The sequence below is a fragment of the Flavobacterium magnesitis genome (genome assembly GCF_041729735.1).
Taxonomy (GTDB): domain Bacteria; phylum Bacteroidota; class Bacteroidia; order Flavobacteriales; family Flavobacteriaceae; genus Flavobacterium; species Flavobacterium magnesitis.
The window spans coordinates 1-57,671 of the sequence record NZ_JBCFQK010000019.1; the positions used below are offsets into that span (position 1 = coordinate 1).

The following is a 57,671-nucleotide window of genomic DNA, read 5'->3' on the forward strand; positions in this document are numbered from 1 at the left end:
ACATGAAAGATTGAAACGGATAGCGGGAAAGAGCTCCATGAAAAAAAAAGACTAAAACAGCAATAAAATATCGTTTTAGTCTCTTTATATAATATATCAACACTTAGTTAATCGAATCGGATGGCTTTGACTGGGGTAATTTTAGTAATAATATAGGATGGAATCAACAAAACCAGAAAGCAAACCCCCACCGTTAATACATTTAACAGTACTATATAAACAACATTAATATATACCGGCGCCTGATTTACATAGTAATTCTCTGGATTGAGTTCGATAATTCCAAAATACTTTTGAATTAAAAGAATACTAATACCGATTAAATTACCCCAAAACAATCCTCTCAAAATTAAATAAGAGGCATTATACAAGAACATCTTTCTAATTGACCAGTTATTTGCACCAATGGCTTTTAAGATTCCAATCATTTGAGTTCGTTCCAAAATTAAAACCAACAAGGCGACTACCATATTTATAGTAGCAACCAATATCATTACAATAAGTATAACCACAATATTGAAATCAAACAATTGAAGCCATTCAAAAATATAACTGTATTTTTCTACTATTGTTTTAGAATCTAAAGTAGAACCCGTGTGCTCGTAAACTTTCTCCCCTACTGTATTGATATTATCAAAATCATCTACAAAAACCTCAAAAGCCCCTACCTGATCAGCACTCCATTTATTGATTCGCTGAATGTGTCGAATATCACCCAATACAAATGTGGCATCAAATTCCTGAAAACCCGAATTAAAAATGCCAACAATTTTAAATCTTCTAATATTAGGCAACTTATTTTGACCTTCTTTAATAAAGAAAGTATTAAAATCATCCCCTACTTTTAATTTTAGTCGATTAGCTAAATATTGAGAAATGATAACTTCAGGATTAAGTTGCTCCGACAAATTAGGCAATCGTCCCGAAACCAAATACTCTTTTATATTCACCCAACTATAATCAGTACCCACTCCTTTAAAAACTATTCCCTCAAAAGCATCAGCCGTTCTAATAATCCCTGCCTTACTAGCAATAGCCTGTACATGAATGACTTCAGGAACAGAACTGAATTTAGGGTAAAAATCCTGTTTTTTAGAAACCGGAATCAAAGTGGTTTCCGATTGATTATTGTCAAAATTAGCAATTATGATATGACCATTGAAAGCTGATATCTTTTCTCGAATTTTTTGTTGCAAACCAATACCCGTTGCAACCGAAACAATCATCATGATCATACCGATAGCAATTGCAGAGATTGCAATTTTTATAATTGGCGCCGAAATACTGCTTTTATTATCTTTTGCAGTAATCAGTCTTTTGGCTATAAAATATTCTAAGTTCAAATTTATAGGGTATCAAATGATGTTAAACATTATTCTATCTGGACAAAATGACTAAAGAGGCAATTTCTTTTTCATCTCTTCTACTATATTAAAAGCTGCCGGACAAATAGGCACATTCTTTAAAGTAATATCGGTTATTTGCTGAAACTTTTTTCTGTCGGTATGCGGAAATTCTCTACAAGCCTTTGGACGAACATCATATATAAAACAAGTATTATCCGTATCTAAAAAAGTACAGGGTACATTTTGTAAAACATAATCCTGATCTTCATCAATTCGAAGATATTGCTCAATAAACTGCTGTGGTTTTTGTCTCAAATGTTTCGAAATACGCTCAATGTCGGCTAGCGTAAATAATGGCCCCGTAGTTTTACAACAATTAGCACAATCCAAGCAATCCGTTTTCTTGAATTCAGCATCGTGTAAATCCTGCATTATATAATCTAAATTCTTTGGCGGTTTCTTTTTCAGCTTATCAAAATACTTTTTATTTTCGATATGCTTATCTTTGGCCAGTTTCCCTATTTCGCTTAAAGATGGTTTCAAATTTAAAATTTAAAGTTGAACAACAAAAGTAACCTTTAAACTCCAAACAATAAACAAAAAATTATGAAAGACCTTTTTGGCAAAGCAATACTTGATTTTCAAACTAACAATGCACCAGAGAATTTAATTACTGAAACTTCAATTTCTGAAGAAGATAAAATGTCTGTCGCTTATCTATTTCGTGATTTTAATGAAATGCCCAAACTAGAGCAAAAGGCTTTATCACTTTCTAAAGGCAAAATTCTTGATGTGGGTTGTGGCGCAGGAAGCCATAGTTTGTATTTACAAAACAAGAGGAATTTAGATGTTACAGCTATCGACATTTCGAAAAACGCTATCAAAGCTTGTCAATTAAGAGGTTTAGCTTCCGCAAAAGTGACTAATATTCTCGATTTAGATGCTTATGAAAAGTTCGATACCATTTTATTATTAATGAACGGTACAGGAATATTTGGCAAATTAAAAGAAACGACAAAATATTTACAAAAACTAAAAAGCTTACTTCTACCAAATGGTCAGATTCTTATTGATTCATCCGACATCATTTATATGTTTGACGAAGATGAAGACGGAGCTTACGTAATTCCTGCGAATGGCTATTATGGAGAATTAGAATTTTCACTTTCATATAAAGGCGAAAAAGAAGATTATTTCCCATGGCTTTATCTTGACTATAACACTTTGCAAAATGCGGCTTTCGCCAATGGATTACAATGTGAATTAATTTTAGAAGGTGAACATTATGATTACTTAGCAAAACTTTCCATATAAAAAACAAACCCGACAAGTTTAAAACTGTCGGGTTTATATTTTAAGGAATATTTAAATATTTATGCGTTTGTAAAGAAACTCTCCATTTAGGATGACTCATAACATAATCAACAATAAGCGGAGTCATTTCTTCTTTTTTACTCCACTCTGGCTGAAGAAACAATATTGCATTATCATTCACTAATTCCGCTTGCTCTTCGGCAAAAATAAAATCATGTTTGTTGTGAATTATCACTTTTAATTCGTGTGCATTATCATAAACAGTTTGAGTTGGTAATTTATTTTTCTTTGGCGACAAACAAATCCAGTCCCAGGTTCCCGAAAGCGGATAAGCTCCCGAAGTTTCAATATGAACTTTTCTATTTTTTTCTTTTAACTTTTGCGTTAACAAAGTCATGTCCCAAGTCAATGGCTCCCCTCCTGTCACTACTACTGTATCAGCATATTTACTGGCATTTTCGACAATTACATCCAATGCAGTTGGCGGATGCAATTCAGCATTCCAACTTTCTTTTACATCACACCAATGACAACCCACATCGCAACCACCAATTCTAATAAAATAAGCCGCTGTTCCAGTATGAAATCCTTCCCCTTGAATAGTATAAAATTCTTCCATTAAAGGCAACATCGCACCTTTGTTCACTTCTAATTGAATTTCTTTTGATAGCATTTTTATAATTTAGGGTGCAAAGATAACTAATTTGTAAAAGAGATTCTTCAATTATCTTGAATGCTTAACAAAACTCCATAAAAAAAGCCAGTATTTCTACTGGCTTTGTAAATTTAAAGAATCAATTACTGAAGTGTTTTCAATGATTGAATTGCGTATTCATTTTCAGGATCTATAGCTAGCGTTTTATTAAAAAACTCAATTGCTTTAGGCTTATCAAAATTTGCATATCCTGCAGCCATTGAACTGTAAGCTTCAATTAATTTAGCTTTTACAGTTGGTTTAGCTAATTCTTCTGGACCTTTTGCCGTAACATGATCAATATATTCTTGGTAATATTTAATCATAGCTTGATCATCCTCTAATAAACTATTTGTTCTGGCACGAGAAACATAAGCATCAACAGTTTCAGGTGAAGCTACTAATACATTTCCATAAGCGATATCTGCTTTTTTCAAAGCAATTGTATCTCTCTCAGCAACAGGTTTTCCTGCATTATCAAAATATATTGCATTACCTAAATAGTAATTATCAATTAAAAACGATCTGCTTTCTTTATATGAAGTAGCTATTTCTAGAATTGCAGCTGCTTCTTTAAACATTTTTTTCTCATAGTACTCTTTCCCCAAATCCCCTAATCCGTCTGCTACAGAAGGCTCAAGTTCAACTCCTTTTTTAATATAATCAATTCCTTTAGCATACAAAGTAGAATCTACAGCAGTCGCATCAGCATTAGTTCCTTTTTTAATGTTAGCCTGACCTAAGTACAAGTAATCTAAAGAAATCACTTTATTCTCAGGAGCATTTATAAACTGCTCTAAAGAAGAGATCGCTTCATCAATATTTCCATTTTCATAAGCTGCATAGCCTAAATATCTCAAGATTCTTGGATTAACTTTATCCAACTCTTTCATTTTATTAGCTTCAATTTCTAAAGCTTTGTAATCTTTAGCAAGAATTAAGAAATCTGCATGACGCATACGAGAAGCCAATGAATAATCTGTCAAAGTCATGTATTTTTCATAATAAGACAAAGCTTCTTTCATATATTCTTCCTGACGTCCAGGAACATTCAATGCCCAGTAGTAATATGTTTCTGCTAATTCTCTGTAAACAGGACCATAATTTGGACTCAAAGCAATTACTTCATTGTATGCAGCTACAGCTTCTTTATATGCTTTTGCTCCTTTTAATAAAACTCCTAATTGCACTTTTGCTCTAATTAGACTATTATCTGCCTGAAAAGCATTACGGTAAGCTGAGAAAGCTTCGTTTTGATTTTTATCTCCATAATAAGCATCACCAAAAGCTAAAAGAACTTGTGGTTCACTTCCGTTTTTCTCTTTTGCAAGTTCTAAAGTTGCAAGAGCTGATTTGTAATCTGGATTAGAATTATTCATATAAGCTTTAGCTATATAAACATATTCTTCATAATCTTTTTTACGCATTTCTTTTTTTGCAGACTCAAATTTTGCTTTTGCTGCAGTTACATCTTTTTTCTCTAAATCAATTTGACCTAATCCAATATAATTAAAATGAGCCTCATCTTTAGCTTTCAAACCTTCATTATAGGTAATACTTGCCGAATCAATTACAGATTGATTCAAATATATATTTCCTAAAAGAAAAAAAGCTTTGCCCTCAGAAGGATTAGATTTTATTATAGATTTTAAAGATGTTTTAGCTTTTTGATATTGCTCGGCATCAATTTGTTTCTTTACTTCATTAATATCCTGCGCATGTAACACAGAAGCAGAAGCAAAAAGTGCAACACTTAAAATTTTAAAATTGTTCATTGTAACTTTATTTAATTTATTCATTTTCATTTTTCTTTACTCGTTATTATTTCAATCTGCTTTTTATCAAAATCTTTCTACCAGGGATAACCGCAGGCAACATTCCTGATTTTAAAACGATTCTTTGCCCAATTTCTCCAGCTAAAAACGAAGCAAAGCCCATTCCTAATCCTGAATATCCCTGACAATTAACAATAAACAAATCACGTGCCAAAGGATAAGTACCTTCGGCTAGATTGTTTTGAGTAGGCGCAAAATAAGAATTTTTATTTAAACCTTGCACACTTAAGACGTTAATATTAGTTAAATAATCCTTAATATCAACTGTAGGCTGTAATAACCAGTTTACACCAATAACACCAATCATTCCATCATTTTCAGCAACAAACTTAACTACTTCCTCATTAGATTTAAAAGAATAAACTCCCTCTGTAGGAATTTCATTTACTCCAGCAAGAGTAATAAAATAGCGCACTGTACTCGAATTTGGATTATCAAATACCAAACCTTTTATCTTAGTTTTTAAATCCCCTTTCAAAAAAGCAACTACATCTTTCATTGCAATTAAAGTATCCAAATCTTTTTTATTCGAAATCAAAGCAATCGCATCAGTTGCAAATTTGGTTGTTTTAGGCTTGATCTTCATTTGTTCGAAAAACTTAGCTTCATTCTCGCTTAAAGGTCTTGTCAAAATAGCAATACCAGAAGTATCTTTAAGGAATTTTTGCACTAACTCCTTTTCGGATTTAGCCTGAAGTGTAATTTGAGCATCATATTCACTTTCAAAAACAGCTATTTGATCCTCTAGTAAAGGCTTTACAGTCTCATCAACTAATAAATCAACCTTGCCTTTAAGAATAGATTCTTTATCAGCTTTAGATTCAGATTGTTTACACGAAACAAAAATACCGATTGCAAAAAATAAAAAAACAGAAAGGAATAACATTAATTTTTTCATAACTACTCTTTATTATCATTAATAACTCTCCAACAGCGAATGAAAGCATACACCATCAAAAGTACTCCAAAAGCAATTCTATAATTCATTGGCATACGAATTGGAAAATTCTTCATAAACAAAACAATTAATCCCAAAACAAAGTATAGCATGAAAAACAAAATGGCTATAACGAGAAGAAATCGCTCTTTAAGCGATTTCTTCTTCATATTTGTAATAAATCTCTTTAGCATTAATCTCCTGATGTTATACTAATTGGTAAAGAATAAAGAACCCTAACTGGTTTTCCATTTTGAATTCCAGGATTCCATTTTGGAGATTTCTGTAATACTCTTATCGCTTCTTTCCCTGTTCCATAACCAATATCTCTTAATACTTTGATATCCGTTAACGAACCATCCTTTTCAACAACAAAAGTAACATAAACCTTTCCTTTCAAACCTTCTTCATCTGGTGTACGGTAATTTTTACCCACAAAAGAGTAAAATTTATCCATACCACCTGGAAACTCAGGTTTTACTTCGATACCCGCAGTATTATAAATCTCATCACCAGTCTCTTCAACTACTTGACTCGTTTTAGGACCAGTTCCGGCAGGAGCTACACTCAAAACAGCATCTGGATCCCCTTTAATAGTTTGATTACCGATTTTTTTATCTTTCAAATCTACAATCTTAGGCGGCTCTTCAACCACTTCTTCTGCTTTAGCCACAACAGGCTTAACAAATTTCACCTGATCTACTTTCGGAGGTGGTGGTGGAGGTGGTGGCGCATTCAATTTAGGTGGCTCAACTTTCTTTGGAGGTAACTTTACATCAGTAAGCTTAACTTCTTTAATTGACAAATCCTCTTCCTCATCTTGCGATTTTGGAATCATACTGATAATAAGAGGAGCACTAAGGGCTAAACTAAAAAACAAAGCACCAATAATAAGGGCTTTAGTAGAAGTTTTGCCGCTAGATTTTCTTAAATCATAAGCTCCATAAAGTTTATTACGCCCCTCGAAAACGATATCAACCCATGAATTTTTTAATATATCTAATTTCATTTTTCTTAATTATTAGGTTATTAAGAAAACAAGATTGCTCTTATTTTCCTTCTAACAATTTTTGTTCCTCAGGCAAAAAATCATTACTGATTGTATAAATAGGAATAGAAGAAATTGCCATTTCATCTAAAATATCAACTACATTTTTGTAAGTAGATTTTTTAGTAGGCTTAATGATAACAATCATTCCTTGATCTGGTCTTCCTTTTGCTGTAGAATACGCTAAAACTTCTTTTTTTCTTTTTAACAACTCTTTACGTATCCCATCTTTACCATAAGCAATAACTTTTGGAATCATAGGAGTATTGATAATTCCCATGTAATAATACATCTTATCATTTTCTCCTAACATCACAGTCATTGTACGATTCTCATCAACTTTCATGTCTTTTGAATCTTCCTTAGGTTTTTTATCTGGCAACCCTAAACTCATCGATTGGGGTTTTGACAACGAAGTAGTAAGCATAAAGAAGGTAATCAGTAAGAAAGCTAAATCCACCATGGCAGTTAAATCTACCTTCGAGTTTTGCTTTTTACTTCTTACTTTGCCGCCTTTACCACCACCACTGTCGCCGGTATTTAATTCAGCCATTTTAGTGTATTTTTATTTATTAAAAATCTTTTCCTCTTAATCCAGTTATCAAGCTAAAAGTATTTACATTTTGATCTTGCAAAAGATCCATTACTTTTCTAATAACAGGATATTGCTCTTTAGCATCACCTTTTATTGCTACCTGCAACTCTTTATCATTCACTTCAATATTCGCTTTACGAGCATTGTAAACCCACTCTTTCAATTGATTATTTAATGAATCCATTGGTATACCAGTTTGATTAGCCTTTACACGATCGGAAGATTTCATGTCGATTATTTGCTTTAAACTTCCTATTGGCACACCAAAATCAGTCATTAAAGCAAACTTATCTTTATCTTCTTCTGAGAAAGTTACACCATATTTTTCAGACATCAATTCAAGCGTTTTTTTACGAACGTCTTTTCCTTTAAGATCAAAAAACACTCTATCCTCACCATCAACATTACCTATTGTCAAGGTTGCCAAATCAGAATCAGGCAACTTTGTTTGTACTGTTGACGCTGGTGTATCAACAGGCATTACTTCAGGAATCTTAGCTGTTGAAGTCATAACAAAGAAAGTAAGCAAAAGGAATGCAACATCACACATGGCGGTCATATCTGTAGACCCCGGATTTTTATTTATTTTTATTTTAGCCATTCTTTTTGTTTTTTAATTTGATATTATAAAATACCAAAATAATTATTGCTTCAAACTTCCTCTGAATCTTCTGTAAGTATTTACAATTGAAACAGCAGCCTCATCAATTGAGTAAGTCAAATCATCAATTTTAGAAGTAAAGAAATTATAAGATATAATTGCTACAGCAGAAGTTCCAATACCAGTTGCAGTATTAATAAGTGCCTCAGAAATACCACTTGCAAGAGCTGCTTGATCAGGAGTACCAGCAGAAGCTAATGCACCAAATGCTTTAATCATACCAGATACTGTTCCTAACAAACCGATAAGGGTACCTAAAGATACTAAAGAAGAAATGATAGTCATATTTTTTTGCAACATTGGCATTTCAAGTGACGTAGCCTCTTCGATTTCTTTATGAATAGTTTCAGAAGCTTCTTCACTATTGAATCCTTCTTTCTTAACGTCTTGATATTTAATTAATGCTGATTTAATTGCATTTGCAACTGAACCTTGTTGTTTATCACAAGCAGCAATAGCTTCTTCAATACGTCCTTCTTTAATACTTGTTTGTACATTCAACATAAAAACATCCAAATTTGCTTTTCCAGCAGCTTTAGTAATTACAAAATATCTCTCAATAGAAAAAACAAGAACCATCAATAACATTCCTAATAATACAGGTACAATTGCACCTCCATGATATACTTGTCCTAAAGCATTAATTGGATGACCAGTTTCTGGATTTCCTCCCTCAAAGTTAGCAGGTGAACCCATTACAAATTTCCAAATCACAACTCCTACACCTACACACAATAAAATAATGATTCCTGAAATCATTCCTCCTCCTTTTGAACTGCTTTCTTTTTTAACGTTTGCCATTTTTTTTTAAATTTTAATAGTTTTAAATAATTTAATATAGTTATAATTAACTTGTAGTCCCGCAAATTTATATGTTTAGTTCAAATAAAAAAATTTTTTTTCGTTATATTCAAATTAATCAATTGTAAACTGATGTTTAAAAAACATTAAGATTGTTTTTTTATCAATATCATCATAAAAAATCAAAGATATTGATAAAAAAATTTATTAATTTGTGATTTTATACAGCAATATTTCAACATCTGATTCTTTTGGATAAAAAATACTTTTTTTTAACATTTAACAAAAAAAAAGGCTTAAAATTACAGTAAATATTAAATAACTAACCTTAAACAGCATTAATAATATAATTACATAACCTCAAAATAACCGTAGTTATTATGAATAAAAGCGAAAAATTTACCCAACACATCATTCAAGGATACCAATCCAAAGGTGAAAGCATATTATTAGGTGGAGCTATTTTAGACGGAGAAACTTTAAATAATGCCCATGTAAAAATACCTTTAAAGACATTAAATAGACACGGATTGATTGCTGGAGCAACTGGAACAGGAAAAACTAAGACCATTCAAGTCTTGTCTGAGCAATTATCTTCCTTTGGAATTCCCGTTTTAATGATGGATATTAAAGGAGATTTTAGTGGTATTGCTAAAGAAGGAGAAGAAAAATCATTCATAACCGAAAGACACAACAAAATCAATATCCCATATCAAACGACTAGTTTTCCAGTAGAACTCTTAAGCTTATCTGAACAAAGTGGTGTTCGTTTGCGAGCAACAGTTTCTGAATTTGGTCCTGTTTTATTCTCTCGAATCCTGGATTTAAACGATACTCAAGCAGGTGTTGTCTCCATTATATTTAAATATTGTGACGACAAGAATATGCCATTACTCGACCTGAAAGATTTCAAAAAAGTGATTAATTACATCACCGAGGAAGGCAAAAAAGAAATCACAGCCAGTTATGGCAAAATATCGACTTCGACAACAGGAATTATTCTGAGAAAAATTATCGAATTAGAACAACAAGGAGCAGAACTCTTTTTTGGAGAATTATCATTTGATATTGATGATTTAATGCGAATTGATGAAAACGGAAAAGGTTACGTAAACATTCTTCGTTTGACAGATATTCAAGATAAACCTAAATTATTCTCTACTTTCATGCTTAGTTTACTTGCTGAAATTTATCAGCAAATGCCTGAAAAAGGAGATGCAGACCAACCAGAATTAGTTATTTTTATTGATGAAGCCCATTTAATCTTCAAAGAAGCCAGTAAAGTATTATTGGAACAAATTGAAACTATCGTAAAATTAATACGCTCAAAAGGAATTGGAATTTACTTTATTACTCAAAACCCAATGGATGTTCCTAGTGGAATATTAGCCCAATTAGGTCTTAAAATTCAACACGCACTAAGAGCTTTTACTGCCAAGGACAGACAAGCCATCAAGCAAACTGCTGATAATTATCCTAGTTCCGAATTTTACAATACCAGCGAAATACTAACTAGTCTTGGAATTGGAGAAGCTTTAGTAACCGCTTTAAACGAAAAAGGAATTCCAACACCATTAGCAGCAACTATGCTACGAGCTCCAATGAGTAGAATGGACGTTTTAACTGAAAGCGAAATCCAAGAGATCAACATAAAATCTAAATTGGTAAAAAAATACAGTGAAAATATTGATCGCGAAAGTGCCTATGAAATACTGAACAAGAAAATTACTCACAGTGAAGAAGAAAATATTAAAGAAGCAGAAAAAAAAGCATCGCAAACCAGAAGTTCTAGCAAACAAGAACCGAGTACCACAGAAGTTGTAGGGAAATCGGTTTTAAAAGTACTTACCAGCGCTACCTTTATAAGAGGAGCTTTTGGAATTCTTTCTAAAATTCTAAGAAAAAAATAATTTTAGTTTTATTAAAAACAGTATAGCCTTTCTTTTTTCAAAACCATTTAATCTTTAAAAAAATATCATCCTGTTGTTTCAATTGACATTAACTTTAGTCAACAAATTTATTTTAAATCAATAATTTGCTTTTGCTAATAGATATACTTCTAAAATTTTACAAGTATAAAAATGGCTATATAAGTCACTAAAAAACAACAAATAACCAATATGGTAAAATACAAATACTGGAATTAAATAAATTATTTTCAAAAACTTGTAACTTTTTATCTAGTTCGTACGTATAACCATCTGTACACTATAAAAATTGTGACAAAAACATCATGAGACAACTTAAAATCACCAAGCAGGTTACCAATCGTGAAACTGCTTCATTAGACAAATATTTACAAGAAATTGGAAAAGTTGACCTTATTACTGCTGACGAAGAAGTAGAATTAGCGCAACGTATCAAAGCTGGAGACCAAAGAGCTCTTGAAAAATTGACGAAAGCCAATTTACGTTTCGTTGTTTCGGTAGCAAAACAATATCAAAACCAAGGATTAACGCTTCCCGATTTAATTAACGAAGGAAACTTAGGTTTAATTAAAGCGGCTCAACGTTTTGATGAAACACGTGGTTTTAAATTCATCTCGTATGCTGTTTGGTGGATTCGTCAATCGATTCTTCAGGCTTTAGCAGAACAATCTCGTATTGTACGTTTACCTTTAAATAAAATTGGTTCTATCAATAAAATCAACAAAATGTACGCTTTATTAGAACAATCTAATGAGCGCCCACCTTCTGCTGAAGAAATTGCAAAAGAACTAGATATGACAGTAAATGATGTAAAAGAGTCTATGAAAAACTCTGGTCGTCATTTATCTATGGATGCCCCTCTTGTTGAAGGAGAAGATTCTAACCTTTATGACGTTTTACGTTCAGGTGAATCTCCAAATCCAGACCGAGAATTAATCCACGAATCATTGCGTACTGAAATCGAGCGTTCATTAGAAACATTAACTCCTCGTGAGGCAGATGTTGTTCGTTTGTATTTTGGTCTTGGCGATCAACACCCAATGACTTTAGAAGAAATTGGAGAAACTTTCGACTTAACTCGTGAGCGTGTTCGTCAAATTAAAGAAAAAGCAATCCGTAGATTAAAACATACTTCTAGAAGTAAAATCTTAAAAACATACCTTGGATAAATTCCAAAAACATAAAATTCCAAATTCCGATTCTCAAGATTGGGATTTGGAATTTTTTATTTGAAATTTTGTCTCAAAAAAAATAGAATTTGAATTAAATGAAAAAGAATACACTTATTGCCCCATCAGTATTAGCTGCTGATTTTGCTAATCTGGAACGCGACATCAAAATGATTAATGCTAGTGAGGCAGACTGGTTTCACATTGACATCATGGATGGCGTTTTTGTTCCTAACATTTCTTTTGGAATGCCAGTTTTAGAAGCAATTAAAAGACACGCTACAAAAACTATCGACGTACACTTGATGATTGTTGACCCAGACAGATACATTAGCACTTTCAAAAAACTAGGAGCTGATGTACTTACAGTTCACCTTGAAGCAACTACTCATTTACATAGAACCTTACAAGCCATCAAAGCCGAAGGAATGAAAGCAGGAGTAGCTTTGAATCCACATACCAATGTTGATTTATTAGAAGATGTAATCAATGACATTGACCTGGTTTGTATCATGAGTGTAAATCCTGGTTTTGGAGGACAATCTTTCATTGAAAATACTTACGATAAAATCAGAAAACTAAAAGCTTTAATTAATAAAAAAGGAGCTTCAACACTTATCGAAATTGACGGTGGTGTTACTAATAAAAATGCTGCTCAACTAGTAGAAGCAGGTGCTGACGTTCTTGTAGCAGGAAGTTACGTTTTTGGCGCTACCGATCCAATTGCAACAGTAGCCGATTTAAAGAAAATCACCACATTATAAAAAACTAAAAAAGTCCCTTAATTGGGACTTTCTTATTTTTAAACCTTTTCTTCAAAATTAATCATCTTTACGATAATTTTAAATAATTCAGGATGCTGCTTTTTAAAAACATTTGGTGTCTCAAAAAAATGCTCTAGAATTACAGCTAAAAATTCGAATTGGTTTTGATAAGCATACAATCTAAAATAACCTTTGGAACGCAATTCATTATTCAGAAATTCATCTTTATAATATTGCATACTTTTATTAAACTCATCATAAAAAATAACTGCACTAGGGTCATTACTCTTCAAACAATGAAAATGCAGTGCATGAGCAAATTCATGCAATCCTAAATTAATATTATCATTGGAAGTCTCATGTCCTAAAATATAATCTTCCCATGAAAAAACAACTGATTTCATTCTGGGATTAAATTCTCCTTTATGATACGCATCATTTGAAGACGAATAATAACTGGACGGGTAAATAACTATTCTTAAAAATAATTCAACTAGATATTTCCTCAACCCGAAAGTTAACATTACATAAGTTCCAGCAATAAGTATTTTCATGAATTCGGTAATTTCTATATCCTTACCCACAAACTCATATTTACTTATAAATTCTTTTACTCTATGTTCAAAATACTTTTTCTTTTTTAAACTAAGCCGATTGTAAAAAGGGAAATGATTTTCTAAAATCACTTTTTGCTCGTCATTCAACTTTTTCAACAAAGGATAAATATGCAAAAACAACGGTTTTTTAAAGATTAAAACATAAGCAGGTTCAATAATCCTAAACACAATCAACAGAAGAGCAAGTATTCCAAAAACAAGAAGCACAAAAAATTGAAATAGTATATCGAACTCCATTAAATTGATTTTATAATTGGACACAATTTAAAATAAAAAGCCTCAAAAACAACCAATCTTACTTGATTATTTTGAAGCTTTAAAATTGTGACCGCGGAGGGGTTCGAACCCCCAACCCTCAGAGCCGAAATCTGATATTCTATCCAGTTGAACTACGCAGTCAAAAAATATAAATTTTTTAAATTCCAAATCCCAATATTGTTATTACATCCAATTGAAATTTGGAATTTTTATTTTGGAATTTAAACCAATAATTTTTTTACAATAGTAGAAACTGTTTTTCCTTCAGCAGTTCCGCCTAGTTGAGCCGAAGCTAATCCCATTACTTTTCCCATAGAAGCAATTCCAGATGCTCCAGTTTCGGCAATGATTTTAGCAATTACAGCTTCAATTTCTTCTTCACTTAATTGAGCTGGCAAGAATTTTTCAATTACAGCTACCTGAGCTAATTCAGGCCCAACTAAATCAGGACGATTTTGTTCCGTAAAAATTCTAGCGCTTTCTTTACGTGTTTTTACCAAACGTTGCAACAATTTAACCTCTTCGTCTTCTGAAATTTCTTCTTTAGAACCTGATGCCGTTTGTGCTAAAAGTAATTCTGATTTTATGGCTCTTAAAGCTTCTAATGCTACAGTATCTTTGGCTTTCATGGCTGTTTTCATTTCATCCATGATTTGTGTTGATAAACTCATTTGTGTTTTTTATTAATAAGCAATAACTGCTTTGTTTGATATTGTTTTGAATAAATCGAATTTGATAAGATAGAAATACTTTTTAAAAAGCATTTCCTTTGACTTAAACTCCGTGCGAAGGTAAAAAAAATAACCCGAAAATTAAATGCAATTTTCGGGTTATTATCTATGAAATTAAGTTCACTAATCTACATTATCATGCAAATAAGAATTATTAGAACGCAATTGTAAATCGTTATTACTATCTGTTCCTACTGAAATTCTTGAGTTAGCATTGTTAGTTTGATTGTTAGAAATATCGATACCTAATCTTTTGTAAGCAGGTTCTTTTTCGTACTCATCAATCTTAGAAACGTTATTATGAAATTTATAATTAAATTCTTTTAATTTTTTTCTTCTTTCATCGGCTCTTAAACGCAAAGTTTCTTCAATTGTCATCTCAATAGGAGAAATATCTTCAGCATTTGAAAAATCTTCTGGAGCTATTTCTACTTTTTTCATAGTAATGTTTAACTCCTCTGGAATTACTTCTTCTACCACTTTTGAAACTGGTTTTGAAGCTAATAATTCATTTTCAGCATCCATATATTCTTCAAGAGAATACTTGATAATTCCTTTGTCAGACAACTCAGTAACTGGTACAAATTGTACTGCTTGATTGACTTTTATCTCTTTGGTTTCATTTGTCAATTCAAAAAATACTTTTTCTTCTTTTTCCTGAACTGGCTCTGGTTTAAACAAAGGCATATCAAAAGAAATAGAAGTTTGTTCTTGTTTTTCGATTGCTTTTGGTTGCTCAATAATTAGTTGTTGTTTTACTTCTTCTACTTTTGGTGTCGAAAATGTAAATTCTTCTTCTTTAATTGGCGAAACTATTTCGAAAGTAACATCTATATTTTTAATAAATTCAGACATTGCCATCAATTCTTCGTTTCCCTCAACCGGAACGATTGGAGCTGGAGCAGTAGCAACCACTTCTTCTTCATCAATTAAATCAAAAACTACTCTATCTTCCGTTTTATTTACTGGATTATCGATATTTAAATCAAAACCTGCAACTGTATTATTACTTAGATTATGAACACTTCTTTGCTCATCTTCCAACGTGTGAATGATTTTTTTTGGTTCTGTATTTACAATTCCGTTTTGTTGTTCAATATCAAATCCAGTTGCAATGATAGTCACAGCAACAGCATCACCTAATGTATCATCTTCACCAACTCCCATGATGATATTAGCGTTATAACCTGCTTCACTTTGAATGTGGTCATTAATTTCACCAATTTCATCTAAGGTAATTTCGTTTGATCCAGAAACGATGAGCAACAATACGTTTTTGGCTCCTGTAATTTTATTGTCATTTAATAACGGAGAATCTAAAGCAGCAATAATAGCTTCTTTAGCTCTGTTTTCACCTGAAGCTACAGATGAACCCATGATAGCTGTTCCGCTATTTGCTAATACGGTTTTAGCATCACGTAAATCGATATTTTGAGTATAGTGATGCGTAATTACTTCGGCAATTCCTCTTGAGGCTGTTGCCAAAACTTCATCAGCTTTTGAGAATCCTGCTTTAAAACCAAGATTTCCATATACTTCTCTTAATTTGTTATTATTGATAACAATTAATGAATCGACTTGTTTACGCAATTTTTCAATTCCAATAAGCGCTTGCTCCTGACGCACTTTCCCCTCGAAAGTAAACGGCAAGGTTACAATACCTACAGTAAGAATTTCTCTTTCTTTAGATAATTGTGCGATTACAGGTGCTGCACCAGTTCCGGTACCACCACCCATTCCAGCTGTTATAAAAACCATTTTAGTATTACGATCTAACATCTTTTCGATATCAGCAATACTTTCTATGGCTGATTGTTGTCCTACATCTGGATTTGCTCCAGCACCAAGACCTTCTGTTAGATTAACCCCTAATTGAATCTTATTAGGAACTGAACTATTTTGTAATGCTTGAGAATCAGTGTTACAAACAATAAAATCAACTCCTTTGATTCCTTGCTTGAACATGTGATTAATTGCATTACTTCCTCCTCCACCTACACCTATTACTTTTATAACATTTGATTGATTTTTGGGTAAATCAAATGAAATGCTTCCAAATTCTGAGTTGCTCATCATATTATTTGGTATTTGATATTAATTTATTTTGTCTTTATTCTTCTTCTCTTACTACTCTGCGTTATCTAAAAAATCTTTAATCTTATCAACATAACGATCAAAAAATGAACGTTTAATTTTCTCTCCTGTTGATTCTTCTTTTTTAGAATAACTTTGTGATTCTAGCTGTTCTACTTCTTGTTCATATCGCTCTACAGTTTCAACAACTGGTTCGCGATAATAAACTGCTCTTTGGGCAACAACCTCTTCTTTTCTAATAGCGCTTTGTGTATTATTACAAATACTATTCATAACTAATCCCACTGCTGTTGCATATAAAGGACTAGAAAATTCTTCATCTGAATTACCTGCTAAATGCTCATTAGGATATCCAATTCTAGTATCCATTCCTGTGATGTATTCTACTAATTGTTTGATATGTTTCAATTGAGCACCACCACCAGTAAGTACAATTCCAGCAATTAATTTTTTTCTTGGATCTTCATGACCATAAGCTTTTACTTCTGTAAAAACTTGCTCAATTATTTCTACTACACGAGCATGAATAATTTTTGATAGATTTTTTAACGAAATCTCCTTTGGTTCTCTTCCTCTTAATCCTGGAATAGAAACAATCTCGTTGTCTTTATTTTCTCCTGGCCAAGCCGAACCAAATTTTACTTTCAACAATTCAGCCTGTTTTTCGATAATAGAACAGCCTTCTTTGATATCATCAGTAATTACATTTCCTCCAAAAGGGATTACTGCGGTATGACGAATAATTCCATCTTTAAAAATAGCCAAATCAGTTGTTCCTCCACCAATGTCAATTAGCGCCACTCCTGCTTCTTTTTCTTCCTGGCTCAAAACCGCATCAGAAGAAGCTAATGGTTCTAAAGTCAAACCTGATAATTCGATACCCGAACTCTGAATACAACGTCCTACGTTACGTATAGACGATGCCTGACCTACTACAACGTGAAAACTAGATTCTAGTCGTCCACCATACATTCCGATTGGCTCTTTTATTTCAGATTGTCCGTCTATTTTAAATTCCTGAGGTAAAACGTGAATAATTTCTTCCCCTGGTAACATCGCCAATTTATTAACCTGATCAATCAGTAATTGAATGTCATTTCCACCTATTACTTCTTCTGGATTACTTCTGCTGATGTAATCCGTATGTTGAATACTACGAATGTGCTGACCTGCAATCCCTACAACAACATCTTTAATTTTATAACCTGAATTTGTTTCTGCTTCATTAATTGCTTGCTGAATAGATTGAATGGTTTGTGTAATATTATTAACCACTCCTCTAGCCACACCTAGACTTTTGGATTTTCCAACACCCAAAATTTCTAACTTACCATACTCATTTTTCTTGCCTATCATGGCAACGATTTTGGTTGTCCCTATATCTAGACCTACTGCAATATTCTCTTTTTCCATTTTCTATTATTTAGTGCAAACTACTTGTTTTGTAAACCTGAGGTCAATCTTCTTATATTTATACAATGTACTATCTAAAACTGCTTTTTGAAAAAAAGCTTTATAGTTCTTAAATTTTGTTTCAAAATTCATCATACTACCAAACTCAATCTGGTAATCGTAATTCCTATTGAACATTTTTAAGCTAGCATTAGGCATAACCTGAATCGCAATGATGTTTTTTTTCAAAAAGTCATCTTCATGAATCACCCGAAACAATTGTGCTAATTTTTCTGTATTTTGAGTATTAAAATTACCCGAAACCAGAGGAACTCTAGCTGTAAAATTATCCGATAATGGCATCTTACCTCCCTTATAATCAATATAAAAAGATTCTAAATCATCAACCACTCTGGCTACAGGAGTCTTTTGCTTTACAACCGCTTTTAGAACGCCATCAATACTTACAAAAACATCTGATTCGTCAATCATCGCATTTGAATTGAGCTTTCTTTCCAGCTTATTCAAATCTAATTTATCTTTTCCAATGCCTAAGGGGTTACCCTTATTTTCTATTAACAATTTATTAACCGTTTCAGGTTTAATAAAAAGATTGTTTTCTCCTACAAAAACAACGTCGATTTTAGTTACTTTTCGTTTTTCATTTCGCTTTAAAGTGAATGAAAAAAGAAAAACCACCAGTCCTAGCATTAGGATTAATCTGATATTTGTCCAATTAAATATTTTTTTCATCTAAAGCTATTTTAATTGCTCCCACCATTTCACCTATATCGCCCGCACCAATTGTTACTACAACTGGAGCGTCACTTTTCAACATCATTGCTATTAAATCTTTTTTCGAAACTATTTTTTTATTCTCATTATCCATTTTAGACAACAACCATTCCGAAGTTACTCCTTCCATAGGTAATTCTCTAGCTGGATAAATATCCATCAACAATACTTCATCAAATTGCGAAAGACTCTTTGCAAAATCATCTGCAAAATCTTTTGTTCTACTAAACAAATGCGGTTGAAAAACAGCCAAAACTTTTTTATTTGGATACAATTCTCGCACCGCTTGGTGCACTGCATTTATTTCAGTTGGATGATGCGCATAATCATCAATATAAATTAAATTTTCAGTTCTAATTTGGTATGAAAAACGTCTTCTTATTCCTTTGAATGAAGCTAAGGCTTTTGCAATTGCATCGGTTGGGGTACCGAAATTTACAGCCATCGCAAGAGCCATTAAAGCATTCATCAAATTATGTCTTCCTGGTAAACCAAAACGAAAATCTTTTAAAATAGTAGTAGGTGTTTGCACATCAAAAACATAGCTACCATTTTCTATTCTGATATTAAAAGCATTATATACCGCTTCTTCATTAACTCCTACCGAAACTCCCGAAAGAGGCAAATCAGTAGTAATAAACAACCTTCTTTTATCTTCTACTTTATTTGCAAATTCTGTAAACGATTCTTTAATTGCATCACTTGTTCCATAAATATCCAAATGATCCGCATCCATTGAAGTCACACAAGCAATATCTGGATGCAAATGCAAAAAGGAACGATCAAATTCATCTGCTTCAACAACCGTTACGGTTTTCCCACTTCCAATTAAATTTGAATTATAATTCTCTACAATTCCTCCAATAAAAGCCGTAACATCAGCACCACTTTCATGCAAAATATGACCTAAAATACTAGATGTTGTTGTTTTTCCATGTGTTCCTGCCACTGCAAAACAAAAAGTATCCTTAGTAATTATTCCTAAAACTTCTGCTCTTTTTTTAACCTGATAATCACGTTCTAAAAAGAAATTCCATTCCGCATGTGTTTTTGGAACTGCTGGCGTAATAATAACTAAGGTATTTTCGACAAAATAATCTTTAGGAATTAAGCTAATATCATCATCAAAATGAATATCAATTCCACTTTCAATTAACTCATTCGTTAAAATTGTTGGTGTTTTGTCATAACCAGAAACTTGTTTTCCAATATACTTAAAATAGCGCGCCAAAGCACTCATACCGATACCACCGATACCAATAAAATAGACGTTATGTATTTGGTTTAAATTCATTTTTCAATTTCAATGTCAATATCAATGTCAAAATTCAAACTGACATCGCGATCGGATTAATTATTCTAATTTCGTTCTTATAAGTTCAATATTCAAAAACTTGAGTTGCATTTTCACTACCCAATTGTCGTTGAATTTTTTATTATTTTTTTTTTGTAATTGTCATTGTCTATTGCTATTGACATTGACATTGTTACTTAATCAATTTCACAATTTCGTCGGCAATTTGTTTTGTTGCTTCAGGCAAAGCGAGTTTTTTTATATTTTCGCTCAACTGTTTTTGTTTTTCTGGATCTTTCAGCAAGGCTTCAAAAACCAAACTAAATTCAGATTCCAATTCGGATTCTTTGATTAAAAGCGCTCCTTTTTTATCGACAATAGCTTTTGCATTTTTTGTCTGATGATCTTCGGCTACATTAGGCGAAGGAATAAAAATCACTGGTTTCCCCACAATACACAATTCCGACACCGAAGAAGCTCCTGCACGCGAAATAATAACATCAGCAGCAGCATAAACAAAATCCATTTTTTCAATAAAAGCTACTACCTGAACATTTTCTGAATTGTATTTTTTATACTCTTCAAAATACAATTTTCCACATTGCCAGATAATTTGAACATTTTGATCCTGAATACTTTTCAGTTCTTTTTCAATTAACTGATTCACTCTTCTGGCACCTAGACTTCCACCAAGAACCAAAAGCGTTTTTTTATTGGCATCCAAATTAAAATACGCTATTGCTTCTGCTCTTTTATCTTCAATAGCAATCAAATCCTGACGAACAGGATTTCCTGTCAAAATCGTTTTCCCTTTTGGAAAAAATCGTTCCAGATTTTCATAAGCCACACAAATAGTGTGTGCTTTTTTACTCAACAATTTATTAGTAATTCCTGGAAAAGAATTTTGCTCCTGAATTAGTGTTGGAATTCCAAGTGTATTGGCCATTTGTAACAAAGGACCACTTGCAAAACCACCAGTTCCAATAACTACATCTGGCTTAAACTCTTTTATTATTTTTCTGGATTTTTGTAAACTGTTAAACAATTTAACTGGAAACAACATATTTTGCAATGTAATTTTCCTTTGCAATCCAGCAATCCACAAACCTTTAATGGCATATCCTGCTTGCGGTACTTTTTGCATTTCCATCTTATCCTCAGCACCCACAAAAAGAAATTCTGCCTTTGGAAATCGCGATTTTAATTCATTGGCAATTGCAATTGCAGGATAGATATGTCCTCCTGTTCCTCCGCCACTTAATATGAATTTATACTGTTTCATGCTATCAATCTATTTATTTAAAACGGCATTCATCGGATTAGCCATTTTATCTTCTATCGAATAAGACTCGTTTTTTTGTTGTTCTTCGGATGCCAATTCAGCATCAATCAATCGTTGAAGTGCTTCTTCCCTTCTAGCCGCTTCTTTTTGTTCTTGTTCTATTTCTTCTTCTTTTTTGGTTACACCAATGATGATTCCCAATGCGATACAAGTCATCCAGATTGAAGTTCCTCCACTACTAATTAAAGGCAAGGTTTGTCCCGTAACAGGCAATAATTCTACTGCAACTGCCATATTAATCATAGCCTGAAAAATCATTGGAAAACCGAGTCCTATGACGACTAATTTCCCAAAAAGTGTATTCGCTTTATGCGAAGCAATTACGAATCTAAAAAGCAACAACAAATACAAAAACAACACTCCTAAACCACCAATTAATCCATATTCTTCAACGATAATAGCATAAATAAAATCGGAAGAAGATTGTGGTAAAAAGTTTTTCTGAACACTTTTCCCTGGTCCTAATCCGTATATTTTTCCTGATGCAATGGCAATTTTAGCTTTCTCTATTTGGTAATCATCTTCATCTGGTTTATCTGTACTAAAGTTTTCAATTCGACTTTCCCATGTTCTAACCCTGCTAAAAAATTTAGCATCTGGAAACGCTTTGGAAATCAAAACAAAGAAGGTTAAAAATACAATTCCTGAACCCACAATAAATCCGATGTACTTCATTGGATATTTTCCAATGAAGACCAACATTAATATCATCGAAAAAATTAATGCAGTAGTAGAAAAATTCGAAGGAAGAATAAATATCAAAGTGATAAAAACAGGCAACCAAAGCTCTTTTAACGATTCTAAGAAATCAATAGGTGCTGTTCTTGTTTTTGATAAATAACGCGCCACAAATACAAACAAAACCAAAGCCGCAAAAGCGGATGGCTGAAATGAAATCCCCACAAACGGAATTTGAAGCCATCTACTAGCATTAGCTCCGCCAATTACCGTTCCTTTTATCATTGTAATGGCTAAAACTACCCAAACTACAGGCAACAACCACTTAGATATAGAACGAAAATAATGGTAAGGTATTTTATGAACATAGTAAATAATAGCAAAACCACAGCCAATATGTGCCAAATGTTTCAACAAATACCCTAAAGTATTTCCTGTTCCATGACCCAAATAAGCCAAATTACTACTGGCACTAAAAACAGGCATAAAGGAAAACAAGGCCAATAAGGCCACAAATGACCAAATACCTTTATCTCCTTTTAATCTGCTAATTAGTTGTTTCATTTTTTTATTAAGTTATGAGATTTTGTTGTGAGTTGTCTGTTATGAATTATGAGATTTTAAACACATACACTTCTAACTTCCCGCTCCTAACTTCAAACTTTCTTTTATAAATTATGCACCGCATCTTTAAATTGGCGTCCTCTGTCTTCATAGTTTTCAAACAAATCAAAACTCGCGCAAGCTGGTGACAATAGAACAGTATCTCCTTTTTCAGTTAGACGTTGTGCCATAATAACTGCTTCACGCATACTTTGAACCTCTATCATCATATCAACTACATTTCCAAAAGCATCGATAATTTTTTTATTATCTACTCCAAGACAAATAATAGCTTTTACTTTCTCACGAACTAAAGCCATCAATTCATTATAATCATTTCCTTTATCAACACCACCTACAATCCAAACCGTTGGCGTATTCATACTATCTAATGCAAAAAAAGTAGCATTTACATTCGTTGCTTTAGAATCATTGATGTATTGTACATTTTGGATTTTCAATACTTTCTCAAGACGGTGCTCAACACCTTGAAAATTTGATAGACTTTCGCGAATTGTTGCTTTTCTAATTTGCATCAATTTAGCTACAGAAGTTGCTGCCATTGCATTTTTTAAATTATGTTTTCCTTCCAAGGCAATTGATTCTGTTTCCATTTTAAATTCCTCTTGATTGATTATTGCTTCCATTGTGTTGTTTTTTATAAAGGCTCCTTCTTCAAATGTTTTTGTCAATGAAAAAGGAATTAATTTTGCTCTTGTTTTGTTCTTTTGTAACCATTCTGAAATTGCTTCGTCATCTGCATCATAAATGAGATAATCCTCTTCAGTCTGATTCATTGTTATTCTAAATTTCGAATCAATGTAATTCTCATATTTATAATCGTATCGATCTAAATGATCCGGACTAATATTCGTTATAATTGCGATATGCGGCTTATAATTTATAATTCCATCCAACTGAAAGCTACTCAATTCCAGCACATAACTATCGTACTTATCTTCGGCAACCTGCTCGGCAAAACTTTTCCCAATGTTTCCTGCCAAACCTACATTCAATCCTGCCGATTGAAGTAAATGATAAGTCAACATTGTTGTAGTTGTCTTCCCGTTACTTCCTGTTATTCCTATTGTAATCGCTTTAGTAAAAGGAGCCGCAAATTCTATTTCAGAAATTACCGGAATCCCTTTTTCGACTAGTTTTTTTACTATCGGCGCTTTCTCTGGAATTCCCGGGCTTTTCATCACCACATCAGCATTTAAGATTAAGGATTCTGTGTGTTTTTCATCCTCCCAATCGATACCGTTTTTTATAAGAACTTCTTTGTAACTTTCTTTTATTTTTCCAAAATCAGATACAAAAACATCGCATCCTTTTTCTTTTCCTAAAATGGCTGTTCCTACTCCGCTTTCTCCTCCTCCTAAAACTACTAATCTCATACTATCTTAATTTTAAGGTAACAATAGAAAGTATCGCTAACATGATGGCCACAATCCAAAATCGGGTAACAATCTTACTTTCATGATAGCCTTTCTTTTGATAATGGTGATGTAATGGCGACATCAGGAAAATTCTTCGGCCTTCGCCAAAACGTTTCTTGGTATATTTAAAATAAGCTACTTGCAAAACCACTGAGAAATTTTCGACCAGAAAAATTCCGCACAATAAAGGAATCAATAATTCTTTTCGAACAGCTATTGCTAAAACCGCTATAATTCCTCCAATAGTTAAACTTCCTGTATCTCCCATAAATACCGATGCAGGATACGAGTTATACCATAAAAACCCAATGAGCGATCCCACAAAAGCAGCAATAAAAACCGTCATTTCTCCCGAATTAGGGATATACATTATGTTGAGATAATTAGAAAAAATGATGTTTCCCGAAACGAAAGTAAAAATGGCTAATGCCAGTACTGAAATAGCCGAAGTTCCTGCGGCGAGTCCATCAATTCCATCAGTTAAATTAGCTCCGTTTGAAACTGCTGTAATAATGAAAATTACAACTGGAATAAAGATAATCCAAGCCCATTTTTCATATCCTTCACCTGTCCAGGCTAACAATTCAGCATAATCAAACTCATTATTTTTAAAGAACGGAATTGTAGTTGCTGTTGATTTTTCTTCAATAGGAGCAGGTCTTATCACTGTTTCTGTAGTCAGTTTAAAAACATCTATTTTTCCAGTATCAGTACGAACCGTTACCTGCGGATTGAAATACAACACGCTTCCCACAATTAATCCTAATCCTACCTGACCAAAAACTTTAAAAATCCCTTTTAAACCTTCTTTGTCTTTTTTGAAAATTTTGATATAATCATCAACAAAACCAATAGTTCCCATCCATAAGGTAGTTACAATAAGTAAAACGATATAGATATTGTGCAATTTGGCAAACAAAAAAACAGGAATCAAAGTAGCAAAAATGATAATCAAACCACCCATAGTAGGCGTACCTGCTTTTTCATTTTGACCAGCCAATCCTAGTTCACGAACCGTTTCTCCTACTTGCTGCCTTTGTAAAAAACTAATGACTCTTTTTCCGTAAATTGTAGACAACAACAACGAAAGAATAAAGGCCAATGCCGATCTAAAAGTGATGTACTGAAAAACTCCTGTTCCAGAAAGATTCAATACTTTGTTGAAATAATCAAATAAATAATACAGCATATTTTTACTATTTATGAAGTTGGTCTAAAATTTCTTTTACAATTTTCATATCATCAAAATCAGTACGAATACCTTTGATTTCCTGATAGGTTTCATGTCCTTTTCCTGCAATTAAAATAATATCATTTGGCTGAGCCAATTGACAAGCAATTTTTATAGCTTGTTTTCTATCTGTAACTGCAAAAACCTTTTTATGATTTTGCGGCGGCACTCCTGCTTCCATTTCGCTAATAATAACATCCGGATCTTCATCTCTGGGATTGTCTGATGTTAAAATGGTTTTGTTACTCAAATCAGATGCAATTCCAGCCATAATTGGTCGTTTTGCCTTGTCTCTATTTCCACCGCAACCTACAATTGTAATTAATTGTTCGTTTTTAGTTCGAACTTCATTGATGGTTTTTAATACGTTTTCTAAGGCGTCCGGAGTATGTGCATAATCAACTATTGCAGTAACATTCGAATCAGAAACAATGTATTGGAATCGTCCAGAAACACTTTCTAATTCTGATAATAAACGAAGCGTTTCTAACGAATCCATACCTAATTCGATAGCCGTTCCATAAATAGCTAATAAATTGTAAGCATTAAAAACACCTATAAGTTTCACCCAAACTTCATTGCCTTCAATTTTCAGCAATAAACCTGACAATAAATTTTCTAAAATTTGTGCTTTGTAATCAGCATAAGATTTTAGTGCGTAGGTTCTTTTTTGAGCTACTGTATTTTGCAACATTACCGCACCATTCTTGTCGTCAATATTAGAAATAGCAAAGGCAGTTTTTGGTAAATTGTCAAAAAATGATTTTTTAACATCTCTATATTCTGCAAAAGTGGGATGGTAATCTAAATGATCGTGCGATAAATTAGTAAAAACACCGCCTCTAAAATGCAAGGCTTCGGTACGTTTTTGATGAATTCCATGCGAACTCACTTCCATAAAACAGTATTCTACGCCTGCATTAATCATCTCATTCAAAAAATGATTAATTGTAATGGAATCAGGTGTGGTATGCGTTGCTTTGTATTCTACTTCATCAACCAATATTTTTACAGTAGAAAGCAAACCTACTTTGAATCCTGCTTTTTTAAACAATTGATACAATAAAGAAGCAATTGTAGTTTTCCCGTTAGTCCCTGTAATTCCAACTAATTTTAATTTTTCAGAAGGATTTCCAAAATAATTAGCGGCCATAAAAGCAAGTGCTTTGTTAGTATCATTTACTTGTACATAAGTAACCTCATTAACAAATTGCTCAGGAAAAGTATCGCAAATTATGGCTTTAGCACCTAAATCGATGGCTTTTTGAATATAATCATGTCCGTCTGAAATTGAACCACGAATGGCTACAAACACATCATTAGCTACAATTTTTCTAGAATCGAAATCTAATTTACCAATAGCAATATCAGTCGAACCGTGAACAGCTTCGATTGCTACTTTATATAATATGTCTTTTAATTTAATCACAATAATTCTAATGTTATAGTTGTGTTTTTTATAATATTTTGACCTGCCTGTAGCGACTGATTTTTCACTTTTCCAATACCTTTTGTTCTAACATGCATTCCTAAATTTTCTAGCAAAGCAATGGCATCCATTCCTGGCATTCCCTTAACATTAGGAATCAATTCCTGTGATTTTTGAAGTTTTGCAAAATATTCGTTATAATTTTTCTCTTGCTTTGGAATCTTTTTATCCAGTTTTTTGATTTCGTTTGTCGAAGGAACTTCAGTGAAAATCTTTTGTGCAATTCGTTTAAAAACCGGACCTGCAACACCAGCTCCATAAAAATCACCTTTTGCTGTACTTGGTTTATGAACCACTACTATACAAGAATATTTTGGTTTATCCGCCGGAAAATACCCCACAAAAGAAGAAGCATAATGCATTGGAGTACCGTCTCTTTTTCCATAGTTTACCTGAGCCGTTCCTGTTTTACCAGCCATAGAGAAATCTTTAGAATACAATTTAGACGCTGTTCCTCTTTTGACTACATTTTTCAAAACCTCTTTTAATTTCAAAAGTGTTTCTTGCGAACAAATTCTAGGATTAATCACTTCAGGTTCCATTTTTTTGATGGTTTTGTTCCATTCTTTGATTTCAGAAACAAATTGTGGTTTTACCATCACTCCATTATTTGCAACAGCATTATAATAAGCTAAAGTTTGCATTGGCGTAACCGAAACTCCGTATCCAAAAGCCATCCATGGCAATGAAATATTAGACCAGTTTTTATCTGTAGGTTGCGGAATAAACGGTCGTCCTTCTCCTTTAAAATCCATATTCAATCGCTTATTCAATCCATAGGAATTAACACGGTTAACAAACTTAGACGGATTGTTTTTATAATTATCATACACCGCTTGAACCATCACTGTATTTGATGAAAGTTCAAATCCACGAGCCAACGAAATTTTTCCATAACCACCTACATGCGAATCTCTAACCGACTTACCTGAATATTTTATTATTCCCTCTTTTGTATCATAAACTGTACTAGTATCGGCCACTTTATCCTCCAGAATAATCATTAAATCAACTAATTTAAATGTAGAACCTGGCTCATGAGATTCTGCTACTGCGTAATTAGTAGTTTCGTAATATGTTCCATCGCTAGCTCTTCCTAAATTTGAAATCGCTTTTACTTGACCTGTATGGGATTCCATCACTACCACACAACCGTGATCGGCTTCATAATCTTGTAATTGTTTCAATAAAGCGTGATGCGCAATGTCTTGAATGTAAACATCAATAGTCGAAATAACATCATATCCATCTTGAGGATCTACTTCGTTTATATCACGAATAGGTTTCCACTGTCCTTTGGCAATTTTTTGTTTTAGAATTCTACCATCTTTCCCATTCAAATAATCTTTGTAAGCCCATTCGATTCCTTTTCCGTCCGAATGTCCTTCTTGATATTTTCGTTCGTAACCAATAGTTCTCTCGGCAATTTTTCCAATAGGATGTTCGCGGACTGTTTTTTGATCTACAATGATTCCACCTTTGTAAGGACCTAATTCAAATAAAGGAAAACTCTTTATTTTCATATAATCGGTGTAGCTCAAATCTCTGGCAACTAAATAATAACGATTATTGTTTGCTCTTGCTTTTCTCAGTTCGTTTTGATAATACCCCGCAGATTTCCCTAAAATAGTCGCTAATGAATCGGCTAAAGCATTTACATTTTGCTCAAAAGCTTCTTTTTTTGGAGCCAAAGCATCAAAACGAATAATGTATTTTGGTATCGAAGTCGCAAGCAAACTTCCATCAGAAGAATAAATATTTCCTTTATTCGCAGGGATAACAAATTCTCTAACGGTTCTTTCCTTTGCTAATTCTCTATAATAATTTCCTTCAACCCATTGGATATTGGTCAACTTAACAGCAATTGCAATTGCCATTAAAAAAATAGCAAATGCAACTAGATAAATTCGGTACGATATGTATTTATCATCTACTGCCATAATTTCTTTAGGAGACTTTTCTCTTCTACATTTTTCACTTTTATCTTCACTGGGGGCACTGTTGATGGAAAAATTTCTTTTTCTAACATTTTTTCAGAAACCGTAGACTCCATTCGCAATTTCATCAATTCGGAACGTCTGTCTACAAACTCCGAACGCATTTCTTTTACTTCAGAAGTTAATTCGGCTATTTTAAACACTTTTTGCTCGTAACGCTGTGTATTGGCAATCATAACTATGGCAAGAACAATCAAAAAAACAATAAAACGCCAATTCTTTATCGCATCATCATCGATTAAAAATCTCGCTTTTAATAGATTATAAATACTCGTTTTCATTGTTCTTAATTCTTTTCGGCAATTCTTAACTTGGCACTTCTTGCTCTATTATTAATCTTAATTTCTTCGTTATCCGGAACAATTAATTTTCCAATTGTTTTGAATGGAACTGAAAAATTTCCAAAAAAATCACGTTCTGGTTCTCCTTCAAACATTCCGTTTTTCATAAATCTTTTCACCAAACGATCTTCCAACGAATGATAAGAAATCACACTTAATCTTCCTTGTGGATTCAAAATCTCCAATGATTGTTCTAAAAATTCTTTCAAAACATCCATTTCCTGATTTACCTCAATACGAATGGCCTGATAGATTTGGGCTAATATTTTATTTCGAACTCGTTCTGGTAAATATTTCACTAAAACTTCTTTCAGCTCATCGGTAGTTTTTATTGGTCGATTTACTCTGGCTTCAATAATTGTTCTTGATAAAGCCGGAGCATTTTTTAATTCACCATAATCATAGAAAACTCTTCTCAAATTAGCGTCATCGTATTCATTAACTACCTTATAAGCATTCAGATCATTTTTTTGACTCATTCTCATATCCAATTCAGCATCAAATCGAGTTGAAAAACCTCTTTCTGGCACATCAAATTGATGAGAAGAAACCCCTAAATCGCCTAAAATCCCATCAACACTTCTTGCTCCGTGAAAGCGCAAGAATCGTTTTATATGTCTAAAATTCTCATTAATCAATACAAATCGCTCATCAGGAAGTGCATTTACTAATGCATCTTCATCCTGATCAAAAGCGAACAATTTTCCATTTGGACCTAATCGTCTTAAAATTTCTTTCGAATGACCACCACCACCAAAAGTCACATCTACATACACTCCATCAGGCTTAATATTTAAACCATCTACTGTTTCTTTAAGCAAAACTGGATTATGATATTCCATTGTTGTCGTCATTTATATTACCCATTACCTCTTCAGCCAAATCTGCAAAATCAACTCCATCATCTATTGACTGCTCATACAAATCTTTATCCCAGATTTCCACAATATTCACCGCAGATGAAAAAACAACATCCTTAGCAATACTAGCAAAATTCACCAAATCCTTAGGCACTAATAAACGCCCCAAAGTATCAATCTCAACTACCTTAACACCAGCAGTAAACTTGCGAATAAAATCGTTGTTCTTTTTTACAAATCGATTGAGTTTGTTGATTTTTTGCATCATCAAATTCCACTCTTCCATTGGATACAACTCCAAACAAGGCTGAAACAAGGAACGCTTCAAAACAAAACCGTCTTGAAGAGAGGCAGCCAATTGCTTCTTTAAAGGAGCAGGTAATAAAACCCTTCCTTTAGCATCAACTTTACACTCATATGTTCCTACAATTGTATTCAAAAGAATCGCTTTAAATGATATAGAGCAAAAATATAAAAAATTTTACCACCTTTTACCACTTTCTACCACTTTGTTGATAAGTTTACCCACTTCTACCATAAAACCCTTAATTTTTAGACTATCAGAACGTTAGCTAATTCTCTTTTATCACATCTTTCAGAATTCAATTCAAAAAAACAAGCGGGAATATGAAACATTTTTCAATAATAAAACAGCCCTTATTTTTACAAAAAAAGACTAGTCACCCACTAACACAACTAAGCTGACGGTTTATAAGCACAAGTGAAATCTGGAATATTATCCTCAAAAAAAGTTTTCAAAAACTCATTTTAACTGATTATATCCTATATTTGTCGAAATTGAAATTCGCATTCAAACGCATGGAAAAAAACTATAAAAAAGAAGGCAGATACAGCTATTACGAAGCAGGCGAAGGAATTCCTATTGTCATTTTACATGGATTAATGGGAGGCTTAAGCAACTTTGATGGCGTAGCTCGTTACTTCTCTGACAAAGGATACAAAATCATCATACCCGATTTACCAATATATACACAAAGCTTACTAAAAACTAACGTAAAAGCGTTCGCTAAATACGTAAAAGACTTTATCACTTTTAAAGGTTTTGAAAGAGTTATACTTTTAGGAAATTCATTAGGAGGACACATTGCATTGTATCATACTAAAATGTATCCTGAAAAAGTAGCAGGCCTTGTAATAACAGGAAGTTCAGGGCTTTACGAAAGCGCTATGGGCGACAGCTATCCTAAAAGAGGAGACTACGAATACATCAAGAAAAAAGCTGAAGACGTATTTTACGACCCAAAAATTGCCACGCCAGAATTGATTGACGAAGTATATGCAACGGTAAATGACCGTATCAAATTAATCAAAACTTTAACCATTGCTAAAAGTGCCATCCGTCATAATATGGCCAAAGATTTGCCAAAAATGCACGTTCAAACTTGTATTATTTGGGGAAAAAATGATAAAGTTACCCCTCCGGAAGTAGCAACAGAATTCAATAAATTATTACCCAATTCTTCTTTATACTGGATTGACCAATGTGGTCATGCAGCGATGATGGAACACCCAGACGAGTTCAATAATTTATTAGAAGACTGGCTAACAAAAACTAATTTAAAAGTTCCTACGCTGTAAAAACAGCTTTTTACATAAACAAAATATGAAAATCAATACCGCCGAATTCGTAATTAGCAACTCAGATGTAAGCAAATGTCCTAAGGATTTTTTGCCCGAATATGCTTTTATAGGCAGGTCGAATGTGGGGAAATCATCATTAATAAACATGTTGACTAACCAAAAAAAATTAGCCAAAACATCTGGAAGACCAGGAAAAACACAATTGATTAATCATTTTTTAATAAATAATAATTGGTTTCTAGTCGATTTACCTGGATATGGTTATGCTAAAGTATCAAAGAAAACCAAATCAGTTTTCCAACAATTCATTACCGATTATTTTGAAAAAAGAGAACAATTAGCCTGTGCATTTGTATTAATCGATATTCGTCATGACGCACAAGCCATTGATATTGAATTTATGAGCTACATGGGCGAAAGCGAAATTCCTTTCTGCATTATTTTTACCAAAGCAGACAAAATTAGTAGAGTAAAAATTGAGTCTCATGTTGCTGCTTACAAAAAACAAATGTTTGCTAACAACTGGGCCGAAATGCCACCTTATTTTGTAACTTCTTCTACAGAAGGAACTGGAAAAGAAGATTTATTAAGTTATATTGACGAAGTAAATCAAGAAATCTTCAAAAACAACAGCGGATTCTAAATTTCAATTTTAAAAATTCCAAATACCAACTATAAAATACAAAAATCCCAAATTCCAATTGTTAAACTTGGAATTTGGGATTTTTTTGTTAGAATTTTCAACACTTATTTCGTCAACTCTAATTTTTCTGCAAAGTATTCACAAAAATCTTTCATAGTTGCTGCCATTTTTTCGTCACCTGTTGCACGGTGAAAAGTATCCGACATCGCTACTAAAGTTTGGTGAAAGAAAATTTTCATTTCGTCTACCGGCATATCCTTTGTCCACAAATCAATACGCATGCTTTCTTTCACTTTACTATCCCAAACAGATAACATAATTGCTTTTGACTCTTCTAATTCAATTCCGCCATCTTTTGCCGTCCAATACAATTTTTCTGGAATGCGGTTTTCATCTAATTCTACTAGAAAATTAATTTCTGATTTATTTTTATCTGACATTACTTTTTAGGTTTATATTTTGATTTTTCAAAAATTTCTTTTGCACTAGTGTGCATTAATTGCGGCAAAGATACTTCATTATTTTTCATATACGAACGAACAATTTGCCATCCTATCCACGCTCCCACTCTTCCTGGCGACTCATTATCGATTTCCAAATAAAACTTAGAAAATGGTGCCGGGCTAATAAAACGAGGAATTAATTTAGGATCATCATTATACAACAACTGGTCTTCAATAAAATAACGCCACATGTAACTTTCATTTTCTTCACACCATTGCAATTGTTCTGACGTATATCCTATTTTGTCTGAATCATTATAATTAGGTAAAAGCATGTCTTTTAGATATAATTCTTTTCCAACATAAATCATCGCAGCTAAAAAACTTTTTTCTTTTGAAGGGGGAATTTGGCTTTTAGCAAAACTTTCTACCACATCAGGCAAAAGTTGTTGCGGTTCAAAATTTTGCTTAATATAATCAGGAAACTGATAGAATTTATGTTCCTTACCTAAATACATTTCGAGAGAAATAATCAATAAACTATCTGCATAAATTACTTTATTATTATAATCCATTTCAGAAATGACTGTGAAAACTTTTGGCGTTTTTGTTTTTGGAAAATAATGTTTTATGTTTTGAAAAGTAGTTTCCAATTGGGCCTTACACGAATCAAAGTTGGAAAACTTCTTTTGAACTTCAGTATACAATTCTCTCCAAAGCGGATTTTGCATTTTGTCTAACCAAACGGCATCATCATTTCCAGCTGGAAAGAAAAAAGGAAACTCTTTTTTAACTTTTGTTAAGTCCTGAGGCTCTGTTTCGAAAAATATTTTGTCGAATCGAATCACTTCTAATGCTACTGGAATTGCCTCTGCAGAATTCTCTGTTTTATTTTTAGTATTGCAAGACAAAAAAAAGAACGACAGAACTAAGAAAATTACACAAGTTTTCATTTTATTTTAATTAAATTTGCACCATTAAATCAGGATAACCAGTATGTTACCAAAATTTTGTGCAAAGATACGTTCCTGATAGCTAAAATATGAACTATTATGTCTAAAAAAACGACGATAAACGTTGATCAAGTAAACACCCAGATTGTCAATTGGTTAAAGTCTTATGCCGAAACTGCAAAAGTTAACGGTTTTGTGGTAGGAGTTTCTGGTGGTGTGGATTCGGCAGTAACCTCAACTTTATGTGCTCAAACTGGATTTCAGGTATTGTGTGTAGAAATGCCTATTCACCAACACGAAAGCCACGTAAGCCGTGCTAAAGAACACATTGAGCAACTTAAAAAACGTTTTGCAAATGTAAGTAGTGTACATACTGATTTAACACCTGTATTCGAAACTTTTAAAAGTCAAGTGCCTACTGATTTTGAAGAAAACAAACTAAATCTAACACTAGCTAATACCCGCGCTAGATTAAGAATGACTACTTTATATTATTATGCAGGAGTTCACGGACTTTTAGTTGCAGGAACAGGCAATAAAGTAGAAGATTTTGGCGTTGGTTTCTTTACTAAATATGGAGATGGAGGAGTTGATTTGAGTCCGATTGCTGATTTGATGAAATCGGATGTTTTTGCATTAGCTGAATATCTAGAAGTTCCAAATTCAATTTTAGTGGCACAACCTTCAGATGGTTTATTTGGTGACGAAAAAACAGATGAACAACAACTAGGCGCTTCTTATGACGAATTAGAATGGGCAATGCTTGAAGACGAAAACAACAATGACTCAACAAATTATACAGAAAGAGAGAAAAAAGTGTTTGAAATCTACAAAAAACTCAACACAATCAACCAACATAAGATGAATTCGATACCTGTATGTGTTATTAATCGGATTTAATACGATTTTATCCATAAAAAATAGTACAATTCCTTTTTTTTATCTAATTTTATATATACATTTCACACAAATACAACCCTAAAAAAAAAAATCATGATTAAAGTTTGTCTAGCCGATAATTTTCCGGTAGTGCATTTTGGAGTAAAATCGTACTTCAAAGACCATGCAGACATATCAATGACTGCCAATGTTGGTAGTTTTTTGATGATTCGAGATATCCTCTTAACTAAAGAAATAGACGTTTTAGTCTTGGACTTAGAATTAGAAGGACTTTCGAGTATTTTCGAAGTAAAATCGCTTTTGAAAAGTTTCCCTAAAACAAAAATTATTATTTTTAGCGGACTTTCTGAACAAATTTATGCTCCTAATGCTATTAAAGCTGGAGTTTCTGGATATGTTCATAAGAAAGAAAAATTAGAGACTTTAGGACAATCTATAATCAAAGTTCATCAAGGTAAAATTATCATGAATGAAACGGTTAAGAAAAACCTAGCTTTAATTGCTAAACAAAGTAAAAGCGAACGCTTGTACCGTAAACTTTCAAATCGTGAAGTAGAAGTTTTACGTTACTTAAGTGGAGGAAAGAAAAACCACGAGATTGCTGAAATCTTAGGTTTGAACGAAAAAACCATTAGTACTTACAAATTACGTTTGTTAACTAAATTAAATGTTACCAACTTAGTTGATTTAGTAAATAAAGCTAAAAGTTTAGAGATCGTTTAATTAAAAACGAGACATGACTCTACCGAGTTTTTTTGAAAAAGCTCGAGTAAGTTCATTATAATCTCTAATCATCATTAAAGACTCCATATTATCCTGATCAGGAGATATGGAGTTTTTTAATTCGTCTATAATTCGCCCCACTAAATACCATCTTAAGGTTAAAATAGTCTCAGACACATTTTGACTTATAGTATCTTGCTTGCTTTTTGGAAAAATATTTTGCCCTTCCCAATCGTGCATGACTAATCGTTCGTCTTCCATCAAAATATCAGTTACTTCCTGAGCATATTCTGCCGGCAAATGCATTAAATACTGTTCTAAACTGAACGTATCATTTTGAAGATAATGATTAATTAAATCGTTAAATATGGTACGGAACAAAGGATTAGCTAATTCAACTTCATCTTCTTGCAAACTCAGATAAATCCTTTGAAAAACCTTATAGGATTTCATTTCGCTAACATGTTCTATTTCGCCATCTTCATTAGTTTTCATCAAAACATCTTCAAAAAGTTCTGTTTTGTTTCCATACAAAAGCAAAATTTCAATTATTTTTCGTTCTAAACGATATAAAACATCTACTTTTTCTGTAGGCTCGCTTGGATATCCCAGTTCTCCAGGATAATCCTGTGGCGGTCCAAATCTAGGGTCTTCTGGATCTCCTCCTGAATAGCCCGTATTTTTTTGGTTTTGGTTTCTATAAACTTCAAAAGGTTTTTGTTCCTGCTTTTGCTTTTTAGCAACTTCAGCAACATCTTTTTGAATCAACTGAGCTAAAGTACTAATAAGCACTTGCTCCGAAATATCCATAATTCGGGAACATTCCTGGATATAAACTTCGCGCTGAATACGATCTGGAATTTTAGAAATACTTTGCACCATATCCCGAATCAAATCGGCTTTCTTAATAGGATCATTCTTGGCTTCATCCATTAACAACGAAGCTTTAAACTGAATAAAATCCTTAGCATTGTTTTCTAAATAAGCCACCAAATCATCATGTGATGTTTTTTTAGCAAAACTATCCGGATCTTCTCCATCAGGAAAAGTACAAACTTTCACATTCATTCCTTCCTCCAGAATCAAATCGATTCCCCGAACAGAAGCCCGAAGTCCAGCAGCATCACCATCAAAAAGAACGGTAATATTTTTAGTCAAACGATTAACAAGTCTAATTTGATCTGGAGTCAAAGCCGTTCCTGAAGAAGCCACCACATTTTCAATTCCCGCTTGGTTAAACTGAATCACATCCGTATAACCTTCAACCAAAAAACAATTATTTAATTTAGCTATAGATTGTTTGGCTTGAAAAATACCATACAAAACTTTACTCTTATGGTAAATTTCACTTTCAGGGGAATTGAGGTATTTAGCCGCTTTTTTATCATTAGTCAAAATTCGACCTCCAAAACCTAAAATCCTTCCAGACATACTCTGAATAGGAAACATCACACGGCTTTTAAATCGATCAAAAGGACGATCTTCTCTTGGAATAGTCAAACCAGTACTTTCCAAAAATTCCAGTTTATAGCCTTTGCCCAGCGCTTCTTTAGTGAAAGCATCCCAGGTTTCTGGAGAATATCCTAAACTAAATTTCTTAATCGTTTCGGTAGTAAATCCTCTTTCTTTAAAATACGAAAGTCCAATAGCCTGCCCTTCTTCGGTATTTAAAAGTGTTTTATGGAAATAATCTTTTGCAAATTCAGAGACCAAATACATACTTTCTCGTGCATCAGTATTGGCTTTTTCGGCATCTGTTAATTCCGTTTCCTCAATTTCGATATTGTATTTTTTAGCCAAATAACGAATGGCTTCCGGATACGTAAAATGCGAGTGTTCCATTAGGAAAGCCACCGCATTTCCGCCTTTTCCCGAGCTAAAATCTTTCCAAATTCCCTTGGCTGGCGATACCATAAAGGATGGAGAACGCTCATCAGAAAACGGACTCAATCCTTTAAAATTACTTCCTGCACGTTTTAATTGGACAAAATCGCCAATAACCTCCTCAACTCGAGCAGTTTCGAAAACAGTATCTATGGTCGCTTTTGAAATCAATTTTTAAGGTATAAAGTTGGAAAGCATCAAAGATACAATATCAATGGCAATTTTCAATTTCAATGACAAAAATCAATTGCAATGGCAATTTTCAATTAATTAAAATCAAATCGCAATCCTAAAGAGACATTGTTTTGCTTGACTGCATTATCTTTAAACAAAGGATTCAAATCGTATTTTAAATACAAACTAGTTGCTTTGTAACCTACATACGTACTCAAACCATAGATAAAATCATTCGTATTAAAATTCCCTTTAGTCACTTCTCTTGAAACATATTCATCAATATCATATTTAAGAATTTGTTTAGATTTTAGATTAACTCCAAAATAACCACCTACTCCTAATCTAAAACTGTCATGAGATTTAAAATAAGTCTTATCATTTATAACGGTCGGTTTTGTAAAATCAAATTCCAAATGTAAAGGCACTACCAAATTAACATTTCGAAAACGAGAATCTTTTAAATCAACTGGATTAATTACAAGATCAGTCTGATTTCCATTCACTTGAAAATTACGATTATCTGTTGGTCGCAAATTATTATACATTAATGACAAACCGTATTTAGCATGCAATAAATTATCATTTTTTAATATTCTGGTATTATAGGTCAATCCCCATTCATAAAAATGCGATCTCGCGTATTTAAAATCAGAATTTTCAACTGCCTCATCAGTAATTAAATTATTGGCTCCTACAGCAAAAACAATCTGACTTGTTGTTCGTTTTATATGACGATTTAACTTGTCATCATGACCATAATAAAATTTCATTGAAGCAAGATTAATCTCTCTACTGTTATCAAAAGAACCATTATTACTTCCTAAAATTAACGTACTTCCTTTCTTTTTCGGATCAACTTCCTCACCTATCTTTCCATCTACCTTATCCTGAACCAATTGATTCAGTTTTTCTTGTTCAACAGCAACTTTCGTTTCAATATTAACAGCATGTTCTTGTGCTTTTTTCAATTTGAGTTCTGCTGCTTTTTCTTTAGAAATTATTCCTTCTTCAATTTCTTTATCTATTGAACTTACTTCAGCTTTTAGAGTACTTTTCTCCTCATCTGTTATTCTTTTAATTTCATTACCAATTGCTTTAGCTTTGGCTTCAAATGATAATACTTTATTTTCTCTTCCTTTATTTATCCCTGTTTCAGGAACAGTATCATCAACAATTTCGAACTTTACATCCTTAAACCAAACTTGACCAGTTCCAGCTAATAAAACGCCATAAGAAATGGATGTTGCTTCAACAGGAACAAATAAAACAATTTCATATTTTTTCCAATCAGATGTTCCTTTGATAGGTCTTTTCTCCATATTATCAAAAGCAAGAACATTACTATCATAATAATCAACACGCATCCAAAGTCCTGCCCAGGATTTTACATTTTCGCTTTTAACATCAGCAGTCATTTTAACTGTTTTTCCTAAATACAAATCCGATTTAGTGGTTTTCATAAGCGTTCCAAAACCATCAATTTTACTTTTAACAGATTTAATAGTCAAGATGTTTTCATTAATGAATTCAACGTTTTTTTCAAGACTCATCTCGTATTCTGGCTGTTCAGCTTGCCAATATCCCCAATCTAAAACTTTTTTATAACTGCCTTTTTTTTGGGCATTCAGATTCGTCGCAAAAGCAAACGATATTATTACTATAAATAAAATATATTTTCGCATGATTTACATTTTTGATTGTTTATTAATTCTTATTAGTCTTTGTAATTTCTATTCACCAAAACTGTTCTTATAGTCTTAAAATTTTTATTCAATCTGTCTAATGCAGATTCTTTAAAAGACTGATTCAATTCAGTTTCAACATTTGATAGTAAAATGTTTGGGTTTACAGAAATAACTTTAGTTGTATTTCTCATTGTTTCATCAGCCGATTCAAACTTAGTATTACTGATTTCTGCTAATAATTTTTCTGCTGAAACGTATTTATTCTTAGCTAATGACTGATTATTTTCAGATAAAATCATACTATCATTCTTCTTGTATGGATCAACGATTGAAACCTCAGCTGTTTGATTTTGATTCAGATTCTTTTCTACAATTGTTGATTTTTGTGTTGCATCAATAAACTTATTATTTATTCTCACTGATTTTTTGTTAGAAAAAGAATCTTCTCCTTGAATTTTTAAATTAGTAGAATCCAAAAGTATATTTTTAACTTTAGGAGCAACTGGACTCTGAATTACTACTCCATTTTTCTGATTTTCAATTGGATTTTCTTGTAAATTAAAATAGACCGTACCAATCAACAACAAACCAACAAAACTTGCCGCCACATACAACCAGGGAAATTTAGCTTTTGGTTTTTCTGTTCCCGAAAGCATGGTATCGAGTTTTGTCCAAGCCATTTCAGAGGGTTTGATTTTACGAGAATTCAATTGTTCCCTAAATTGTTTTTCTAATTTATTCGGTTCCATTGCTATACTTTTTCAACTTATTAATTTGTCCCTTCAATACTTTTCTGGCATGCGATAACTGCGATTTAGACGTCCCTTCGCTAATTCCTAACATACCAGCAATTTCCTGATGTTTATACCCTTCGATAGCATACAAATTGAAAACTACTTTATACCCATCTGGTAAACTGTCTATCAAAAACTGAATATCAGCTACCGAAAATTGACTTTCAATAGAATCAAAACTTTCCTCATCGCGTCCAATGACGAAATCATCTTCGATATACTTCAGTTTTTTGTGAACCCTGATAAATGAAATACATTCGTTTACCATGATTCGTCTTATCCAACCTTCGAAACTTCCTTTGAATTGAAAATTCTTCAAATTGGTAAACACTTTCATAAAAGCAGTTATCATGATATCTTCGGCCTGATGAATGTCTTTTATATATTGTCGGCAAACACTTAGCATCTTGGGTGAAAACTGGCTATAAATCTTTTGTTGAGCTTGTCGATTGTTTTCGACCGCTAACCGGATTAGTTCGTTTTCCTGCTGATGTAAGTTGATTACTTTCAAAATTTTATAAAGTGTTTCTATTAGCAAGACGATTGTCGATGCAAAAAGGTTGTATGAAGAAGAAAATAATTTCAAAAATCAACGGCAATTTCTATGATAAAAAAATAATAGCCGTGAAAAATCAATACCTTATTAAATTGAAATTGATTTTTTGATATTGATATTGTCTTTGTTTATTTTTTTCTTTCGATAACATAATTCACCATCAAAGTCAAAGCGTCTTTGAATTCTGAATTAGGATAATGGTCTAAAAGATGAAGTGCTTCCTGCTGGAATTCGACCATTTTATTTTCGGCATAAATCAAGCCGTTATTATTTTTCACAAAAGCAATTACTTCTTTAACGCGTTTCTTGTCTTTGTTATGATTTTTTATTGAATTGATTAGCCAGCTTTTCTCTTTGGAAGTGCAATTATTCAAAACATGAATAAGTGGTAAAGTCATTTTTTGCTCTTTAATGTCGATTCCGGTTGGTTTTCCAATCGCATCATCAGTATAATCAAATAAATCGTCTTTTATCTGAAAAGCCATTCCGATAAGCTCTCCAAACTTACGCATATTCTCTACCTGAATCTCATCTTCAATTACTGATTTTGCGCCAAGAGCACAACAAGCAGCAATAAGAGTAGCAGTTTTTTTTCGGATGATTTCGTAGTAAATCCCTTCGGTAATATCAAGTCTTCGGGCTTTTTCAATTTGGAGTAATTCGCCTTCACTCATTTCACGAACGGCAACTGAGATAATTTTTAACAAATCGAAATCGCCATTGTCTATAGAAAGTAACAACCCTTTGGACAATAAATAATCTCCAACAAGAACTGCAATTTTATTTTTCCAAAGTGCATTAATGGAAAAAAAACCTCTTCGGCGATTACTATCATCAACCACATCATCATGCACCAAAGTAGCGGTATGAATCAGCTCAATAACCGATGCGCCACGATAGGTTCTTTCGTTTACAATTCCAGCCGAAACCATTTTGGCAGTTAGAAAAACAAACATTGGACGCATTTGTTTTCCCTTTCGATTGACAATATAATAAGTGATTCTGTTTAACAAAGCCACTTGTGAAGTCATCGATTCATAGAACTTTTTTTCGAAAAGTTCCATTTCGTTAAAAATTGGCTGCTTTATTTGAGAAGTAATATTCATTCGAGTCCAAATATACTGCTTTCCGAATAAAAAAACAGCACTTTTTTGAACTGAAAGTCGATTTTTATGCTTCTTTATTGGCTAATTGTCCACAAGCTGCATCAATGTCTTTTCCGCGGCTTCTTCTCACCTTAACAACAATTCCTGTAGCCTCAAGTGCTTTGATGTAAGCATTGATGGATTCTTCAGATGCTTGTTGGAATTCACCATCATCAATTGGGTTGTATTCTATCAAGTTGACTTTACAAGGCACGTATTTACAGAATTTGACTAACGCATCAATAGATTTTTTATCATCATTAATTCCTTTCCAAACCACATATTCATAAGAAATCTTGCTTTTGGTTTTTCGGTACCAATATTCCAATGCTTCACGCAAATCAGCCAAAGGGAAATTTTTACTAAAAGGCATAATTCTGGCTCTGATTTCATCAATTGCCGAATGCAACGAAACGGCTAATTTGAATCTTACTTCATCATCGGCCATTTTCTTAATCATTTTTGGAATTCCCGAAGTCGAAACCATAATTCGCTTTGGAGACATCCCTAATCCTTCTTCAGAAGTAATCATTTCGATTGCTTTCAAAACATTATTGTAATTCATCAATGGTTCACCCATTCCCATAAAAACAATATTCGACAACGGATGGTTATAATACAAACGGCTTTCTCTATCTATGGCAATAACCTGATCATAAATTTCAGCAGGTTCTAGATTTCGCATTCTTTTTAATCGCGCTGTAGCGCAAAAATTACAATCTAAACTACAACCTACCTGACTAGAAACACAAGCAGTAGTACGTGTTTGCGTAGGAATCAAAACCGATTCTACCACCAAGCCATCATGCAAACGAACCGCATTTTTCACCGTTCCGTCTTCCGAACGCTGCATCATATCTACTTTGATGTGATTGATAACAAAATTATTTTCGAGCATACTACGAGTCGCTTTCGCCACATTGGTCATGTCTTCAAAACTATGAGCACCTTTGCTCCAAAGCCATTCATAAACTTGGTTTCCTCGAAAAGATTTATCACCATTGGCAACAAAAAAATTGCGTAATTCTTCTTTAGATAAGGCTCGTATGTCTTTTTTCTCAATCATAGTGCAAAGTTAATTACAATTTTGAATTATAATCAATTTTTCTGACCTACAAAATTATATTTTGTAACTTTGTTTTGTAAAACAATAAGTTATGGGACTTCTAGAATTAAAACATAAAATTCAAATGCAAATTGAAAATGCCGATGAACGTTTATTGCGTATTGTTTCATCTGTTTGTGATAATTATTTGGAAGACAAAGTTCTTCCTGATAATGAAAATATTGTATCTGAACCCATTGTTGCTTACGATTCCACTGGAAAACCGCTAACATTAAAACAATATAACAAGGAAATTGACAAAGGAATTGACGATTTTAATAATGGAAGATTTATTTCGCAAGAAGATTTAGAAAACGAAGTAGATAACTGGTATAATGAATAAATTTAAAATAATTTGGTCATTAGAATCCAAATCAGATTTAAATAAAATTAAAAATAATGTTTCTAAATCTAATTTAAAAAACATTGTGATAGCTCCTAAACAAATTGTTTTCCCTGAACAATTTCAAATTGACGTATACCGAAAAGATTGTAGAAGAATAATTGAAGGTAATTACAAAATTCTATACCAATTTGAAAACAATGAAATTAGAATAATTAAAGTTTTCAATTCTCTACACGACCCTATAAAAATTTTAAAATAATGCATTTCATTTCCCAAGAATTAGAAGACTACATCGAACAGCATTCTGAAAAAGAACCCGAATTATTAGCTGCGTTAAACAAAGAAACCTATCAAAAAATTCTTTTGCCTCGAATGCTTAGCGGGCATTTTCAAGGACGTGTTTTAAGCATGTTATCTAAATTAATTCGTCCTGTAAATATTCTTGAAATTGGTACTTATACTGGTTATTCCGCTTTGTGTTTGTGTGAAGGAATGCAAGAAAACGGACAACTTCACACCATAGACATCAAAGAAGAATTAATCGATTTCCAAAGGAAACATTTTGACAAATCACCTTGGGGAAAACAAATCACACAACATCTTGGTGAAGCAGTAGATATTATTCCAACATTAGATGTGAAATTTGATTTGGTTTTTATTGATGCCGATAAAGAAAACTACATCAACTATTTTGAATTAATTGTTCCAAAAATGAATAAAGGCGGCATTATACTTTCGGATAATGTATTATGGAGCGGAAAAATTCTTGAACCACTAAATCCGAAGGATGTAAGCACTAAAATATTACTCGAATACAATAAACTCTTAAAAGAAGATCCAAGAGTAGAAACGGTATTGCTTCCTATTCGTGATGGATTAACGGTAAGCAGAGTACTTTAAGTTCAACTTAAAATCCTAAAAACACAAACCGCATATTTGAAATTAATATTGATTTCGAATATGCGGTTTGTGTTTATAAGCAGGCTTTAAAAAATTAAAGCGGGAAATATTTTATTTGTGTAAACTGGTAAATTCTATAAATAAATAATCCTGTCATCATTCCAAAAAGATAACCAGACAGAATATCCAATGGATAATGCAATCCAAGATAAATGCGACTGTATGCAAAAATTAACGGCCATAAAAACAATAAAATTGTGTATTTAAAATACGGCTTGATTAAAAGATATATAAACATTGCTGCCGCCATACTATTAGATGCATGACCTGAGAAAAAACTAAATGATTTTGAGCTTTTTACAATTCTAATAATCGAATCAATATCTGGATTATTACAAGGACGTAATCGTTGAACTCCATACTTAACCAAGTTAGTAGTTTGGTCTGTGATTAATATCAATAGAGAGATAAACAATAAAACATACAAGGTTTGTTTTCCTCCTATTTTTTTATAAATCAAATAGAGTAAAATTAAAAAAAGTGGAATCCAATTGGTTTGCTTTGTTATAAAAAGCCATAATCCATCGTAAGATTCCGAACCTAGTCCGTTTAAGTAAACCAGGAGTTGAACATCTAATGAAAGGAGTTTGTCTAACATTATCGGCTACGTTTTACTGGACCTGCAATATCTTCAATATCTTCTTTAATTTTATTTGCCTGAACTACGCTATCTCCTAAAAGATCTTCTTTTACTTTATTAATTTGCGCATTGAAACCACCCGTCATTTCTGTCAAAGATTTAGGATCAAGGCCATTTTCTTCGGCTCCTCTTTGAATTTCACTCTTTATATCATTCGTTGCATTTTTCAATTGCGCCATGGCTTTACCCATAGTGCGAGCTACTTCTGGTATTTTATCAGAACCAAAAAGCAACAACACAACAAACATTATAAAGACTAGTTCTCCTCCTCCAATACCAAACATATTCTATATTTTTTTATATGCAAATATACCAAAATTAAAAAAGTCTACTTTTAATTTTTTCATAAAATAAAAACAGAAGTAATATTTAACAATAGACTTTGCTTTTTTAAATCACACCTTAGTGTTTAGTGATTTTTTTATACTCTTTATTCTTATTAATAAGAAAATCCATTAGCCTGAATTCTTCGCTTGGTTGCATCAACTCTCTAGACTTAGAATCATTTTCACAATAAATTAAAAACAATTTAATCTCATCGTCTTCTAAATCTAATGTGTTAGAAAAGAAAGAATAATTTACCTTATGCAATGCAAATTCTGAAAAACTTGTTTCTTTATAGAAATCCGTTTTTTGAGGATTATTTTTCCTTAAAACACCTAAAACATCTTTATAAATTCGGACAAAATCCATTCCGTTTTCAATACCACCCACTGGAGGCAACGTTCTGTTTTTAGGTGATGACTTTTCGTCATCAAAATATTTCAGATCTACATACTTTTGAGAGTTTCCTTCAATAGGACTTAACTCTTTTTTAGCTCGAATAAGAACTTCAGCTAATTCATTCGTAAAAACATCCATATTTACAATCAGTTTAGGCGCAATAAAATCGCCTTCGCTAAGCACAATTTTTTTAGATTTAAATGACAAACTAGAAAAAACTAAGGTATCGTTCACTTTAGCTTCGACTTCAAATAAACCAAATTGATCTACCACAGTCCCTTCATTCGCGTTCACATTAAACACAATTACGTTTTCTACCGGAACCAAATCATTTCTAACCTGTCCTTTTAAGCTTTTTCGTGCTCCTTCTACTTGACAAAAAGAAAATTGAGCTAAAAGAAGAAAAAATAAAACGCTTACTTTAGTTTTCATATACTGTTATTTTATTATAGTTTTTAGCCAAAGTAATAATATAAAACTTTGACAAAGTTTTGTTTTTTGATTTCAATGAAGATGCAAAATCATCGTTTTCTATGCAATACAATTGAAAATCTCTAATATAATCCTTCTTGATTTTTAAAGTCTCAATATAAAAAATTTCTTCGAAAAGATACTCTAATTTCGCCATTAATTGTTCTTTTTCCGAAACAGCTAATTCTTTTCTCAATCGAGTGGTCTTTCCCGACATCCAATTTAGAGGCCGATCTAACAAACCAGATCTTGCAGTATACAATCTTCTTTCGGCTACAGTATATTTTTTTTGACCATAAGGAATAATCCCTAAGCTTTCGGCAGTAATTTTAGATTCTTCTTTGATAATTACTTCTTCAAGAGGAATACTTTCTGTTTCTAATTGAATTTCTAAAACCTTGTTGTCTAAATCAGAAGAAAATATCTTTTTACGTAATGTTATGAGGTTTACCGCAGAAAATACCAGAATATCTCCTTCCTTTAAAAAAAGAGTAAATTCTCCATCATGATTACTTGAAGTGGCTTTTTGAGTAGTTTCATTTATAATATTGACTCCTTCTACTAAAATTGAATCAACACGAATGATTCCGTGAACTTCTTTTCTATCATTATTTTGACAAAAAACAACTTGACACAGTAAAAGCAGTATTAAAAAATAAGTATTATTCGTTTTCACAAGCTATTATCTCTTTGTATTTTTGAGCTAATTCTGCAAGCAAAAACTCAATTGTTGTCTTATTTTTCATTTCTAATATTTTTGTAAATTTTTTATTATCCACCACATAATATTCAAAGCCTTTTATATAGTCTAAAGGTAATTGCAATCTAGTAATAAAATGGTCTTTATCGAACATTTTTTCTAAAAGCACCATATAAGCTTCTTTTTTCTCAACTTCTAATTCTTTTTTCAACATAGCAGTTCTTCCCGAAATTAAATTAATCAAAGGATCGAAAGCCACTGAACCGCCTGCTAGACCACCCGCACTTGCTGAAGGATCTAAATCGGTAGCTGATTTTAATTTCCTTTCGGCTGCCGTATATGATTTTTGATTAGAAGGAATAATTCCAAGGGAAACGGCATTAATATTACTGTAATTCCGAATAACAACTTCATTCAGCTCATTAAACACAGCAGCCAAATGCACTTTAAAACTTTTATTCTCAAAATCTTCAGCACACAACAACACTTCTTTCCGCTTAAACTGCATTCCCGAAAAAACTAAAACATCGCCAACATTAGCTTTAATAGCAAAATTTCCATTTTCATCTGTAAAAACCGTTTCTTCCGATTGCAAATTGATAACATATATTCCTTCCAAATTAGAAATATAAGCACTTACTTGCCCTTTCACTTCCATCGAATCATTTGATTGACCAAAGACAGTAGGAGTAAATAAAACAAAAAAAGCAATTAAAATTTTATTCATTTTCAAATATTCCAAGAAAGTAAAAATAAACTAAGCCTCTCCCAATTTGCTACTAAGAAGCTGATAAAAATTTGTTAATAAAACTCAACATTTCCCCAACTGATTTATACCTTTAAATTCTAAAAAAGAAGAAAATGAAAAATTTACTTTTAGCAAGTACTTCAACCTTACACGGAAGCGACTATCTAGACTATTTACTTCCTGAATTAAAACTACATTTTGAAAATTGCAAAACCGTATTATTCATTCCATACGCCAGACCCAGCGGAATTTCTCATGAAGAATACACTCAAAAAACAGCTTTGGCTTTCGCCAAGATAAATATTACCATAAAAGGAATTCATGAATTTGAAGATCCAGCATTAGCCGTTCAAAATGCAGAAGGAATTTTCACTGGCGGAGGAAACACTTTTTTATTAGTGAGTCAATTGTACTATTACAAAATCATGATTACACTAAAAGAAACTCTTGAAAAAGGAACTCCCTATCTAGGAACTAGCGCAGGAAGCAACATTGCAGGACTCAGCATGCAAACCACAAACGACATGCCTATAGTTTATCCTCCCAGTTTTCAAACTCTGGGATTGATTCCGTTTAATTTAAATGTACATTTTCTGGATATCAATTCTCAGTCTAAACACATGGGAGAATCTCGCGAAACCAGAATTAATGAATTCCTGCAATTCAACAATTTCCCTGTTTTAGGATTAAAAGAAGGGAGTTGGCTCAAAATAAAAAAAGGAAAAACAATTTTAAAAGGGAACTTATCCGCTAAATTATTTAGAAAAAATCAGACTCCATTAGAAATAGCAACAGAAACAGAATTGAGTTATATTCAATAAAATGCAATTAAATTCCAAATTTAAAAACTCCAAATTCCAATTATCTGGATTTTCTAAACCAGCCTAAAACAAAAAAACCGAAACAGTTAAGTTTCGGTTTCAAAGAGCGAAAGACGAGGCTCGAACTCGCGACAACCAGCTTGGAAGGCTGGAGCTCTACCAACTGAGCTACTTTCGCATTATTATTTTTTAGAACTCTGGCAAACTAAATTTGCTCTTAGAGCGAAAGACGAGGCTCGAACTCGCGACAACCAGCTTGGAAGGCTGGAGCTCTACCAACTGAGCTACTTTCGCATAACGGCTGCAAATATAAAGAATAAGTTAAGTTTAAAACAAATTTTTTAAGTAGAATTTTTATTTAAAACTCAAATTAATTTCTAACTTTTTTAAAACTAAATTGTTACAGCTTTATTTTTTTAAAAGTAAATTATTCAAAAACCTTACTTTTATAATTCTTTACTCTTGTAGTTTCAATTAAATCAACTTTGAAGAACGCTTGTAGGTTTCTGAAGGATAATAAATAAACAAACAAGACTTATCTTTTATAGTACTAATTAGCGCGTCAGTAATTTCAACTGGAACAGCTGGACAACCAAGGCTTCTTCCTAATCGTTTATTGTTTTTTATAAAAGAATCCGAAACATAATTAGCTCCATGAACCACTACTGCTCTATTACGTGCATTATCATTAATTCCAGGTTCTAAACCGTCTAATCTTAATGATTTACCATGTTTTCCATTATAAATTTCTCCTGTGCTGTAAAATCCTAAACTACTTTTGTAAGATTCAGCCGCATTAGAAAAATTATTAGCATATTCCTGTCCTGTATTTCTACCGTGAGCAACAAGAGAATGCAACAAAATAGTTTCAGTATCCAAGTCAATTACCCAAAGTCTTTTGGTATTTGCTGATAAACTAAAATCAATTAATGTTAATATATTTTTACTTACTAAGCCTTTGGCTTTCAATTTATAAAAACCTTCCAAGGCCTCTTTAAAACTTTCTATTTTAGGTAAATTAAAATTAGATGAATGCAAATTATTATATACTTCCTCTACACTTGAATCTTCATTGGTTTTCAACACATTAGTTTTTAAAACTACGGTTTTCGAACTAGCTTTAGAAAAAAACACATTCGAAGACATTAATAAAAAAGCTAACACCAAAAAGAACACATACTTCTTATAAATCATTGACTATTATTTAATTAGATTACAAATAATTGGTTGCCAAAAATATATAAAAAAGACGCTAAAAAAAATTCAGAACACCATTATAAGATGTTTTTAACTAGTTAGTAGTTTTTTAATTACAAAAAGTAGCTGTTAAAAAATTGTTAATCTCGCTAATTTTGTTAATTTTGCTTGACTTATTATTTCTTCATGGCGGTATTTCGATTATCTATATATTGTTTTTTCACGCTATTAAACCTATGTGTTTTTGCTCAAAAAAAAGTTCTTTTAGCAAAGCCTAAAGAAGGGAATATTACCATTGACGGAAAAATTGAAGAAGAAGAATGGCATAAAAATACCGAAGTAGCTTCTGATTTTGTAATGTTTATTCCAGACAATGGTAAAATAATTAGTGAAAAGAAAAAAACCGACGTAAAAATACTTTACGACAATGAAGCTATTTATATTTCGGCAACATTAAATGACAATGAACCTGAAAAAATTCAAAGAGAATTAACCCAAAGAGACGTTTTTGGCGTAGCAGACCATTTTGCAGTTTACATTAATGGTTTTAATGACGGACAACAAGATTATCGTTTTTTTGTAAGTGCCGCGGGCACACAAATGGATTGCTTAGCTACTGAAGAATCCGAAGATTACACATGGGATGCTATCTGGAAGAGCAGTGTGAAAATAACCTCAACTGGATGGACGGTAGAAATGAAAATTCCGTATGCTGCCATCCGTTTTCCAAAAAACAAGAAACAAAACTGGGGAATTAATTTCATGCGAGAAATTAAAAGAAAAAATCAAAAATACACCTGGAATTTTGTTGATGCTAAAATTGGCGCTGTTTTAACCCAATCAGGAGAATTAAAAGGAATAGAAAACATCAATACTCCCACTCGCCTTTTCTTTATTCCATATACCTCAGCTTATTATCAAAAAGATCATTACAATACCGACAAAACTTTTAAAGCGGGATTGGATATCAAATACGGAATTAATGATGCTTTTACTTTAGATGCGATTTTAGTTCCTGATTTTGGGCAAACTAAATTTGACAACGCCATATTAAACTTAGAACCATTTGAGCAAGAACTGAATGAAAATCGCCCTTTTTTTACCGAAGGAACGAACTTATTTAATATCGGGAATCTTTTCTATTCCAGAAGAATTGGCGGCAATCCTATTGTTGACAGCGGAACATTGGAAGGCAATTTAAATTTCAATCAAGAAATTACGCATTACCCCAATACGGTAGATTTAATCAATGCCGTTAAAATATCAGGAAGAACAAAAAAAGGATTAGGGATTGGTTTTCTAAACGCAATTACTGAAAAAACGTACGCAACAGTAAAAAATGCAAATATAGACACTAGCCAAAAAGAAGTCATCAACCCTTTGACTAATTACAATATTTTAGTATTTGACCAGCGTTTCAGACAAAATTCATCTGTTTCTTTCATCAATTTAAACACCAGCCGAAATGGAAGTTTTAGAGATGCTAATGTTACAGGAGTAATTTTCGATTTGAATACAAAAGCAAACACCTATAATCTTTCGGGGGATTTTAAATACAGTAATATTAATGATGTTGACGATTATGATGGCTTTAAAACCTATCTTAATTTTGCCAAAACAAGTGGAAAATACAGATACATTGTTTCGGGAAAATACCTCTCACAAAATTATGATGTAAATGATCTTGGCATTATTTTCTACACCAATTATCATAATGTTTATGCCAATGCGAGCTACCGAATATTAAACCCAACAAAATATTTCAATACTTTTAATTTTGAACAAGAAATCAATATCGAAATTCAGAATAACACGGGAAAACTACAGGAATCCTGGTACAAAACAATTTTAAAAGCTAATACTTTAAAAAATCATTATTTAGAATTAGGTATAATTGCCAGTCCGTATGAAAACTTTGATTTTTACGAACCCAGAAGCGCTGGCAGATATGTTTATATCCCAAGTAGACTGGAAAGTTTTGCTGGATTTGAATTAAACAAAAACAACAATCTTAATTTTAACATCTATCTTTTAGGAATTAAATACAACGAAAAAGGCCGATCAACATACAATATATACGCTGGCCCTCAATACCGTTTTAACAACAAATTATCTTTGGCTTACTACATTGATTATACCCGTCAAATGAATGATTTAGGGTGGGTTGCTAATAACAATTCGAATATTATTTTTGCGAAACGAAATACCGAAACCTTTCAAAATGATTTTACTGGTAAATATTCTATTACTGATAAAATGACATTTAATTTAACAGCTCGTTATTATTGGTCCTACTCATTAAATAAGAACTTTTATACCTTAAATGATGATGGTTACATAACACCAGATAATAGTTTCAATACAAATAAGAATCGTAATTTTAATTCCTGGAATTTTGATTTGTCTTATTCCTGGTGGTTTGCTCCAGGGAGTCAATTATCTGTACTTTACAGGAACTATGCGCAAGAAGAAACCAATTTTGTCGAAAGAAAACTAAACAGAAACCTTGACGGCATATTTAACAGCAATATGACCAATATTTTTTCTGTTAGTCTGCGTTACTTTATTGACTATAATGCGGTGAAAAACAGATTTTAGAGTACATATATTTTAAAAAAATTGTCATTCTACAATAAAATTGTCATTTTTGCCACAGCTAAATTCCTGAATACATAATAGTAGTTTTATTCATAACGAAGATTTTAGAAATAATTTATCTTTGTTGAAAATTAAAAAATAATGAACAAAAAAGTAATCCTAATGATTTTGGATGGTTGGGGAAAATCTCCTGACCCGAAAGTATCTGCAATTGATAATGCAAATGTTCCCTTTATAAATAGTCTTTATAAAAAATACCCTAGCGCACAACTTAGAACAGACGGTTTACATGTAGGTTTACCAGAAGGTCAAATGGGAAATAGTGAAGTAGGACACATGAATCTTGGCGCTGGTAGAATTGTTTACCAGGATTTAGCTAAGATTAATTTGGCTGTAGCCAATAAAACTTTGGCACAAGAACAAGTACTCAAAGATGCTTTTCAATACGCAAAAGACAACAATAAAAAAGTGCATTTCCTTGGATTAGTATCTGATGGAGGTGTTCACTCACATACTTCTCACTTGCGTGGACTAATTGATGCCACTCAGGATTATGGTTTAAACCAAGTTTTTATTCACGCTTTTACTGATGGTAGAGATGTTGACCCAAAATCAGGAAAAAAATACATTCAGGATTTAGAAAATTATATTGCTCCTACTCCTGTAAAAATTGCTTCAGTAATTGGTCGTTATTACGCTATGGATCGTGACAAACGTTGGGAAAGAGTAAAACTTGCTTATGATTTAGTTGTTAATGGAATTGGAACTCCAACACAAAATATCGTAACCTCTATTGCAACCAGCTACGGAAACGATGTTACGGATGAGTTCATTCAACCACTTGTGGCTGTAGATCATAATGAAAAACCATTAGCAACTATTCAAGAAGACGATGTGGTTATTTTCTTCAATTTTAGAACCGATAGAGGTCGTGAATTGACTGAAGCACTTTCACAACAGGATTTCCACGAACAAAACATACATAAATTGAATTTGTACTATGTTACATTAACAAATTATGACGAAACGTACCAAAATGTAAAAGTGGTTTACAATAAAGACAACATCACAGAAACACTAGGTGAAGTTTTAGAAAAAGCCAACAAAAAGCAAATTCGTATTGCTGAAACGGAGAAATATCCTCACGTGACTTTTTTCTTTTCAGGAGGAAGAGAAGAACCATTTATTGGCGAAAGTCGAATTCTTAAAAACTCTCCAAAAGTAGCTACTTATGATTTGCAGCCAGAAATGAGTGCTTATGAATTAACAGATGCTTTAGTTCCCGAAATCGAAAAAGGAGATGTTGATTTTGTTTGTCTAAATTTTGCCAATGGTGACATGGTAGGACACACTGGAATTATGGAAGCTGCCATCAGAGCTTGTGAAGCAGTTGATGTTTGTGTGCAAAGAGTAATTAATGCTGCACTAGCAAATGGTTATGCTACTATTGTAATTGCCGATCACGGAAATTGCGAAACTATGATTAATCCTGACGGAAGCCCAAATACGGCTCACACCACTAATCCTGTTCCTTTTATATTAGTTGACAATGACCAAATAGCTATTCAGGATGGTGTTTTAGGTGATATTGCACCAACTATTTTAGATTTAATGGGAGTGCAACAACCTGTTGCAATGTCTAGTCATTCTTTATTATTGAAATAAAAGTTTAAAACACAATTATTTTAAAAGCTGTTCGGATTCGGACAGCTTTTTTTATTACATCAATTGCTCCACAAAATAAATCACAAGACCAACAATTCCACCTACAACTGTCCCATTGATTCGGATAAATTGAAGATCTTTCCCTACTTCTAATTCTAACTTATCTGCAATTTCTTTTTTATCCCAACTCTGTACTGAAGTTGCAATTAAATCTCCAATGGCTTTTTTATTTTTAAGCAAAACACCTAACAAATCAATCTTTATAAAGTTGTTAATCTTTGTTGTCATAATGATATCATTTTGGATATTGGAGCCAAAATTCCGAATCATATTGGTTAAATTTAATTTTATTTCAGACTCCTCCCCTTTTTCTAAATCAGTAAGAACAGCTTGTTTTAATTCTTGCCAAATGGAACCAATATAATCCTGAACTTCTTCTTTTTGCGTAAATTCAATAATCAGAGTCGTAATTTTTTGTTGCATTTCAGGGGAATTTTTCAACTCTTCAATAAAATTCAAAACATATAGATTAATTTTTTTTCGAATAGAACTGTCGTGTTGTTTTGCCATATCTAAAAATTCATACAGCCCATTAAAAACACCATCAGCAATTTTTTTATCAGCAACACCAAGTGTATACCAAGGTGTAGCATTTTTAACTTTCTCCCGAATCTCTTTTTTATTCGCTTCTAGCTCTGCTGCCAAAATAGTAAGCACGTTCGTTATTAGTTGCGCTTGTTTATCATCTTTTGATAAAGATTCTAAACCTATCGCGATCCACTCACCAAAATTCAATTGTTTCAGTTTAATTTCGAATTGCTGCTGAATAAACTTTTTCACATTAGCATCATCTATTGTTTTTAAAACTCCGGGAATCACATTTTCTACAACTAAAGACGAAATAGTAGCTGCATTTTTTTCTTCTTTTAACCAATTGGTTGCTTTTGTGGCAAAGTCAAATTCATCCAATTTAACTTCCAACTTTTCCTTAATTAGAAACTCATCCGAAACGAAAGTGCCTAAATTTTGACCAATAGCATCTTTATTATTAGGAATTAAAGCGGTATGCGGAATCGAAATTCCTAAAGGATGCTTGAATAGAGCCACTACGGCAAACCAATCGGCAATTCCACCCACCATAGCAGCCTCGCTAAATGCTTTGAGCCATCCTATTTTATAATGAAATCCTATAAAAAAACAAATTACCGCAACCCCTAAAACACTAAGGGCAACACTTTTCATTTTAATTAAATCTAATTTTTTAATTTGATTGTTTTCCATGCTTTTCTTGTTTTTATAGTCACTAATTTAGTGATTTGTTTTTAGACCTTTTTTTCTAAATCAAATAATCAGCTGGAAGTACCCTAAAAAGCTATAAAATTTCCCCAACATTAGAATTACTCCTTTTTTAAGATAATTAAATGTTAAAACCTCAACCTGTTGTGATGTCAAGTCATTCTTTATTAATGAGATAAATTTTCTGATGATAAATAAAATGCCCCTGACAGAAGAAACTATTCAGGGCATTTTTTATGTAATATTATTTCAATATCCTTCGTACCAACTGAATTTTTCCTGAATTATTTTATCCTTTTCTTGTTTTAAAAAATTTAAATAAGCTAAAGCTACAGGAGAAAGTTTCTTCCCTTTTAACCAAATCAAACTCCACACTGTTTTAATTGGAAGGCCTTTTACAGGAATGATCTGTAATTCATCATTTTGTAATTCGTTTTTTATTCCTATTAGTGGCATTATAGAATATCCTAACCCGGCTAATAATGCTTGTTTAACAGCCTCATTTGAGGTAAGTGTCAGCTTTTTTAATACAGGAACTGAATTCTTTTTTATAAATCCCTCCATTGTTTGCCTGGTACCGGAACCTTTTTCCCTAAAAATTAAGGGTAATTCTCCAAAAATATTTTTCGTATATTCTTTATCTTTTTCCCCGTTATTATTCCCGATAAGAAACAATTTGTTTTGTAATAAATCTAATTTTTCAAGAGGCATTGTTGTAGGTAATATTGACACTAAAGCAAAATCTACTTCATTATTTTCTAAGCTTTTTATAACTTTATTCTTATTAGTCACATCCATTAACAACTCTATCTCCGGATTGGATTTTATAAAATCAGAAAGATAAAAAGGCATCACATATTTCCCTGTCGACACCACTGAGATTTTCAGTCTTCCTGACAAAAGTCCTTTATAAGACTGACTTTTATAATTTATGGCATATACCTGATTGATTATATTTTCTGCCGATTCTGCAATTTCCAATCCAAAATCAGTAATAAAAATTTTTCTGCCAATAACCTCAGTCAGTGGGATATCAAATTGATTTTGAAAATTCCTAAGCTGAATTGAAACCGCTGGCTGTGTTAAATTCAAATCTTCAGAAGCTTTAGTAACGCTTCTGGTTTCAACGATTTTGAGAAATATTTGGAGTTGATTTAAAGTATAGTTCATAAAATATTTTTATGTGTTTCATTACAAATATAAATAAAAATATATGGGTTAAAACTCAGAATTTTGCAGAATCAAATATTCTACAAATTCTTAAAACGAATCAAATGCAAAAATTAAAATTAATTGAAGGTGAATTTACATCGGAAGAATTCAAAGAAGTACTAAGTAATCTTTATTCAAACAAAATAAAATTCTATGAAAGAAAGGATTTTAGTTCATTAATCAGATCTGGTGAAAACGATCTAATAGCAATCAAAAAAATAGACGAATTAAATCAAAGTGTCAAACAGTTTCTGGAAATATTTTCAAGAGCAAAAACGAACAATCAAAAACTAATTGTTTTATCGGAAGTACAAATTATTTTTAAAAATCCCGAGATTTTTAACAAAAAAAACATTTGAAATTAGTCAAAAAACACGCCCATTTACTCATTTAATGAAAAATAACATAACAATAAATCAAAAACTGAAATGAATTTTAATTTACTAATTGAAAATCTTACAAACCCTGCCTTACTTTTTTTTGTTCTTGGTATAATTGCAGTATATTTAAAAAGTGATTTAGAAATCCCTCAAAACTCTTCAAAATTTATTTCACTCTATCTATTATTTGCCATTGGTTTTAAAGGAGGACAGGAATTATCACATGAAACCTTTACAAGTGAAATAGCATGGTCTATGTTATTTGGAATCTGCATTTCATTATTAATTCCTTTATATACATTTTTTATCTTAAAGAAAAAACTAAATATATTTGATTCTGGAGCTATCGCAGCAGCTTATGGTTCCGTTAGTGCAGTAACATTTGTAACAGCTGTTTCCTTTCTGGAAGCACAACAATTAAATCTTCATGGACACATGGTTGCAATTATGGCGCTAATGGAGTCTCCAGCCATAATAATTGGATTGGTTTTAATATCTGTTTTTAACAAAAAAGAATCAAAAACTATCAAAAAAGCTACCATACTAAAGCATTCTTTAACTAATGGAAGCGTATTATTAATTCTTGGAAGCTTAATTATAGGCTTCATAGCAAGTGACAAACAAGCAGAAGGTATTGCTCCCTTTACTAATGATCTTTTCAAAGGATTTCTTGCTATATTTCTTTTAGACATGGGAATTACAAGTGGTAAAAAATTACAATCATTTTTCGCTTTTGGTCTATTCCCTACCCTATTTGCCATATTTATACCATTATTCAATGGTTGTTTGTTTGCAATATTAAGTTCCTTAATTACTGACGACATTAGTAATAGATTTATGTTTGCAATATTAGCTGCCAGTGCTTCATATATTGCTGTACCAGCAGCTATGAAAATAACTGTACCTAAAGCAAATCCTGGACTTTTTTTGCCCATGGCACTAGCAGTAACCTTTCCCGTAAACATAACAATAGGAATGCCAATATATTTCTTAATTATAAAGACATTCTAAAATAAGTGCCGAAATTACTCCAACATTAGAATTACATTAG

Annotated in this window: 56 protein-coding genes and 3 tRNA genes; 16 read left to right on the forward strand and 43 right to left on the reverse strand. The window is 32.4% G+C overall.

Translation table 11 applies throughout. The annotated features are described in order from the left end of the window. Positions 1–107 precede the first annotated feature (107 nt). Positions 108–1,343, reverse strand: a complete 1,236-nt coding sequence (locus AAGV33_RS12370; protein ID WP_373392337.1) for an ABC transporter permease — start codon at positions 1,341–1,343, stop codon at positions 108–110. 51 nt (positions 1,344–1,394) lie between these two features. Continuing rightward, positions 1,395–1,889 (reverse strand): YkgJ family cysteine cluster protein, encoded by a 495-nt coding sequence (locus AAGV33_RS12375; protein ID WP_373392338.1) that lies wholly within the window; start codon positions 1,887–1,889, stop codon positions 1,395–1,397. Between the two features lie 63 nt (positions 1,890–1,952). On the opposite strand from AAGV33_RS12375, the gene AAGV33_RS12380 reads away from it, so the two are divergent. After that, the gene (locus AAGV33_RS12380) at positions 1,953–2,660 is read left to right on the forward strand and encodes a class I SAM-dependent methyltransferase (protein ID WP_373392339.1); all 708 of its coding nucleotides are present in this window, start codon (positions 1,953–1,955) and stop codon (positions 2,658–2,660) included. Between the two features lie 40 nt (positions 2,661–2,700). Here AAGV33_RS12380 and AAGV33_RS12385 read toward each other — a convergent pair whose 3' ends face one another. The 7 genes from AAGV33_RS12385 to AAGV33_RS12415 all read right to left on the reverse strand — a co-directional run bounded on the left by AAGV33_RS12385 (position 2,701) and on the right by AAGV33_RS12415 (position 9,231). Next, positions 2,701–3,333: a 7-carboxy-7-deazaguanine synthase QueE gene (locus AAGV33_RS12385; RefSeq protein WP_373392340.1), complete on the reverse strand. Its 633-nt coding sequence runs from the start codon at positions 3,331–3,333 to the stop codon at positions 2,701–2,703. Positions 3,334–3,458: 125 nt separating this feature from the next. Continuing rightward, complete coding sequence (locus tag AAGV33_RS12390) at positions 3,459–5,129, reverse strand: tetratricopeptide repeat protein (protein ID WP_373392341.1); 1,671 nt, start codon at positions 5,127–5,129, stop codon at positions 3,459–3,461. Positions 5,130–5,175: 46 nt separating this feature from the next. Continuing rightward, positions 5,176–6,087 (reverse strand): PstS family phosphate ABC transporter substrate-binding protein, encoded by a 912-nt coding sequence (locus tag AAGV33_RS12395; protein ID WP_373392342.1) that lies wholly within the window; start codon positions 6,085–6,087, stop codon positions 5,176–5,178. 232 nt (positions 6,088–6,319) lie between these two features. Beyond that, positions 6,320–7,135: an energy transducer TonB gene (locus tag AAGV33_RS12400; protein WP_373392343.1), complete on the reverse strand. Its 816-nt coding sequence runs from the start codon at positions 7,133–7,135 to the stop codon at positions 6,320–6,322. A 40-nt stretch (positions 7,136–7,175) separates the two neighbouring features. Next, positions 7,176–7,727, reverse strand: a complete 552-nt coding sequence (locus tag AAGV33_RS12405) for an ExbD/TolR family protein (RefSeq protein WP_373392344.1) — start codon at positions 7,725–7,727, stop codon at positions 7,176–7,178. Between the two features lie 19 nt (positions 7,728–7,746). Then, positions 7,747–8,370, reverse strand: a complete 624-nt coding sequence (locus AAGV33_RS12410) for an ExbD/TolR family protein (protein WP_373392345.1) — start codon at positions 8,368–8,370, stop codon at positions 7,747–7,749. Positions 8,371–8,412: 42 nt separating this feature from the next. Beyond that, positions 8,413–9,231, reverse strand: a complete 819-nt coding sequence (locus tag AAGV33_RS12415) for a MotA/TolQ/ExbB proton channel family protein (protein ID WP_373392346.1) — start codon at positions 9,229–9,231, stop codon at positions 8,413–8,415. Between the two features lie 380 nt (positions 9,232–9,611). Here AAGV33_RS12415 and AAGV33_RS12420 point away from each other — a divergent pair, with 380 nt between their 5' ends. The 3 genes from AAGV33_RS12420 (at position 9,612) to rpe (ending at position 13,092) form a co-directional block, all read left to right on the forward strand. Further along, positions 9,612–11,141, forward strand: a complete 1,530-nt coding sequence (locus AAGV33_RS12420; RefSeq protein ID WP_373392347.1) for a helicase HerA-like domain-containing protein — start codon at positions 9,612–9,614, stop codon at positions 11,139–11,141. Positions 11,142–11,464: 323 nt separating this feature from the next. Further along, positions 11,465–12,328 (forward strand): sigma-70 family RNA polymerase sigma factor, encoded by an 864-nt coding sequence (locus AAGV33_RS12425; RefSeq protein ID WP_007804760.1) that lies wholly within the window; start codon positions 11,465–11,467, stop codon positions 12,326–12,328. Positions 12,329–12,426: 98 nt separating this feature from the next. Beyond that, positions 12,427–13,092: a ribulose-phosphate 3-epimerase gene (gene rpe / locus AAGV33_RS12430; protein WP_373392348.1), complete on the forward strand. Its 666-nt coding sequence runs from the start codon at positions 12,427–12,429 to the stop codon at positions 13,090–13,092. A 38-nt stretch (positions 13,093–13,130) separates the two neighbouring features. Here the strand turns inward: rpe and AAGV33_RS12435 are convergent, their stop codons facing one another. From AAGV33_RS12435 to mraZ, 16 genes are all read right to left on the reverse strand, one after another. Continuing rightward, positions 13,131–13,946, reverse strand: a complete 816-nt coding sequence (locus tag AAGV33_RS12435) for a zinc-dependent peptidase (protein ID WP_373392349.1) — start codon at positions 13,944–13,946, stop codon at positions 13,131–13,133. Between the two features lie 88 nt (positions 13,947–14,034). After that, positions 14,035–14,108 (reverse strand) — tRNA-Arg (locus AAGV33_RS12440). An 80-nt stretch (positions 14,109–14,188) separates the two neighbouring features. Next, positions 14,189–14,638 carry a GatB/YqeY domain-containing protein gene (locus AAGV33_RS12445; RefSeq protein ID WP_373392350.1) on the reverse strand — a complete coding sequence of 150 codons (450 nt, stop codon included), beginning with the start codon at positions 14,636–14,638 and terminating at the stop codon, positions 14,189–14,191. A 183-nt stretch (positions 14,639–14,821) separates the two neighbouring features. Next, positions 14,822–16,774 carry a cell division protein FtsZ gene (gene ftsZ / locus AAGV33_RS12450; protein WP_373392351.1) on the reverse strand — a complete coding sequence of 651 codons (1,953 nt, stop codon included), beginning with the start codon at positions 16,772–16,774 and terminating at the stop codon, positions 14,822–14,824. 51 nt (positions 16,775–16,825) lie between these two features. After that, positions 16,826–18,205 carry a cell division protein FtsA gene (gene ftsA, locus AAGV33_RS12455; RefSeq protein ID WP_373392352.1) on the reverse strand — a complete coding sequence of 460 codons (1,380 nt, stop codon included), beginning with the start codon at positions 18,203–18,205 and terminating at the stop codon, positions 16,826–16,828. 6 nt (positions 18,206–18,211) lie between these two features. Further along, entirely contained in the window at positions 18,212–18,937 is a 726-nt protein-coding gene (locus AAGV33_RS12460; protein ID WP_373392353.1) for a cell division protein FtsQ/DivIB, read from the reverse strand. Further along, positions 18,921–20,273 (reverse strand): UDP-N-acetylmuramate--L-alanine ligase, encoded by a 1,353-nt coding sequence (murC, locus tag AAGV33_RS12465; protein WP_373392354.1) that lies wholly within the window; start codon positions 20,271–20,273, stop codon positions 18,921–18,923. Before murC ends, AAGV33_RS12460 begins: the two co-directional genes overlap by 17 nt. Before the next feature lie 193 nt (positions 20,274–20,466). Then, positions 20,467–21,555: an undecaprenyldiphospho-muramoylpentapeptide beta-N-acetylglucosaminyltransferase gene (gene murG / locus AAGV33_RS12470; RefSeq protein ID WP_373392355.1), complete on the reverse strand. Its 1,089-nt coding sequence runs from the start codon at positions 21,553–21,555 to the stop codon at positions 20,467–20,469. Between the two features lie 9 nt (positions 21,556–21,564). Beyond that, positions 21,565–22,857: an FtsW/RodA/SpoVE family cell cycle protein gene (locus tag AAGV33_RS12475; RefSeq protein ID WP_373392356.1), complete on the reverse strand. Its 1,293-nt coding sequence runs from the start codon at positions 22,855–22,857 to the stop codon at positions 21,565–21,567. Between the two features lie 104 nt (positions 22,858–22,961). Then, positions 22,962–24,293 (reverse strand): UDP-N-acetylmuramoyl-L-alanine--D-glutamate ligase, encoded by a 1,332-nt coding sequence (murD, locus tag AAGV33_RS12480; RefSeq protein ID WP_373392357.1) that lies wholly within the window; start codon positions 24,291–24,293, stop codon positions 22,962–22,964. A 1-nt stretch (position 24,294) separates the two neighbouring features. Beyond that, positions 24,295–25,524, reverse strand: coding sequence for a phospho-N-acetylmuramoyl-pentapeptide-transferase (mraY, locus tag AAGV33_RS12485; protein ID WP_373392358.1), 1,230 nt, complete (start codon positions 25,522–25,524; stop codon positions 24,295–24,297). Positions 25,525–25,531: 7 nt separating this feature from the next. Further along, positions 25,532–26,992 carry a UDP-N-acetylmuramoyl-L-alanyl-D-glutamate--2,6-diaminopimelate ligase gene (locus AAGV33_RS12490; protein WP_373392408.1) on the reverse strand — a complete coding sequence of 487 codons (1,461 nt, stop codon included), beginning with the start codon at positions 26,990–26,992 and terminating at the stop codon, positions 25,532–25,534. After that, positions 26,992–28,995, reverse strand: a complete 2,004-nt coding sequence (locus AAGV33_RS12495) for a penicillin-binding protein (RefSeq protein ID WP_373392359.1) — start codon at positions 28,993–28,995, stop codon at positions 26,992–26,994. The genes AAGV33_RS12490 and AAGV33_RS12495 overlap by 1 nt, the downstream gene beginning before the upstream one ends. Beyond that, positions 28,986–29,333, reverse strand: a complete 348-nt coding sequence (locus tag AAGV33_RS12500; RefSeq protein WP_373392360.1) for an FtsL-like putative cell division protein — start codon at positions 29,331–29,333, stop codon at positions 28,986–28,988. Before AAGV33_RS12500 ends, AAGV33_RS12495 begins: the two co-directional genes overlap by 10 nt. Before the next feature lie 5 nt (positions 29,334–29,338). Beyond that, the gene (gene rsmH / locus AAGV33_RS12505) at positions 29,339–30,247 is read right to left on the reverse strand and encodes a 16S rRNA (cytosine(1402)-N(4))-methyltransferase RsmH (RefSeq protein ID WP_373392361.1); all 909 of its coding nucleotides are present in this window, start codon (positions 30,245–30,247) and stop codon (positions 29,339–29,341) included. Then, a complete protein-coding gene (gene mraZ / locus AAGV33_RS12510; protein WP_373392362.1) occupies positions 30,222–30,692 on the reverse strand; it encodes a division/cell wall cluster transcriptional repressor MraZ in 471 nt (156 codons plus the stop codon). The genes rsmH and mraZ overlap by 26 nt, the downstream gene beginning before the upstream one ends. Before the next feature lie 380 nt (positions 30,693–31,072). Between mraZ and AAGV33_RS12515 the strand changes: the two genes are divergently transcribed. Beyond that, complete coding sequence (locus tag AAGV33_RS12515; RefSeq protein WP_373392363.1) at positions 31,073–31,852, forward strand: alpha/beta fold hydrolase; 780 nt, start codon at positions 31,073–31,075, stop codon at positions 31,850–31,852. Between the two features lie 25 nt (positions 31,853–31,877). Continuing rightward, complete coding sequence (gene yihA / locus AAGV33_RS12520) at positions 31,878–32,498, forward strand: ribosome biogenesis GTP-binding protein YihA/YsxC (protein ID WP_373392364.1); 621 nt, start codon at positions 31,878–31,880, stop codon at positions 32,496–32,498. 104 nt (positions 32,499–32,602) lie between these two features. Here the strand turns inward: yihA and gldC are convergent, their stop codons facing one another. Further along, the gene (gene gldC / locus AAGV33_RS12525; RefSeq protein WP_161644288.1) at positions 32,603–32,938 is read right to left on the reverse strand and encodes a gliding motility protein GldC; all 336 of its coding nucleotides are present in this window, start codon (positions 32,936–32,938) and stop codon (positions 32,603–32,605) included. After that, complete coding sequence (gldB, locus tag AAGV33_RS12530) at positions 32,938–33,894, reverse strand: gliding motility lipoprotein GldB (RefSeq protein ID WP_373392365.1); 957 nt, start codon at positions 33,892–33,894, stop codon at positions 32,938–32,940. Before gldB ends, gldC begins: the two co-directional genes overlap by 1 nt. Positions 33,895–33,993: 99 nt before the next feature. On the opposite strand from gldB, the gene nadE reads away from it, so the two are divergent. Both nadE and AAGV33_RS12540 read left to right on the forward strand, forming a co-directional pair. Then, positions 33,994–34,794, forward strand: coding sequence for an NAD(+) synthase (gene nadE / locus AAGV33_RS12535; protein ID WP_373392366.1), 801 nt, complete (start codon positions 33,994–33,996; stop codon positions 34,792–34,794). 93 nt (positions 34,795–34,887) lie between these two features. After that, positions 34,888–35,517 (forward strand): LuxR C-terminal-related transcriptional regulator, encoded by a 630-nt coding sequence (locus AAGV33_RS12540; protein WP_373392367.1) that lies wholly within the window; start codon positions 34,888–34,890, stop codon positions 35,515–35,517. On the opposite strand, the gene dnaG is transcribed toward AAGV33_RS12540, so the two are convergent. The 6 genes from dnaG to rlmN form a co-directional block, all read right to left on the reverse strand. After that, positions 35,518–37,572, reverse strand: a complete 2,055-nt coding sequence (gene dnaG / locus AAGV33_RS12545; RefSeq protein ID WP_373392368.1) for a DNA primase — start codon at positions 37,570–37,572, stop codon at positions 35,518–35,520. Between the two features lie 95 nt (positions 37,573–37,667). After that, on the reverse strand, positions 37,668–39,260 hold the full coding sequence (locus AAGV33_RS12550) for an OmpH family outer membrane protein (protein ID WP_373392369.1): 1,593 nt from the start codon (positions 39,258–39,260) through the stop codon (positions 37,668–37,670). 32 nt (positions 39,261–39,292) lie between these two features. After that, on the reverse strand, positions 39,293–40,012 hold the full coding sequence (locus AAGV33_RS12555; RefSeq protein WP_373392370.1) for a hypothetical protein: 720 nt from the start codon (positions 40,010–40,012) through the stop codon (positions 39,293–39,295). Further along, positions 39,999–40,568: an RNA polymerase sigma factor gene (locus tag AAGV33_RS12560; protein ID WP_373392371.1), complete on the reverse strand. Its 570-nt coding sequence runs from the start codon at positions 40,566–40,568 to the stop codon at positions 39,999–40,001. The genes AAGV33_RS12555 and AAGV33_RS12560 overlap by 14 nt, the downstream gene beginning before the upstream one ends. 173 nt (positions 40,569–40,741) lie before the next feature. Beyond that, entirely contained in the window at positions 40,742–41,719 is a 978-nt protein-coding gene (locus AAGV33_RS12565; protein WP_373392372.1) for a polyprenyl synthetase family protein, read from the reverse strand. Positions 41,720–41,783: 64 nt separating this feature from the next. Further along, a complete protein-coding gene (gene rlmN, locus AAGV33_RS12570) occupies positions 41,784–42,824 on the reverse strand; it encodes a dual-specificity RNA methyltransferase RlmN (RefSeq protein ID WP_373392373.1) in 1,041 nt (346 codons plus the stop codon). Positions 42,825–42,915: 91 nt separating this feature from the next. Between rlmN and AAGV33_RS12575 the strand changes: the two genes are divergently transcribed. The 3 genes from AAGV33_RS12575 to AAGV33_RS12585 are packed head-to-tail and all read left to right on the forward strand — an operon-like array spanning position 42,916 to position 44,109. Then, entirely contained in the window at positions 42,916–43,206 is a 291-nt protein-coding gene (locus tag AAGV33_RS12575; RefSeq protein ID WP_373392374.1) for a hypothetical protein, read from the forward strand. Beyond that, positions 43,199–43,468: a type II toxin-antitoxin system RelE/ParE family toxin gene (locus tag AAGV33_RS12580; protein ID WP_373392375.1), complete on the forward strand. Its 270-nt coding sequence runs from the start codon at positions 43,199–43,201 to the stop codon at positions 43,466–43,468. Before AAGV33_RS12575 ends, AAGV33_RS12580 begins: the two co-directional genes overlap by 8 nt. Continuing rightward, entirely contained in the window at positions 43,468–44,109 is a 642-nt protein-coding gene (locus AAGV33_RS12585; protein ID WP_373392376.1) for an O-methyltransferase, read from the forward strand. The genes AAGV33_RS12580 and AAGV33_RS12585 overlap by 1 nt, the downstream gene beginning before the upstream one ends. Before the next feature lie 94 nt (positions 44,110–44,203). Here AAGV33_RS12585 and AAGV33_RS12590 read toward each other — a convergent pair whose 3' ends face one another. The 5 genes from AAGV33_RS12590 to AAGV33_RS12610 all read right to left on the reverse strand — a co-directional run bounded on the left by AAGV33_RS12590 (position 44,204) and on the right by AAGV33_RS12610 (position 47,430). Beyond that, positions 44,204–44,767: a phosphatase PAP2 family protein gene (locus AAGV33_RS12590; RefSeq protein WP_373392377.1), complete on the reverse strand. Its 564-nt coding sequence runs from the start codon at positions 44,765–44,767 to the stop codon at positions 44,204–44,206. Then, positions 44,767–45,093 (reverse strand): Sec-independent protein translocase subunit TatA/TatB, encoded by a 327-nt coding sequence (locus tag AAGV33_RS12595; RefSeq protein WP_373392378.1) that lies wholly within the window; start codon positions 45,091–45,093, stop codon positions 44,767–44,769. The genes AAGV33_RS12590 and AAGV33_RS12595 overlap by 1 nt, the downstream gene beginning before the upstream one ends. 118 nt (positions 45,094–45,211) lie before the next feature. After that, complete coding sequence (locus AAGV33_RS12600; RefSeq protein ID WP_373392379.1) at positions 45,212–45,964, reverse strand: hypothetical protein; 753 nt, start codon at positions 45,962–45,964, stop codon at positions 45,212–45,214. After that, the gene (locus tag AAGV33_RS12605) at positions 45,954–46,679 is read right to left on the reverse strand and encodes a carboxypeptidase-like regulatory domain-containing protein (protein WP_373392380.1); all 726 of its coding nucleotides are present in this window, start codon (positions 46,677–46,679) and stop codon (positions 45,954–45,956) included. Before AAGV33_RS12605 ends, AAGV33_RS12600 begins: the two co-directional genes overlap by 11 nt. After that, the gene (locus AAGV33_RS12610) at positions 46,666–47,430 is read right to left on the reverse strand and encodes a hypothetical protein (protein ID WP_373392381.1); all 765 of its coding nucleotides are present in this window, start codon (positions 47,428–47,430) and stop codon (positions 46,666–46,668) included. The genes AAGV33_RS12605 and AAGV33_RS12610 overlap by 14 nt, the downstream gene beginning before the upstream one ends. Positions 47,431–47,564: 134 nt before the next feature. Between AAGV33_RS12610 and pepE the strand changes: the two genes are divergently transcribed. Continuing rightward, a complete protein-coding gene (pepE, locus tag AAGV33_RS12615) occupies positions 47,565–48,272 on the forward strand; it encodes a dipeptidase PepE (protein ID WP_373392382.1) in 708 nt (235 codons plus the stop codon). Positions 48,273–48,377: 105 nt separating this feature from the next. Here pepE and AAGV33_RS12620 read toward each other — a convergent pair. From AAGV33_RS12620 to AAGV33_RS12630, 3 genes are all read right to left on the reverse strand, one after another. Further along, positions 48,378–48,450: transfer RNA gene (locus AAGV33_RS12620), tRNA-Gly, on the reverse strand. Positions 48,451–48,493: 43 nt separating this feature from the next. After that, positions 48,494–48,566: transfer RNA gene (locus AAGV33_RS12625), tRNA-Gly, on the reverse strand. A gap of 180 nt (positions 48,567–48,746) precedes the next feature. Further along, positions 48,747–49,466, reverse strand: coding sequence for a murein L,D-transpeptidase catalytic domain family protein (locus AAGV33_RS12630; RefSeq protein ID WP_373392383.1), 720 nt, complete (start codon positions 49,464–49,466; stop codon positions 48,747–48,749). Positions 49,467–49,655: 189 nt separating this feature from the next. Here AAGV33_RS12630 and AAGV33_RS12635 point away from each other — a divergent pair, with 189 nt between their 5' ends. Then, on the forward strand, positions 49,656–52,067 hold the full coding sequence (locus tag AAGV33_RS12635) for a DUF5916 domain-containing protein (RefSeq protein WP_373392384.1): 2,412 nt from the start codon (positions 49,656–49,658) through the stop codon (positions 52,065–52,067). 141 nt (positions 52,068–52,208) lie between these two features. Next, positions 52,209–53,732 (forward strand): 2,3-bisphosphoglycerate-independent phosphoglycerate mutase, encoded by a 1,524-nt coding sequence (gpmI, locus tag AAGV33_RS12640; protein ID WP_373392385.1) that lies wholly within the window; start codon positions 52,209–52,211, stop codon positions 53,730–53,732. Positions 53,733–53,786: 54 nt separating this feature from the next. Here gpmI and AAGV33_RS12645 read toward each other — a convergent pair whose 3' ends face one another. Next, positions 53,787–55,013, reverse strand: coding sequence for a DUF445 domain-containing protein (locus tag AAGV33_RS12645; RefSeq protein ID WP_373392386.1), 1,227 nt, complete (start codon positions 55,011–55,013; stop codon positions 53,787–53,789). Positions 55,014–55,277: 264 nt separating this feature from the next. Continuing rightward, positions 55,278–56,198: a LysR family transcriptional regulator gene (locus AAGV33_RS12650; protein ID WP_373392387.1), complete on the reverse strand. Its 921-nt coding sequence runs from the start codon at positions 56,196–56,198 to the stop codon at positions 55,278–55,280. Positions 56,199–56,302: 104 nt separating this feature from the next. Between AAGV33_RS12650 and AAGV33_RS12655 the strand changes: the two genes are divergently transcribed. Both AAGV33_RS12655 and AAGV33_RS12660 read left to right on the forward strand, forming a co-directional pair. After that, positions 56,303–56,599 carry a hypothetical protein gene (locus tag AAGV33_RS12655; RefSeq protein WP_373392388.1) on the forward strand — a complete coding sequence of 99 codons (297 nt, stop codon included), beginning with the start codon at positions 56,303–56,305 and terminating at the stop codon, positions 56,597–56,599. A gap of 69 nt (positions 56,600–56,668) precedes the next feature. Beyond that, a complete protein-coding gene (locus tag AAGV33_RS12660) occupies positions 56,669–57,631 on the forward strand; it encodes a sodium-dependent bicarbonate transport family permease (protein WP_373392390.1) in 963 nt (320 codons plus the stop codon). The last annotated feature ends 40 nt before the right edge of the window (positions 57,632–57,671 follow it).

Bases quoted from the DNA above. Each gene is read 5' to 3' on its own strand.
- AAGV33_RS12380 (WP_373392339.1), top strand. From the start codon at position 1,953: ATGAAAGACCTTTTTGGCAAAGCAATACTTGATTTTCAAACTAACAAT.
- AAGV33_RS12385 (WP_373392340.1), bottom strand. From the start codon at position 3,333: ATGCTATCAAAAGAAATTCAATTAGAAGTGAACAAAGGTGCGATGTTG.
- AAGV33_RS12390 (WP_373392341.1), bottom strand. From the start codon at position 5,129: ATGAACAATTTTAAAATTTTAAGTGTTGCACTTTTTGCTTCTGCTTCT.
- AAGV33_RS12395 (WP_373392342.1), bottom strand. From the start codon at position 6,087: ATGAAAAAATTAATGTTATTCCTTTCTGTTTTTTTATTTTTTGCAATC.
- AAGV33_RS12400 (WP_373392343.1), bottom strand. From the start codon at position 7,135: ATGAAATTAGATATATTAAAAAATTCATGGGTTGATATCGTTTTCGAG.
- AAGV33_RS12405 (WP_373392344.1), bottom strand. From the start codon at position 7,727: ATGGCTGAATTAAATACCGGCGACAGTGGTGGTGGTAAAGGCGGCAAA.
- AAGV33_RS12410 (WP_373392345.1), bottom strand. From the start codon at position 8,370: ATGGCTAAAATAAAAATAAATAAAAATCCGGGGTCTACAGATATGACC.
- AAGV33_RS12415 (WP_373392346.1), bottom strand. From the start codon at position 9,231: ATGGCAAACGTTAAAAAAGAAAGCAGTTCAAAAGGAGGAGGAATGATT.
- AAGV33_RS12420 (WP_373392347.1), top strand. From the start codon at position 9,612: ATGAATAAAAGCGAAAAATTTACCCAACACATCATTCAAGGATACCAA.
- AAGV33_RS12425 (WP_007804760.1), top strand. From the start codon at position 11,465: ATGAGACAACTTAAAATCACCAAGCAGGTTACCAATCGTGAAACTGCT.
- rpe (WP_373392348.1), top strand. From the start codon at position 12,427: ATGAAAAAGAATACACTTATTGCCCCATCAGTATTAGCTGCTGATTTT.
- AAGV33_RS12435 (WP_373392349.1), bottom strand. From the start codon at position 13,946: ATGGAGTTCGATATACTATTTCAATTTTTTGTGCTTCTTGTTTTTGGA.
- AAGV33_RS12445 (WP_373392350.1), bottom strand. From the start codon at position 14,638: ATGAGTTTATCAACACAAATCATGGATGAAATGAAAACAGCCATGAAA.
- ftsZ (WP_373392351.1), bottom strand. From the start codon at position 16,774: ATGATGAGCAACTCAGAATTTGGAAGCATTTCATTTGATTTACCCAAA.
- ftsA (WP_373392352.1), bottom strand. From the start codon at position 18,205: ATGGAAAAAGAGAATATTGCAGTAGGTCTAGATATAGGGACAACCAAA.
- AAGV33_RS12460 (WP_373392353.1), bottom strand. From the start codon at position 18,937: ATGAAAAAAATATTTAATTGGACAAATATCAGATTAATCCTAATGCTA.
- murC (WP_373392354.1), bottom strand. From the start codon at position 20,273: ATGAATTTAAACCAAATACATAACGTCTATTTTATTGGTATCGGTGGT.
- murG (WP_373392355.1), bottom strand. From the start codon at position 21,555: ATGAAACAGTATAAATTCATATTAAGTGGCGGAGGAACAGGAGGACAT.
- AAGV33_RS12475 (WP_373392356.1), bottom strand. From the start codon at position 22,857: ATGAAACAACTAATTAGCAGATTAAAAGGAGATAAAGGTATTTGGTCA.
- murD (WP_373392357.1), bottom strand. From the start codon at position 24,293: ATGAGATTAGTAGTTTTAGGAGGAGGAGAAAGCGGAGTAGGAACAGCC.
- mraY (WP_373392358.1), bottom strand. From the start codon at position 25,524: ATGCTGTATTATTTATTTGATTATTTCAACAAAGTATTGAATCTTTCT.
- AAGV33_RS12495 (WP_373392359.1), bottom strand. From the start codon at position 28,995: ATGGCAGTAGATGATAAATACATATCGTACCGAATTTATCTAGTTGCA.
- AAGV33_RS12500 (WP_373392360.1), bottom strand. From the start codon at position 29,333: ATGAAAACGAGTATTTATAATCTATTAAAAGCGAGATTTTTAATCGAT.
- rsmH (WP_373392361.1), bottom strand. From the start codon at position 30,247: ATGACGACAACAATGGAATATCATAATCCAGTTTTGCTTAAAGAAACA.
- AAGV33_RS12515 (WP_373392363.1), top strand. From the start codon at position 31,073: ATGGAAAAAAACTATAAAAAAGAAGGCAGATACAGCTATTACGAAGCA.
- yihA (WP_373392364.1), top strand. From the start codon at position 31,878: ATGAAAATCAATACCGCCGAATTCGTAATTAGCAACTCAGATGTAAGC.
- gldC (WP_161644288.1), bottom strand. From the start codon at position 32,938: ATGTCAGATAAAAATAAATCAGAAATTAATTTTCTAGTAGAATTAGAT.
- gldB (WP_373392365.1), bottom strand. From the start codon at position 33,894: ATGAAAACTTGTGTAATTTTCTTAGTTCTGTCGTTCTTTTTTTTGTCT.
- nadE (WP_373392366.1), top strand. From the start codon at position 33,994: ATGTCTAAAAAAACGACGATAAACGTTGATCAAGTAAACACCCAGATT.
- AAGV33_RS12540 (WP_373392367.1), top strand. From the start codon at position 34,888: ATGATTAAAGTTTGTCTAGCCGATAATTTTCCGGTAGTGCATTTTGGA.
- AAGV33_RS12550 (WP_373392369.1), bottom strand. From the start codon at position 39,260: ATGCGAAAATATATTTTATTTATAGTAATAATATCGTTTGCTTTTGCG.
- AAGV33_RS12555 (WP_373392370.1), bottom strand. From the start codon at position 40,012: ATGGAACCGAATAAATTAGAAAAACAATTTAGGGAACAATTGAATTCT.
- AAGV33_RS12565 (WP_373392372.1), bottom strand. From the start codon at position 41,719: ATGAATATTACTTCTCAAATAAAGCAGCCAATTTTTAACGAAATGGAA.
- rlmN (WP_373392373.1), bottom strand. From the start codon at position 42,824: ATGATTGAGAAAAAAGACATACGAGCCTTATCTAAAGAAGAATTACGC.
- AAGV33_RS12575 (WP_373392374.1), top strand. From the start codon at position 42,916: ATGGGACTTCTAGAATTAAAACATAAAATTCAAATGCAAATTGAAAAT.
- AAGV33_RS12580 (WP_373392375.1), top strand. From the start codon at position 43,199: ATGAATAAATTTAAAATAATTTGGTCATTAGAATCCAAATCAGATTTA.
- AAGV33_RS12585 (WP_373392376.1), top strand. From the start codon at position 43,468: ATGCATTTCATTTCCCAAGAATTAGAAGACTACATCGAACAGCATTCT.
- AAGV33_RS12590 (WP_373392377.1), bottom strand. From the start codon at position 44,767: ATGTTAGACAAACTCCTTTCATTAGATGTTCAACTCCTGGTTTACTTA.
- AAGV33_RS12595 (WP_373392378.1), bottom strand. From the start codon at position 45,093: ATGTTTGGTATTGGAGGAGGAGAACTAGTCTTTATAATGTTTGTTGTG.
- AAGV33_RS12600 (WP_373392379.1), bottom strand. From the start codon at position 45,964: ATGAAAACTAAAGTAAGCGTTTTATTTTTTCTTCTTTTAGCTCAATTT.
- AAGV33_RS12610 (WP_373392381.1), bottom strand. From the start codon at position 47,430: ATGAATAAAATTTTAATTGCTTTTTTTGTTTTATTTACTCCTACTGTC.
- pepE (WP_373392382.1), top strand. From the start codon at position 47,565: ATGAAAAATTTACTTTTAGCAAGTACTTCAACCTTACACGGAAGCGAC.
- AAGV33_RS12630 (WP_373392383.1), bottom strand. From the start codon at position 49,466: ATGATTTATAAGAAGTATGTGTTCTTTTTGGTGTTAGCTTTTTTATTA.
- AAGV33_RS12635 (WP_373392384.1), top strand. From the start codon at position 49,656: ATGGCGGTATTTCGATTATCTATATATTGTTTTTTCACGCTATTAAAC.
- gpmI (WP_373392385.1), top strand. From the start codon at position 52,209: ATGAACAAAAAAGTAATCCTAATGATTTTGGATGGTTGGGGAAAATCT.
- AAGV33_RS12645 (WP_373392386.1), bottom strand. From the start codon at position 55,013: ATGGAAAACAATCAAATTAAAAAATTAGATTTAATTAAAATGAAAAGT.
- AAGV33_RS12650 (WP_373392387.1), bottom strand. From the start codon at position 56,198: ATGAACTATACTTTAAATCAACTCCAAATATTTCTCAAAATCGTTGAA.
- AAGV33_RS12655 (WP_373392388.1), top strand. From the start codon at position 56,303: ATGCAAAAATTAAAATTAATTGAAGGTGAATTTACATCGGAAGAATTC.
- AAGV33_RS12660 (WP_373392390.1), top strand. From the start codon at position 56,669: ATGAATTTTAATTTACTAATTGAAAATCTTACAAACCCTGCCTTACTT.